Source organism: Allobosea sp. LC85, from assembly GCF_000735605.1.
Lineage (GTDB): Bacteria > Pseudomonadota > Alphaproteobacteria > Rhizobiales > Beijerinckiaceae > Allobosea.
The window spans coordinates 114,235-171,027 of sequence record NZ_JPKG01000034.1; the positions used below are offsets into that span (position 1 = coordinate 114,235).

The following is a 56,793-nucleotide window of genomic DNA, read 5'->3' on the forward strand; positions in this document are numbered from 1 at the left end:
CGCTGAGACGCAACACCAGCGCCCGGCCCGGCTCCAGCAGATCGCGGTGACGCTGCAGTCCTTCCGAAAACAGGATCGCCTCGAACTGCCCGCTGGGGTCTGACAGGTTGACGATGCCCATCTTGTTGCCGGACTTGGTGCGCCGTTCCGATCTGTCGATGACCGAGGCCGCAACCTTGGCGACGGAGGTTCCGTTTGCCCTGACCGTCTTGGCAAAATCGGCAAAGCGCTGAACCCGTAGCCGCTTCAGCACATGTTCGTACTCGTCGAGCGGATGACCCGACAGGAAGAAACCGACGGCGTCATGTTCGCGCCGCAGTCGCTCGGCCGGCGCCCACGGTTCGGTCGGCGGAATGCGAAAGGCTTCCGCGACGGAGCCCCCACCAAAGAGTTCGGACTGGCCACCCGCAGCCGCCTCGCGCGTGCGGTTCGAGAGCGCCAGCATGCCATCGATCGCCGCCATGGCACGAGCGCGGTCCTTCTCCAGCGGATCGAGCGCACCAGCGGCGATCAACGCCTCGATCGTGCGGCGGTTGACGAGCTTGGTGTCGATGCGGCGAGCAAAATCGGCGAGATCGCGGAACGGCCCGTCTGAATTGCGCGCCACGACGACGGCTTCGACCGCCGTGCGCCCTACCCCCTTGATCGCGCCGAGCGCGTAGCGGATCGCGCCATCGGCCACGTCGAACTCGACGCCCGAGCGGTTGATCGACGGCGGTTCGACCGTGATGCCGAGGCGCTCGGCATCACGCCGGAATTCCGAAAGCTTGTCGGTGTTGCCCATGTCGAGCGTCATCGACGCGGCGAGGAACTCGACCGGGAAATTCGCTTTGAGATAGGCGGTCTGGAACGCGACGACAGCGTAGGCGGCGGCGTGGCTCTTGTTGAAGCCATAGTCGGCGAACTTCGCGAGCAGGTCGAAGATTTCGGAGGCGATGCTCTTCGTCATGCCGCCTTCGACTGCGCCCTTCACGAAACGATCGCGCTGGGCGTCCATCTCCGCCTTGATCTTCTTGCCCATGGCGCGGCGCAGCAAGTCGGCCTCACCGAGCGAATAACCCGAGAGCGCCTGCGCCACCTGCATGACCTGCTCCTGGTAGACGATGATGCCATGCGTCTCGGCCAGGATCGGCTCCAGCTTCGGATGGAGATAGGTGGGGTCCTCCAAGCCGAGCTTGCGGCGGCAATAGGTCGGGATGTTGTCCATCGGACCTGGCCGGTAGAGGGCGACCAGCGCGATCAGGTCCTCGATGCGGTCGGCCTTCATCTCGACCAGGGCCTTGCGCATGCCCGCCGATTCAACCTGGAACACGCCGACCGTCTCGCCGCGCGCCAGCATCTCGTAGCTCTTCGGATCGTCGAAGGGCAGCTTGGCGAGGTCGATCTGGATGTTGCGCTGGGCGATCAGCGTGACAGCGGTGGTCAGCGTCGTCAGGGTCTTGAGGCCGAGGAAGTCGAACTTCACCAGGCCGGCCTGCTCGACCCATTTCATGTTGAACTGGGTCACGCGCATTCCGGTGCGCGGATCGACCGAGAGCGCGACGAGTTGCTCGAGCGGCCGATCGCCGATCACGACACCTGCAGCGTGAGTCGAAGCGTGGCGGTGAAGCCCTTCCAGTTTCTGGGCAATTTCGAGCAGACGGGCCACGACCGGCTCTTCATCCGCAGCCGCCTGCAGCTTCGGCTCGCCGGCGATCGCCTCTGGCAGCGAGATCGGCTTTGCCGGGTTCTGCGGCACCAGCTTGGTCAGCTTGTCGACCTGACCATAGGGCATTTCCAGCACGCGGCCGACGTCGCGCAGCACGCCGCGCGCCAGCAGCGTGCCGAAGGTGATGATCTGCGCGACGCGCTCCTCGCCATAGCGCCGCTTGACGTAGTCGATCACCTCTTCGCGCCGGTTCTGGCAGAAGTCGATGTCGAAGTCCGGCATCGAGACGCGGTCGGGGTTGAGGAAGCGCTCGAAGAGCAGGCCGAAGCGGAGCGGATCGACGTCAGTGATGGTCAGCGCATAGGCAACGAGCGAACCCGCGCCGGAGCCGCGTCCCGGTCCAACCGGGATGCCCTGGTCCTTCGCCCATTTGATGAAGTCCGAGACGATGAGGAAGTAGCCCGGGAACTTCATACGGTTGATGATCGAAAGCTCGAAATCAAGCCGCGACTCGTATTCCCCGACCGTATAGCCCGCAGCCGGGCCGTGCTTGGACAGCCGAGCCGCCAGACCGGCGCGCGCCTGGGCCTCGAGTTCCTCTGCTTCGTCGCGCCCCTCCTCGCCGAAACGCGGCAGGATCGGCTTGCGTGTCGTGACGCGCCAGGTGCAGCGCATCGCGATCTCGACGGTCGCAGCCAACGCCTCCGGCAGATCGGCGAAGCGGCGCTTCATCTCGGACCGAGTGACGAAGAAGTGCCCTGGCGTCACACGCCGGCGCTCGCCGTCAGAGACCAGTCGCCCTTCGGCTACGGCAAGCAGCGCATCGTGCGCCTCGAAATCCCCGGCCTTGGCGAAGAAGGGCTCGTTAGTCGCGACGATGGCGAGATCGGAATCATAGGCGAGCCTAAGCAGATGCGCCTCGACGGCAGCCTCGCCATCACGGCCATGGCGCTGGATCTCGACATAGAGCCTGTCGCCGAATATCTCGGCGAGCTTTGCCAGGCGCGCGCCAGCCTGGACCACCTGCCCGGCACGCAGTGCACTGTCGATCGGACCGCCCGGACCTCCGGTCAACGCGATCACGCCGTCATGATGTGCCGTCAGTTTCTCGAGCGACGAAATCGGCTGCCCGGCGCCTCCGCTTGCAAGGCATGCTTCGGTGACGAGCTTCATCAGATTGCCGTAGCCTGCCTCGGACATGGCAAGCAGCACGATATGCGGTACGGCCTGCGCCTGAACGGGCCGGCGGCCGCTATCCGCCTCGTCGGCGAAATCGACCGAGAGCTGGACCCCGACGATGGGCTGGATGCCGCCACCAGCGAGCTTCTCGGAGAATTCGAGTGCGCCGAAGAGGTTGTTGCTGTCGGTCAGGGCCAGAGCGGGCTGGCCGTCCGCAGCGGCGAGCTTGGCCAGGGTACTGACCGTCATGGCCCCTTCGAGCAGGGAATAGCTCGAATGAACGTGGAGATGGACGAAGCCCACCTCGGACAGAATGCGGGATCGGCCCTGCTCTCGACTCATCGGGTCACCTCGTTCGCCCTTATGGAGCGGGCCGACGGGTCCAGTCGAGAGGCTTTCCGCCGGCTGTGGATGGCTTAGACGCTGGGGGCGGCGAGCAGCGCCGCCCAGAGCCAGATCATCCCAAGGAAGAGGCCGAGCGAGGCAAGCTCCACCATTCCGACGACAAGCTTACGTGCTAAAACCATCTTGACCTCCAGATGTTCTCTATATGTCCATCATAATTCCTGTTTTGTTCTCGTCAATCGCGCAGCGTTAGTTCCATTCTGGACGTCTGAATGGCGGTTAACATCCCCTTGATGGCGGTGGATGGCGATTAACCCTTTGGCGTAGGCCGCCTGCGCGCTCCCGTCGACGCATTCAGGTTCTTCCGCGGCTGGCGTCGCGGAATCTGCTAGAGAGCCGCATGGACCAAAGTTCAGACGCCTCCGGCGCTTCCGTCGTCAATCGCCGCTCAAAGCCCGCCGAGGCGAACAAGCGAGACGAGCGCGCGCCGTCCTCCGACATTGCTCGCAGCCCCGCGCTGGGCATCGTCCTGATGGCGATATCGATGCTGTTCATCCCCGGTGCGGATGCGATTGGCAAGCATCTCAGCAGTGCGCATTCCCCGGCCTTTCTGAGCTGGGCTCGTTATGTCACAGCACTCGGCTTCGTGCTGCCTGTCGTGCTGTTTGTGCAGGCGCGCGCAGCGCGGCCGCTGATTGGCCGCAGCCAGATCCTGCCGCAACTTCTGCGCACCGCCTTCCTGGTTGGCGCGATGACGCTCTATTTCACCGCGATTGCGCGCATTCCGCTTGCGGACGCGCTGGGCGCCTACTTCATTGCGCCGATCATAGCGACCTTGCTGGCCGTGATTGTCCTGCGCGAGCGGCTCGATCGCCGAAAGCTGGCGGCCGTCATTCTGGGCTTCATTGGCGCCATGTTGATCGTGAAGCCGGGCGCCGCCGGCAGTTCCGGCACGCTGATCGCGCTGACGTCGGGCGGGCTGATGGCGTGCTACCTGGTGATGACGCGGGCGACCGCCCAGGACAGCACCCCCTTGGCGACGCTGACCATCCAGCTCGTCTTCGGCATCCTGCTGCTGACGCCTTTCGTCCTGTTCCAGTGGACGGTGCCCAATCGCGAGGAGATTCTGCTGATCCTCCTGATGGGCCTGCTATCGGCTGCCAGCAACCTGCTCACGATCAGTGCCTTCAGGTTGGCGCCGGTTTCCACACTTTCGCCGCTTGTCTATCTCGAACTGCTTGGCGCGACCGGGCTGGGTTATGCGATGTTCGGCGATCTGCCATCGACGGCGACCTGGATCGGCATTGCCGTGATCGTGGTTGCAGGCCTTGCCGTGGTGGCACCGGCTCGTGGAAAACGCAGGAGCGCCCGATAGCGCGCAACCGCGCATCCGAGCTAGCGCAGCGGAACGACCAGCCCGTCCCGAATCGTCACCTGCCGGTCCATCCGCCGGGCGAGGTCGAGATTATGGGTTGCAATCAGGGCCGCGAGACCCGAAGCCCGAGCCAAGGCCACCAGCGTGTTGAAGACATGCAGTGAGGTGTGGGGGTCGAGATTGCCGGTCGGCTCGTCCGCAAGGAGCAGACGCGGCGCATTGGCGACCGCACGCCCAATTGCGACGCGCTGCTGCTCGCCGCCCGAAAGCTCGCCGGGGAGATGATCCAGCCGCTCGCCGAGCCCGAGAAAGGCGAGCAATTCAGTCGCCCGCTCCTCGGCTTCCCGCTTCCGCAGACCGCGAATGCGCTGCGGAAGCATGACGTTCTCGAGCGCCGTGAACTCGGGCAGCAAGTGATGGAACTGGTAGACAAAGCCGATCTCGGTGCGGCGCAGCCGGGTGCGGCCCTTGTCGTCCAGCTTGCTGGTCGCGATTCCGCCGACGAAGACCTCGCCGCCATCCGGCTTCTCGAGCAGACCGGCGACATGGAGGAGCGTCGATTTGCCGGTCCCGCTCGGCGCGACGAGCGCGACGAGCTCGCCTGGCCACAGTGCGAAATCCGCCTTGCGGAGGATTTCGAGTGGGGCGTCGGTCTGGGGATAATAGCGCTCGATCTGGGAGAGGAAGAGCGTCGGTGTTTCGCGTTGCATGGCCACGGGTTCTTCTGCCTCAACCCATCCGCAAGGCCTGGACCGGGTCCAGCCTCGCCGCCTTCCAGGCCGGATACAGCGTCGCCAGCAGCGACAGGACCAGCGCCATCGCGACGACACTCGCCACTTCCCGCCAGTCGATCACAGAAGGGATATCGCTCAGGAAGCGTACGGTCGGGTCCCAGAGATTAGCGCCGGTGATCCAGTTCAGCGTGGCCATGATCGACTTGATGTTGTTGGCGAAGAGAACGCCCAAGCCTAGTCCCGCCAATGTGCCGAACACGCCGATGGCCGCCCCCGTGATCAGGAAGACGCGCAGCACGGTTCCGCGAGATGCACCCATGGTGCGCATGATCGCGATGTCCTCGGTCTTGTCCTTCACCAGCATGATCAGGCCCGAGACGATGTTCAGCGCTGCCACCAGCACGATCAGGGTGAGGATGATGAACATGACGTTCCGCTCCACCTCGAGCGCGTTGAAGAAGGTGCGGTTGCGCTGTCGCCAATCGGACAGCACCAGCGGCCGTGGCGCGTCGGCCTCGATCGCATCGCGCACGACCTGGGTCCGGTCCGGGTCGTCGATGAAGACCTCGATGACGTTCACATCGCCGTCGCGGTTGAAATAGGCCTGCGATTCCGCCAGCGGCATGAAGACGAACGAGGCGTCGAACTCGGTCATGCCAATCTCGAAGACCGCCTGGATCGGATAGGCCTTGATGCGCGGAGCGGTCCCGAACGGCGTTGAGGCTCCCTTCGGCGAAACGAGCGTGATCGTGTCGCCAGCCGTCAGCGAAAGCGCCGCAGCAAGCCGACTGCCGATGGCGACGCCGGCGGCGGCGTCGAAACCATCGAGCGTACCGCGTTTGATATTGTTGCCGATGAAGGGGATCGACTTCAGATCTCGTTCGGAAATGCCGCGCACCAGCACACCGCCATTGGCATATTGGGACGAAGCGAGCGCCTGGCCTTCCACCAAGGGGATTGCGAGCTTGATGCCGGGAACTTGCCGCAGCCGTGCCGCGACCGCTTCGTAATCATCGAGCGGGCGATCGATCGGCGTCGCGAAGATGTGGCCGTTGACGCCGACGATCTTCTCCAGGAGTTCCTTGCGGAAGCCGTTCATCACCGACATCACGATGATCAGCGTGGCGACCCCGAGCATGATGCCGAGGAAAGAGAAGCCGGCGATGACCGAGACAAAGCCTTCACGCCGACGCGTGCGCAGGTAACGCCCGGCCAGCAGCCATTCGAAACCCGCAAAGGGTCGCGTGCCGGTAGGCTGCTTCGTTTCGGTCGACATCGACTCTACCGCCACGTTCATCGGCGCCTGCTCCGCTCCGCGATCATGAGGCTCCCACTCAAGCCGGGCGGCCCGGGAAGCGTTCCAGCGCAGCCGCGAGCGAGACGAGTTCGCGCTCCCCGCCGGCGCGGCGTTTGATTTCGACTTTGCCGTCTGCCAGCCCCTTCGGGCCGACGATGACCTGCCACGGCACGCCGATCAGGTCGGCCGTCGCGAATTTGGCGCCCGGCCGGTCGTCGGTATCGTCATAGAGCGTGTCATAGCCCTTGGCCGAAAGCGCTCTGTAGAGCTGCTCGCAGGCGCCATCGGTCGCGGCGTCGCCGGTCTTCAGGTTCAGCACGGCGACGTCGAACGGTGCGATTTCGTCCGGCCAGACGATGCCGGCATCATCATGACCGGCCTCGATCAATGCTGCGACGAGGCGGCTCGGGCCAATGCCGTAGGAGCCCATATGCACCGGCACCTGCTGCCCGTCGGGCCCGGTCACCGTCGCGCCCATCGGTTCGGAATACTTCGTGCCGAAATAGAAGATATGACCGACCTCGATGCCGCGAGCCGACAGCTGCTGACCGGCGGGAACCGCGTCGAACGCCGCCTTGTCGTGCATCTCCTCGGTCGCTGCGTAGAGGCTCGTCCATTTGTCGACGATGGCCTGCAACCCGTCGACACTATCGAAGTCGGTATCGACCTTCGGCGTCTCGAAGCTGAGATAGTCCTTGTGGCAGAAAACCTCGCTCTCGCCGGTGGACGCGAGCACGATGAACTCATGGCTGAGGTCGCCCCCGATCGGGCCGGTATCGGCGCGCATCGGAATCGCCTTCAGGCCAAGCCGGGCGAAGGTCCTCAGATAGGCGGTGAACATGCGGTTATAGGCGTGCCGCGCGCCGGCCTGGTCGAGATCGAAGGAATAGGCGTCCTTCATCAGGAACTCGCGCCCGCGCATCACGCCAAAGCGCGGCCTGACCTCATCCCGGAACTTCCACTGGATATGGTAGAGATTGAGCGGCAGGTCCTTGTAGGACTTCACATAGGACCGGAAGATGTCGGTGATCATCTCCTCGTTGGTCGGCCCGTACAGCATATCGCGGTCATGCCGGTCCTTGATGCGCAGCATCTCCTTGCCATAGGCGTCGTAACGCCCGCTCTCGCGCCAAAGATCGGCCGACTGAATGGTCGGCATCAGAACCTCGATGGCGCCCGAACGATTCTGCTCCTCGCGCACCACGGCGTTGATCTTGTTGAGCACCCGCAGGCCGAGCGGCAGCCACGAGTAGATTCCTGCCGATTGCTGGCGGATCATGCCGGCGCGCAGCATCAAGCGATGCGAGACGATCTCGGCTTCCTTGGGCGTGTCACGCAGGATCGGCAGGAAGTAGCGGGAAAGGCGCATCGGAAAACTCGTTCGAGGGCAGTACGCGGCTCAGCGCGCAGCGAGTCATGTTGTCCCAGAGACACCATCGCCGCCGGCAAAATGCAAACGCAAATCCGCAGAATGCGGAGGAAGATGCCAAACGATCGGCTCGGCTCTCGACTGTCGCTGGGTCAGCGCGCCGGGAACTTCGCCTTGAGTCGACCGCTGACCGCGGATGGCACGAAAGCCGAGACATCGCCCCCCATGGAAGCGATCTGCCGCACAAGCGTCGCAGTGATGTGGCGCGTCCTCGCAGAAGCCGGCAGAAATACGGTCTGCAACTCGGGCACCATGGCCTGGTTCATGCCGGAAAGCTGCATCTCGTAGTCGAAATCCGTTGCGTCACGCAGGCCGCGAATCATGATGGTCGCGCCTGCCTCCCTGGCCGCCTGAACGGCGAGATAGTCGAAGGTCACGACTTCGATCGCGACTTTGGCAGCAGCGGCAATCGGGCCTGCAACCTCCCGCAGCAAGTGCGCGCGCTCGTCGGCCGAGAAGATCGGAGCCTTGCCCGGGTGGACCCCGATGGCGAGCACCAGCCTGTCGCACAGCCGGCAAGCGCCAGCGATCACATCGGCATGGCCATTGGTGATGGGGTCGAAAGATCCGGGATAGAAAGCGGTTCTGCGGCTCATGGGACAGCGTTAACCTCGGGGCATCCTTGCGGCAAGGGCGGCAGCCAACCGGCCCTATCTGAGCGAAGTCGTGCCGGCATCCTGCTGCGGCATGGATTGCCAGGTCACGGCGGGCTCGGCGCGACGATCGACCAGAAGCGCGCTCAATGCACCGGCACTGCCCAGAATCAGGGAAATGATCGCCAGGGCGGCCGCGGTCGTGGAGAGTCGCCGCTGAATCATATGCCGGGGGCTGAGATGCATCGGTTTCTCTTTGCGAATCATGGATGTAGACGCAATCCCATGGCTGAAGGGCAGCTCCGGCGGTGCCGTGGCCGCTTCATGTCAAAAGCACGACTGACCTTTCGATCGCGTTAGCCCGCAGCGTTAACCATTGCTTGCCATGGCTCCAGGCCCTAAATCCGCGCCATGCTCACGCTCAACGATATCACCTACAGGCTCGGCGAACGGCTGCTCCTGGACCGGGCCAGTGCGGCCCTGCCGGACGGATCACGCGTCGGCCTCGTCGGCCGCAACGGCACCGGCAAGACCACGCTCTTCCGCATCATAACCGGCGATCTCTCGCCCGAAGGTGGTTCGGTCAGCGTGCCGCGGGGCATGCGGATCGGTGGCGTCGCCCAGGAGGCTCCGGGTGGTCCAGAATCGTTGATCGAGGTCGTGCTAGCAGCCGATACCGAGCGCGCCGCCCTGATCAAGGAAGCCGAGACCGCGACCGACCCGCTGCGCATCGCCGAAATCGAGACCCGGCTCGCCGATATCGGCGCGCATGCGGCCCCGGCCCGGGCAGCGACCGTGCTGCACGGGCTCGGCTTCGATGAGGCAGCGCAGCAACGCCCCTGCTCCGATTATTCGGGCGGCTGGCGGATGCGCGTTGCGCTCGCTGCCGTGCTCTTCGCCGAACCGGATCTGCTGCTGCTCGACGAGCCGACCAACTACCTCGATCTCGAAGGCACGCTTTGGCTCTACGACTATCTGGAGCGCTATCCGCACACCGTCCTGGTGGTGAGCCACGACCGCGAACTGCTCGACACCTGCGTCGACCACATCCTGCATCTCGATCAGGGCAAACTCACGATCTATCGTGGCGGTTACTCCTCCTTCGAACGTCAGCGCGCCGAGAAGCAGATGCTGCTCGCCAAGCAACGCGAGAAACAGGACGCCGAGCGCAAGCATCTCCAGGCTTTCGTCGATCGCTTCAAGGCCAAGGCCTCGAAGGCGCGCCAGGCGCAATCGCGCGTCAAGCGGCTTGAGAAGATGGAATCGATCGCGACCATCGTCGACCGCGATGTGCAGCCGTTCAGCCTTCCCGGGCCGGAGCGGCCGCTCTCGCCGCCCATGGTGGTGCTGGACGATGTCAGCGCGGGCTATGGCGAGCGCAAGGTGCTGTCGCGGCTCGACCTCACCTTGCTGCCGGACGACCGCATCGCGCTGCTCGGTTCGAACGGCAACGGCAAATCGACCTTCTGCAAGCTGATCGGCGGGCGGCTCCCCCCCCTGTCAGGCGATCTGCGGCGTTCATCGAAGCTCCAGACCGCCTATTTCGCCCAGCATCAGCTCGACGAACTGCGGATGGAGGAAACACCGGTCGCGCATCTGCGCGACCTGATGCCCGATGCCCCGGAAGCCAAGGTGCGCTCGAAAGCGGCACAGATCGGCTTTCCCGCGAGCAAGGCGGATACGCCGGTCAAAAACCTGTCCGGCGGCGAGAAAGCGCGGCTGATGCTCGGGATCGCGGCCTTCGGGGGCCCGCATCTGCTCATCCTGGACGAGCCGACGAACCATCTCGACATCGACAGCCGCACGGCCCTGGTCAAGGCCATCAACGATTATCCCGGCGCGGTCATCCTGGTCAGCCACGACCGGTTCCTGATCGAAGCCTGTGCCGATCGGCTCTGGCTCGTCGGAGATGGCACGGTGAAGAATTTTGACGGCGACATGGAGGATTATCGCGCCCTCGTCCTCGGTGGCGCCAAGGCTGCCCGTCGCGAGAAACCCACAGAGGCTGCGAATTCCAACAGCAAGGCCGAAGAGCGCAAGGGCGCAGCCGTCAAACGTGTGGCCCAAGGGCCGCTGCGCCAGAAGCTGAACCTGGCCGAGGCACGGATCGCCAAGCTGACCGGGTTGATCGAGAAGGTCGACGGCGTGCTCGGCAACGGCGCCGCTTTTGCGCGCGATCCGGAAAAGGCCCTGCAGCTCTCACGGCAGCGCGCGGAGCTGGCGGAGGCGTTGACTGCCGCGGAGGAAGAATGGCTCGGGCTGAGCGAGGAGCTCGAAAACGCCTGAAACGACCTCGACGATGGGCATGGGCGAAACCCGAGCCTATCGTCTGATGCTTAGATCATCAGACCGGATACCGTATCCGCTTTTCGGGCCGATGCCTCAACCCTGCCCCTGTCCCGGCTTGACGATCCGGCTGAGACGGTTGTCGGTGAACATATAGATCTCGCGTCCACCGGGTTCGGAATAGAGCACCTGCACCTCGCGCTGCCCCTTGCCGCTCTCGCCGATGAGGACATCCGTCGGTCGGGCGCCCTTCAGCTTCACGAGTTCGCATTCGGTCACGCCGAGCGCGATCTCCTTTGGCTGCGAACGCGTCGACGGATCCAGCGAAACATCCGCTTCGCAACCGCCATCGGCGGTCAGCAAGGCTTCCTGAGTGGATGCGCGGGCTGAAGCGCTGCTGGTTCGCGTGCCGCTGGAATCCTTGGTAAAGGAGAAGCCGCCAATATCGACGGAACACCCGCCCAGAGCCACAGCGCACCCGAACAGAACAGCCAATCTCACGCTTTTTTCTCCCAGCGACCGGTTTCGTCCTGCTGCCAGTAGCTGGCCGCCGCACCAGTGGCACGAACCGCCTTCCAATCCTCGCGCGCAGCCGCGAGCGCGTCGGGATCGTCGCCGTCGAAGATGAGGACGACGCGCTCGTAATCCTGCAATGCGTCGGGAATGCGGACGCCGTCAGCGCAGATTCGGACCTGCGCCGCGTTGGGATTATGGGGCTGCGTCGTCAGCACGACCGGATTTGTCGGCGCATCCGGCTCGCTCGCCATGACATGCGGCAGGAAACTGTCATCCGCATAGGTCCAGAGATGATCGTCCAGCACACTCGCGCGCTCGGGACTGGAGACCTCGACCACCACCTTCTGGCCGCGCGACAGCGCCCGGTCCAGGATGGTCGGAAGAACCTGCTCGAGCGGACGTGACTGAAGGTGGAAGAACAGGACTTCCGCCATGAAAGCCCTTTCGTGTCAGAGCATTGCGAAACAATGTTTCGAGAGAGACTCAGGTCTCGTAGTGATTTGCGACGAGTCGGTCGAGGAGGCGCACGCCCCAGCCTGAACCCCAGGAGCGATTGGTCTCGCTGGTCGGGGAGCCCATGCCGGTACCGGCGATGTCGAGATGTGCCCAGGGCGTCTCATTGACATGCCGCTGCAGGAACTGCGCAGCGGTGATCGAACCGCCATAGCGCCCGGCCGAGTTCTTCATGTCTGCGAACTTTGAATCGATCATCTTGTCGTAGGCTGCGCCAAGCGGCATGCGCCAGACCGTTTCGCCAGTGGCTTTGCCAGCGACTGCCAGGCGCTCGGACAGCTCGTCATCATTCGAGAAGAGCCCGGCATTCTCCTGTGCGAGCGCTACCAGAATCGCTCCAGTGAGGGTCGCCAGGTTGATCATGAAGCGCGGCTTGTACTTGTCCTGCGTGTACCAGAGCACATCGGCAAGGACGAGCCGTCCCTCGGCGTCGGTATTGATGATCTCGATGGTCTGCCCCGAAAGCGAGGTAACGATGTCACCGGGGCGCTGGGCGTTGCCATCCGGCATATTCTCGACCAGCCCAATCACGCCAATCGCATTGACCTTGGCCTTGCGCGCTGCGAGTGCATGCATCAGCCCGGTGACGCAGGCAGCGCCAGCCATGTCCCCCTTCATGTCCTCCATGCCGGCGCCCGGCTTCAGCGAGATGCCGCCAGTGTCGAACGTGACACCCTTGCCGACAAAGGCGACGGGCTTGGCGCCCGGCTTGGCGCCATTCCAGCGCATGACGACGACGCGGCTCTCGCGGCGCGACCCCTGGCCGACGCCGAGCAGGGCCCGCATGCCGATCTTCTTGAGCTGCTTCTCATCGAGAATCTCGACCTCGACACCGAGCTTCTCAAGTTTTGCGGCGCGTTCGGCGAACTCTTCGGGATAGAGCACATTCGGCGGCTCGTTCACGAGATCGCGAGCAATCTCGACGCCGCCGGCGACGGCTTCGCACGCCCTGAGGGCCTTCTTGAGGGCCGCCGGGTCGGGTGTGCGCAGCGTCACGGTGATCGGATCGGCCTCGTCGGCTTCGCGGGTCTTGGTCTTGTAACGGTCGAAGACATAGGCCCGGAGTCGCAACCCGAGAGCGATCGCGGCAGCTTGCTCAGCGCTGATTTCAGCGTCAGGCAGGGCGATAATCACATCGGCCGAGCGGCCACTACCAAGCTTGCTTGCGACAGCCCCGCCGAGTTTGGCGAAATCGAGCTTATCGCGATCTCCATCCGGCCCGACTCCGATGACGACCAGCCGTTCATACCCAGCCCCGTCGGGCGCCAGCAATGTCATCCCGGAGAACGCCTTGCCCTTGAACTTGTCGGCTGCCGCGGCCCGGGCGAGCAGTGCATGAGCGCCCTCTCCAAGCCAATCCTCGGCAAGCTTGGCGGGCGTCAGCTTGTCCGACACGAAAATGACGAGGTCATGCCCGCCGATTGTGTTCAGGGCTTTGACCTCAAGCTTCAGGCGCTGCGACATAAGCTGCTCACAATTGGCGGGAATAGGGCTCATCAGGAAGGTCGTGAACATGGTGCGAACGATTCCCGTTTGCGCCATGATCGTGGCTATACCATAGGGAGTGTTTGGCGAACCGTCCAAGGGGAGCCTCGCCCTCGGTGTCACCGGAAGCTAACGCGTGCGTCTTCTCCGTCTCGACCGCTACATCCTGAAGATCGCCGCGGTCGCAGCGATCGTGCTTCTGATCGGGCTGACGAGCGTGATCTGGGTGACGCAGGCCCTGCGCGAGGTCGACCTGATCACCGGTAAGGGCCAGACGATCTATATCTTCTTCACGGTGACGCTGCTTTCGCTGCCAGCCTTGATCGCTGGCATCGCGCCGGTCGCACTGTTCATGTCAACGCTCTACACGCTGAATCGTCTGAACGGCGATTCGGAGTTGATCGTCATGAATGCGGCCGGAGTCGCGCCCTACCGGCTGACCCGCCCGTTCATCGTGCTGACGCTGGCGACCTCGCTCCTTGTCGGCTGGATGGCGATTTCGGTCATGCCCGCTGGGTTCCGTGCGCTGCGGGACCTGATCACGCTGATCAGGGCTGATTTCGTCGCCAATGTCGTGAAGGAAGGCCAGTTCGTTTCACTCGATTCCGGCGTGACGTTTCACTACCGCGAGCGTTCGGGTGACGCGCTGCTCGGCATTTTCATGCAGGACCGCCGCGACCCCAGCCAGCCCGCCGTCTATATCGCCGAACGCGGCCGGACCGTGGAATCAGAGGGCAACAGCTTCCTGATGCTGGAGAAGGGAACGATTCAGCGCGAGGCCAAGAACAAGGAATCGACTTCGATCATCTCCTTCGAACGCTATGCGCTCAATCTGTCTGCATTGTCGGGCGAGCCGACAGGCGGCGATGGCGAGGGCAATGGCGACAAGGTGATCTACAAGCCACGCGAACGCACGACGTGGGCCTTGCTGCGACAGGACCCGAATGAGGCCTATTACAAGCTGCAGGCTGGGCGGTTCCGCGCCGAACTGCACAATCGTCTTTCGGCACCGCTCTATCCGATCGCGTTCATGCTCGTTGCCTTCGCCGCCCTCGGCGAAGCGCGAACAACGCGTCAGGGCCGCAATGTCGCGATCCAGGCAGCGATTCTGATTGTCGGCGCGGTCCGCATCGGCGCTTACGCCGCATGGACGGCCAGCGTCAGATCCGGTTTTGCAGTCGTCCTGCTCTACCTTCTGCCGCTGGTCACGATCATCTGCTCCACGACCCTGATCATGTTTGGCGCGTCGCTGCGGCCGCGGCTCAACAAGCTGTTCGAGCCTATCGTCCTGTCGCTTTCCGCCCTGCCCTCTCGCCTGCGTCGCGCCTGATGCTGCTTGTCTCGACCTTCGGCCGATACCTGACGAAGCGCTTCGCACGCGCCATCATCAGCGTGTTCAGCACCTTCTTCTTTCTGATCCTGACGCTTGATTTCGTCGAACTGATGCGTCGAGCCGGCGATTCTCCGCTCGCGACGACGCCGCAGATCATCAAACTCGCGCTCTTTCGTGCGCCGGCAGTGGCGGAACAGATCTTCCCCTTCGCCGTCCTGTTCGGCGGCATGTTCGCTCTGCTGACGCTGAGCCGAAAGCTGGAGCTCGTGGTAGCCCGCTCCGTCGGCGTCTCAGCCTGGCAATTCCTGCAGCCTGCCGCATTGGTCGCAGCAGTGATCGGCTTTGTCTCGATCATGATCTACAACCCGCTCGCAGCCGAACTGAAGCGGAGCGCGACGACCCTCGAAGCCAGGCTGTTCGCGAGGAGCACGCAGGCGTCCGGGGCGCAGGAAATCTGGATCCGCCAACGGAGCGTCGACGGGCAGGCGATTATTCGCGCCGCGGCGGCCTTGCCGGACGCGTCAGGTCTCTCGCAGGTCGCGGTCTTCAACTTCGACGCGAATGGCGGCTTTAACGAGCGCGTGGAGGCGCGGGAAGCGGTCCTGCATCGCGGTTATTGGGAATTGACCGACGCGCGCGTCGTGTCTGCCACGGAAGAGCCACAGAGCTACACGACCTATCTGCTCGCGACGACTCTGGAGCCCGACCAAGTGCGGCAAAGTTTCACCCCGCCTGACGCTGTCGGGTTCTGGTCGATGCCGACGGTGATCGAACGAACACAGAAGGCGGGCCTTGATTCCACACGCTACGAACTGCGTTATCAGTCGCTCAAGGCGCGGCCGCTTCTGCTTGTCGCCATGATCTTGGTGGCGGCATCCGTTTCCTTAAGATTTTTCAGATTTGGTGGTGTCACAAGATTGGTGATAGGTGGCGTGGCGGCCGGGTTCGTGCTCTATGTGGCGACGCAGCTGTCGGAAGAACTTGGGGCATCGGGGATCGTCAATCCCATGGTGGCCGCGTGGTTGCCGGCGGTTGTGGGGACGATGCTCGGGGCGCTCGCTCTCCTTCACCAGGAAGACGGGTAACTTGTACTGTGCCTATGGTTAATTTTGGATTGAGCGTATGGCCTCTGGCGTGAGACGCATGGCTCGTTTTGCCGCGGCGACCGCCCTCGCCTCGAGCTTGACCTATTGCCTGACGGCAGGGGGCGCTTTGGCGCAAGCTCCGGCGAAGCCGCAGGAGCGCATGGTCGTCGACGCGCGCGAGCTGGTCTACGACAACAAGAACAACAGCGTTTCGGCCGTTGGCGACGTCCAGATTCTCTATCAGGGACGTACGATCGAAGCCGACAAGGTCACCTATGACCGCGCCAGCAAGCGCGTCATCGCCAGCGGCAATGCCCGGATCACCGAATCGAACGGCACCGTCATCACCGGTGATCGCTTCAATCTGACCGACGATTTCCGTGACGGCTTCATTGATTCGCTGCGCGTCGTGAACCCGGACAAGACGCGGTTTACCGCACCGCGCGCGGAGCGCACGGACGGCGAGACCTTTGTCTTTGAAAAGGGCATCTACACGGCTTGCGAGCCGTGCAAGGACAAGCCCGAAAGACCGCCGCTGTGGCAGGTCCGCTCGGCTCGGATCATCCACAAGAAGTCCGAGCAGACAATCTATTACGAATCCTCCCGACTGGAATTCGCCGGAGTTCCTATTGCGTATATCCCGTACATGTCGGGTCCGGATTCGACGGTGAAGCGCAAGAGCGGCTTCCTGTCGCCGACCTTCACCAACACCGGAGCGCTCGGGTTCGGCGTCGGCCTGCCCTATTTCCTCAACCTCGCTCCCAACTATGATCTGACTGTCACGCCAAGCTATCTCTCGCGGCAGGGCTTCCTCGGTCAGGCCGAGTGGCGTCACCGGCTCGTCAATGGATCCTATAACATCCGTGCTGCCGGTATCTTCCAGGCGGAGCCGGATGCCTTCCTCGCAACGCCGTTCGGCGCAGCCGATGATAATTTCCGCGGTTCAGTGGAGACCACGGGCAAATTCTACCTGAATCCGCGCTGGTCCTTCGGCTGGGACGTCGCGATGTCAACGGACCGCTGGTTCTGGAAGAACTATCGGATCCGGAGCGAGAGCATCAGCTCGACCACCTTTTTGCAGGAATCGATCTCTACGGGCTATCTCAACGGCCAGAGCCCGACGGCCTGGTTCGACCTGCGAGGCTATTATTTCCAGCCTCTGACCTCGTCCGATTGGCAGAAGCAGCAGCCCGTCGTGCTGCCGGTGCTCGACTACAACAAGCGAGTGCACAAGCCGGACGTCATTGGCGGTGAACTGGCGTTCAATGTGAACGTCACAAACCTGACGCGCGATGCTGCTGCCTTTCAGCAGATTCCGGCCCAGAAGACCTTCCTGCTCACCACGCCGAACCAGCTGTATGACGGCTGCGCGGTCTACCAGAAGGACCAGTGCCTGGTGCGCGGCATCGGCGGCTCGGTGGCTCGCGCGACGGCAGACGTGTCCTGGCGGCGGAACTTCATCGATTCGATCGGGCAGGTCTGGACGCCCTATGCGTCGGTTCGCGCGGACATCTTCTCGGTCAATCCCTCGACGACCGGCTTTGCCAACGCCAACGTGTCCTCGATCTTCAACACATCCGACGATGTCTTCGGACGCGTCATGCCGGCGGTCGGCCTGATGTACCGCTACCCCTTCGTGGCAAAGACCTCGTGGGGCACGCATATCATCGAGCCCGTCGCCCAGATCGTTGCGCGTCCGAATGAGACCAATGTCCTGCGCGTCGCCAACGAAGACGCGCAAAGCCTCGTCTTCGACGACACCAACCTGTTCGAGTGGAGCGGCAAGTTCTCCGGCTATGATCGGGTCGAGGGTGGGACGCGTGCGAATGTCGGCGCACTGTACACGGGCCGCTTCGGCAAGGAGGCCTACGCCAATTTCCTTGTCGGCCAGTCCTTCAATCTCGCCGGGCGCAATTCCTTCGCACAAGCCGACCTTGTCAATGCCGGACTGGATTCAGGCCTCGAAACGAAACAGTCCGATTTCGTAACCCGGGCGCAGATCTCGCCGTTCAGGAACTTCTTCCTGACTGGCGCGGCGCGGCTGGATGAAACGACGTTCGAGGCGCAGCGGATCGACGCAGGCGCCACATACAGCAATGGCGTTGTGACGACTTCGGTGACCTATGGCCGCTATGAGCCCCAACCCGAGTTGGGCATTCCGCGGCGGCGCGAGGGTCTCGGCCTGAACGGCTCGCTCGGGGTCGCGCAGTACTGGCGCGTACGAGCCGGGGTCTTGTTCGACCTCGACAAGTACAAGTTCGACCGGGAGCGCTATCGCGACGCCGTCGCTGCGGCGCAGCTCGATCCCGCGGCGCTTGCGGCAATCACCTACCCGAAGACCGGCCTGTTCCAACCCGCCTCGATGAGCCTGGGTATCAACTACACGGACGAATGCACCGTGTTCGACGTCTCCTATTCGCAGTCCTACGCCGACCGGCAGTCCGGCGCCACGAAGGATACGCGAACGGTGATGTTCCGGCTTGAACTGCGCACCTTGGGCGAGATCAGCTACTCGCAGAACCTGGGCCAATCGACGGGTGACGGTGTCACCTCGCGCTGAGAATGGGATCAGGGTTGCTGCGCGCGAGCCGGTGCGGGTGGAGAAACAGGTGTCGCCGCGACTGCTCGCTCTCACGCAAGGTGATCCGTCAGGCATCGGGCCGGAGCTCGCCTTGAAGGCCTGGCTGCTGCGGGAATCTGCGGCACTTCCACCCTTCGCCTGCATTGCCGATGCCGGCCTTTTGGAAAGCCTGTCACGGCGGCTTGGGCTCGATGTACCCGTCGCGCGCTGCACCTGGCATGAGGCGGAGGCGCTCTTCGAACAGGCCCTGCCCGTCATCGCGCTGGAGAAGACCGCGATCGTGATATCCGGACACCCTGATCCGGCCACGGCTTCGGGGACCATCGAGGCGATTGATCGTGCCGTCGCTGCAGTGCGCGAAGGGCATGCGGCAGCACTAGTCACCAATCCCATTGCCAAGAGCGTTCTTTACGCCGCCGGTTTCTCCCACCCCGGCCACACGGAATATCTGGCGCATCTTGCGGCGGATGGAGGCAGAGCGCCCCACCCCGTGATGATGCTCTGGTGTGAAGATCTGGCGGTCGTTCCGGTGACGATCCACGTGCCGCTCAGCGCAGTACCATCGCTGCTCACGACGGATCTCATTGTCGAGACTGGGCGAATTGTCGCTCGCGAACTGGCCTCCCGCTTTGGAATTGCGCAGCCGCGGATCGCATTGAGCGGGCTGAATCCGCATGCGGGAGAAGGCGGAGCGCTGGGCACGGAGGATTCTGCGGTGGTGGCGCCGGCTGTCGCGCGCCTCAAGGCGTTGGGAGTCGACGCCAGCGGTCCCTATCCTGCCGACACAATGTTCCATTCCCGCGCCCGCGCCGGCTACGACGCGGCACTGGCAATGTATCACGACCAGGCCCTGATCCCGATCAAGACGATTGCCTTCGACGAGGGCGTCAACGTCACGCTCGGCCTGCCCTTCATCCGCACGTCACCCGATCACGGGACGGCCTTCGACATCGCAGGCCGCGGCATTGCCCGCCCCGACAGCCTTTGCGCCGCGCTGCGGCTGGGAGCCCGTATGGCAGCCCATTCCGAAAGCCGCCTGCCATGAGTCAGATCGACACGCTGCCGCCGCTGCGCGAGGTGGTCGAACGCCACGGGCTGATGGCGCAGAAATCGCTGGGCCAGAACTTCCTGTTCGATCTCAACCTGACGAGCAGGATCGCCCGCGCCGCCGGTCCGCTTGACGGCGAGACAGTGGTGGAAATCGGCCCTGGCCCCGGAGGGTTGACGCGTGCCTTGCTCGCCAACGGGGCTGGACGTGTCATCGCGGTTGAGCGTGATCGACGCTGCCTGCCGGCACTGGCCGAGATCGCCGCACATTACCCGGGCCGGCTTGAGGTGATCGACGGCGATGCGCTTGCAGTCGACCTCTCCATTCATCTCGGCGGCTTGCCCGCCCGGATCATCGCGAACCTGCCCTACAATATCGGCACGCCGCTGCTCGTTGGCTGGCTTAGCCTGGAACCCTGGCCCTCCTGGTGGAGTTCGCTCACGCTGATGTTCCAGCGCGAGGTGGCGGAGCGCATCGTCGCAACCCCGGAGCAGCGCGCCGACTATGGCAGGCTGGCCGTTCTCGCGAACTGGCGCTGCGAAACCAAGATCCTGTTCGACGTGCCCAGGTCCGCCTTCGTGCCGTCGCCGAAAATCACGTCTTCGGTCGTTCAACTCGTGCCGCGGCCGAAGCTAGAGCCCTGCGAACAGAGATTGCTGGAGCGTGTCACTCTCGCTGCCTTCGGCCAGCGCCGGAAGATGCTGCGCCAGAGCCTCAAGGCCGTGACGCCCGATCCGCAGCCGATGATCGATGCCGCGGGGCTGTCGCCAACGGCGCGCGCAGAAGAAGTGCCCGTTTCAGGTTTCGTGCGCCTCGCCAACGCCTTCGCTGCGCTGAAGACCGGATAGCAGTGCTCCTTACGAGATTGCCTCGCTGAGGAGCCCGGCGACAAATTCGCTCATGCCAACCGCGCGCGAACGCTTCAAGCGCTCGGCGGTGAGGATGGCGCGGACCGATTCATAGGCAGCACCGAGATCGTCATTGATGATGACGTAGTCGTAGACGCTCCAGCGAGCGATCTCGTCGCGGGCATTGTCGAGCCGCTTGGCGATAACCTCTGGCGCATCCTCGGCGCGACGCACAAGGCGGGAGCGCAGTTCCGCCATCGACGGCGGCAGGATGAAAATGGCGACGACATCCTCGCGCGCCTTTTCAAGGATCTGCTGCGTGCCCTGATAGTCGATGTCGAAGAGCACATCGCGGCCAGCCTTCAGCGCGTCCTCGACGGGCTTGCGCGGCGTCCCATAGCCATTGCCATGGACCTCGGCCCATTCCAGCAGTTCATCGCGCTCGCGCAACGTGTCGAAGGCCGGACGGTCGATGAAGTGGTAATGGACGCCATGGATCTCGGAGGGGCGCTTGAGCCGGGTCGTGACCGAGACAGACAGATCGAGATTGGTTTCCTTCTGCGACAGGGTTCGCGTCAGAGTCGATTTGCCCGCTCCCGATGGAGAGGACAGGATCAACATCAGGCCGCGACGGGCCGGGCGCACCAGATCGGCCATCAGCCGTCACTCCACATTCTGAACCTGTTCGCGCATCTGGTCGACGACCGTGCGCAATTCGAGCCCGATGCGCGACAGCCCGGCATCACCAGCCTTGGCGCAAAGCGTTGACGATTCTCGCCCGAACTCCTGCGCGAGAAAGTCGAGCTTGCGGCCGATCGGCCCGCCCTGAGCGAACAGGGCCTGCAACGCGGCGACATGAGCATGCAGCCGGTCGATCTCCTCGCGGATATCGGCCTTGACCGCAAGCAGCGCAGCCTCCTGATGCAGGCGCTGCGGATCGAGCGCCGGGCTGGCATCGAGCAGAGCCTGCACCTGCGTCGCGAGCCGTGCGCGGATCGCGTCCACAGTCCGCCCGGGATGCTGCTCCGCCTCGTCGGTCAGCCGGGCAATGCTGGCAAGGTGCCCGGTGAGAACGGCTTCAAGCGCTCGCCCCTCGGCGGAGCGCGCTTCCTTGAGACCAAGGACCACTGCTTCCAGGCCGGCAAGCAAGGGAGGTTCGAGCAGCGCCAGGACATCCTCGTCCTCGTCGGCAATCTCGACCACGCCGCGAATCCCAAGGAGCGCGTCAAAGGAGGCTGGGCGGATTCCGTCAGACGCAGGCAGTCTCGCAACGGATTCCAGTAGGCCAGCGAGCACAGCCTCGTTGATACGTGGTTTCGCCGGCCGGGCATCGCTATTGATTGAGAGGTTGACGTGCAATGTGCCGCGAGAAAAAGCGCCGCCCAGGCGCTTGCGTGCCGCCTCGGCCAGGGCTTCGAATCCGGAGGGCACCCGGACGCGCACGTCGAGGCCGCGCGCGTTGACGCTGCGGATTTCCCATGCCCAGGCATGAAGTCCTGCGGTACCGGCTGCGCGGGCAAATCCGGTCATGCTCTCGATCGCCATGGACGCTGAAACTCCCCCGACGGTTCACCGTGCGATTGAACTGCACGGGATCGCCGCTTGACGCTGTATCTGATGCGGCGGGACCGTAGTGAGGGGAAACACCACTCGCAAGTCGCGCTGCACACTCGGCAGCGCGAAGATGGGGAGAAATCAGTGCGGCTGCCAATGCTTGCCGCTGCTGCTCAGGGCCGCAGTGCAGGAACCTGCTTGGGCGAGTTGAGATCGTAGCTTCGGTTCAGCAGGGGATCCCGGTTCGTCCCTTCCGACGCATCGAAGGCGCGCACGCGCGTCCCCGCCGGACCATCCGCCGACGCTCGTCGGTTGCCCGCCGCGGTCTCGGTGTCCCCGGACGTCGCATCAGCGGCCCGCGAGGCGCCAGGCGCCTCGGTGCGGTTATCCGGCGCCGGCGGCGGCTCCACCTTGTCGACGTTGGAATCCGGCGAGGGCTTGCCCGCTTCGCGCCGCTGCGACTCGACCTGCCGCCAACGGGCGACATTGCGGTTATGCTGCTCCAAGGTCTCCGCGAAGGCATGCCCGCCGCTGCCATCGGCAACGAAATAGAGATCCTTGGTCCGCGAATGGTTGACTACGGCCTCCATCGCGGCGCGGCCCGGATTGGCGATCGGGCCCGGCGGCAGGCCGTCGATGACATAGGTGTTGTAGGGCGTCGCTTGCGTGATCTCGTTACGCTGGATCGCGCGGCCGAGCGTGCCCTTGCTGCCGACGATCCCGTAGACGATCGTCGGGTCGGATTGCAGCTTCATCTTGCGGTTCAGACGGTTGATGAAGACGCCGGCAACGCGCGGGCGCTCGTCGGCACGGCCGGTTTCCTTCTCGACGATCGAAGCCAGGATCACCAACTCCTGCGGCGTCTTGATCGGCAGGTCCGCAGGGCGGCGATTCCAGACGTCGTTGAGGATGCGGCGCTGATCGCGCGTCATCCGGTCGACGATCGCCTGCCGTGTGAACCCGCGCGGAAACTTGAAGGTATCGGGCAGGATGGTCCCCTCGCGAGGCACCTGAATGACGTCGCCCGTGAGGAGATCATTGTCGCGCAGCCGCGCGATGATCTGTTCGCTGGTCAGGCCTTCCGGCACTGTGATCGAATGCTCGACCGCCTTGCCCTCGGCAATGATGTCGAGAATGTCCTGCTGGCTGGCGCGGGCCTTGAACAGGTACTCACCCGCCTTGAGCTTGGTCCAGTTGCCGGAGATCAGCGCCGAAACCTTGAAGGTCCAGGGATGCTCGATCAGCCCCTCGCGCTGAAGCAGTTCGGCGATTTCGGTGAGACCGCTTTCCTTGGGGATGATCAGGACACGGTCGCTCGCGAGCGGCCCAGGCGCCTTGCTTTGGCTGCCGACCACCGCGATTCCGGCACCGACGACGCCGGCCAATACGAGCGCAGTCGTGAACAACCCGCTGAGCATTCCGATGAAGGGATTGCGCCTCCTGCGACGCACCTTCGGCGGCGGCGCAGGCGGCGCTACCGGCTTCAACGCCTCGCTCGGGCTCTTCGGGGCGACGCGGGGCGAAGTGTTCACAGTGCTGGCGCTCGCGTTCTGGTGTCGTGAGGTTCGCCGCAATGCCCTTGCGATGCGACGCATTTCGAGCCTGTCCCGAAATCCGATGACAGACTAGCAGAAATTATGGCGAAAGCGCGCTGAGCCCTTTGGGCCGATGCGTCAGTCAACGAAACGACGGATCACCAGCGAGGCGTTCGTCCCGCCAAAACCGAAGGAATTCGACAGGGCGATCTCGATGCCGCGCTTCTTCGCGACATTCGGCACCAGGTCCAGATCGGTCTCGACGGATGGATTGTCGAGATTGATCGTCGGCGGCGCGATCTGGTCGCGAATCGCGAGAACCGTGAAGATCGCCTCGATCGCGCCCGCCGCGCCGAGCAGGTGTCCCGTCGCCGACTTGGTCGAGGACATGGCAGGCTTCCGCGGGGCGTTGGCGAGCAGCCGCTCGACTGCCCGCAGTTCGATCTCGTCGCCGAGCTGGGTCGAGGTGCCATGCGCGTTGATGTAGTCGAGATCACCCGCGGTGACGCCAGCACGATCAAGCGCCGCCGACATGCAACGATAGGCGCCGTCACCATCCTCAGCCGGCGAGGTGATGTGATAGGCGTCCCCCGACATGCCATAGCCGACGATTTCGGCATAGATGCGCGCGCCGCGCGCCTTGGCATGCTCGAGATCCTCGAGAACGACGACCCCTGCCCCCTCGCCCATCACGAAGCCGTCGCGATCCTTGTCATACGGACGCGAGGCCTTCTCGGGCGAGTCGTTGAAGCCCGTGGACAGAGCACGACAAGCGCAGAACCCGGCAATGCCGATGCGGTTGATCGCCGATTCGGTGCCGCCCGCGACCATGACCTTGGCATCGCCGAGAGCGATCATGCGCGAGGCGTCGCCAATGGCATGGGCACCGGTCGAGCAGGCCGTGACCACTGCGTGATTCGGCCCCTTGAGGCCGTGCGTGATCGAGACATAGCCGGCGGCGAGATTGCTCAACCGGCCGGGAATGAAGAAAGGCGAGAGGCGGCGCGGGCCGCGCTCCTTGAGCAGGATCGACGCTTCATAGATGCCGCCGAGCCCACCAATGCCGGAACCAATCGCGACACCGGTCGCGATCTGGTCCTCATAGCTTTCGGGTTTCCACCCGGCATCATTGAGCGCCTGCGTCGCAGCTGCCATTGCGAAGACGATGAAATCATCGACCTTGCGCTGTTCCTTGGGCTCCATCCAATCGTCAGGATTGAAGGTGCCGTTGGAACCATCGCCACGCGGGATATTGCAGGCGATCTGGGCGGGAAGGTCGCTCGCGTCGAAGCTCGTGATCGGACCGGCGCCGCTGGCGCCGGAGATCAGACGTGACCAGGTCGGCTCGACGCCGCATGCAAGCGGCGTCACCATGCCAAGCCCGGTCACCACGACACGTCGCATGGTGTAGCTGCGTGGGCTCATGATGCAGTAACGGCCAGAGGCCGATCAGGCGCTCTTCGAGAGGAACTTGACGGCATCACCGACCGTGACGATCGTCTCAGCCGCATCGTCCGGAATCTCGACGCCGAACTCTTCCTCGAAAGCCATCACGAGCTCGACCGTATCGAGGCTGTCGGCACCCAGATCTTCAATGAAGTTGGCGCCTTCGACGACCTTCTCGGGTTCGACGCCGAGATGCTCGATCACGATCTTCTTCACGCGCTCGGCGACATCGCTCATGGATCTTTTCCTCAAAGCTTGAAACGCATCGCTGGATCGCGATGCGTGTAGGGAACCGCTCCCGCCACCCGGCACCCCTTCCGGAATGCCGCCGGGGCGGAACTCTTAAGGCTGCACAAACGCAACAACAGGGTTCGCGTCAAGTCCCCCTGAGCACGCGCGCTGCAGCGCGACGGCGCTAGTTAACATACTCGTCGATAGCTGACGAGAGCCGGAAACCGATCTCGGAAGGTTACGAAGAACCTTCTCAAGGCATTCAAATCATTGCCATTCCACCGTTGACGTGAAGCGTCTGCCCGGTCACGTAAGCGGCCTCGTTGCTAGCGAGATAGGCAACCGCCGCAGCAACATCGTCACCCACACCCAATCGGCCCATCGGTACGTCGGCGAGGATGCCCTCGCGCTGCTTATCGTTAAGGGCCTGGGTCATGGGCGACTCGATGAAGCCCGGTGCAACGACGTTCACGGTGATGTTGCGGCTCGCGACTTCCGCCGCCAGGGCCTTGGACATCCCGATCAGGCCGGCCTTGGAGGCGGCATAGTTGCCCTGCCCGGGATTGCCGGTGACGCCGACAACTGAACCGATCGAAACGATGCGGCCATACCGGCGGCGCATCATCGTCTTCACGGCCGCCCGCGACAGCCGGAACGCCGCGGTCAGATTGACGGCGATCACGCTGTCCCAGTCCTCGTCCTTGAGGCGAAGGAAAAGATTGTCTCGCGTCACACCAGCATTGTTGACGAGGATATCGAGCCCACCGAGCTTCTCCTCGGCAGCCGGGACGAGTGCCTCGACCGAATCCTTGTCCGACAGGTTGCAGGGCGCAATCACCGCGCGCTCGCCGAGTTCGGCCGCGAGAGCTTCGAGCGCTTCGACCCGCGTACCGGACAGCGCGACGCTGGCGCCGAGACCATGAAGCGTGCGGGCGATCGCGCCTCCGAGGCCACCGGTCGCGCCGGTGACCAGGGCTTTCTTCCCCGTCAGGTCAAACATGCTGCCTCCCTTTATATGTATCCGGCGTCCTGCCGGTTCACCCGTTCTGGGCACTGTAATTGCGAATATCGTCGGCGGCTCCGAGCGAAACCGCGCTCGTACCAGCAGCGATACGCTTGACCAGGCCTGCCAGCACCTTGCCGCTGCCGGCCTCGACGAAACGGGTCACGCCGGCATCCGCCATGGCTTGCACGCATTCACGCCAGCGCACGGTTCCCGTCACCTGCGCCACCAGCGAGGCGCGGATCGCGTCAGGGTCGCTCAGCGGAGCAGCGCCGACATTGGCCATCACCGGAATGACGGGCGGCGCCAGGGCGACCTTGGCCAAGGCCTCGCGCATGGCATCGGCGGCAGGCTGCATCAGCGCGCAATGGAAGGGTGCAGACACCGGCAACGGCAGGGCGCGCTTGACACCGCGCTGGCCGGAAAGCGCAATCGCCCGCTCGATCGCTGCCTTGCTGCCGGACAGAACGACCTGCCCGCCGCCATTGTCATTGGCAGCCTCGCAGATCTCGCCTTGCGCTGCGTCCCTGGCGATCTCGCGCGCCTGGGCGAGCTCGACGCCAAGCAACGCGGCCATGGCCCCCTCGCCTGCCGGCACGGCCTTCTGCATGGCGTCGCCGCGAATCCGGAGCAGACGAGCGGCATCCGCAATCGAGAAGCTGCCAGCAGCCGCCAGCGCAGAATATTCGCCGAGCGAGTGGCCAGCGACGAAGGCCGCATCGCGCTGCAGCGACAGACCGGCCTCCGCCTCGAGGACACGGATCACGGCAAGGCTGACCGCCATCAGGGCCGGCTGGGCATTGGCGGTCAGCGTCAGATCCTCGGCAGGACCATCCCACATAATTGTCGAAAGCTTCTGCGACAGGGCGTCGTCGACCTCGGCGAAGACCGCCCTGGCCACCGGAAAAGCGTCGGCCAAGGTCTTGCCCATGCCGACGGCCTGAGAGCCCTGACCGGGAAAGATGAACGCGGTTGTCATGCTGAGAAAATCCCGATGTTCATAATTTAGTCATCGCGACGGGGCTCTCACATTGCTTGGGAGGCCAAGTCAAGCTTTGCTGGAGAATTCGCAGTCATTCATGCAGTGATTTGGCTTGCGGAAATGGCCCCGACGCTGTATCAGCCGCCTCCTGTTTGTTCGGCCGGAGGCTGAACGGATGGCGGGCAGCTCACTGAGCGTCTCGCAGGTTCGGCTCTCGAACCGCCATCCCGTGTCTCCGCCTTCGATGAAATCCTGTCGGGCCTTATCCAGGGCTCGGAGGGCTCCGCGCCGAGCGAAACAGGGTGAAACAAAGGAAGGCCATTATGGCATTGTACGAGCATGTGCTGCTCGCGCGGCAGGATGTCAGCGCGCAGCAAGTCGAAGCTCTTGTCGAACAGTTCAAGGGCATCATCGAGGCAAATGGCGGCTCGGTCCCCAAGACCGAGTACTGGGGCGTGAAGTCGCTCGGCTATCGCATCCGTAAGAACCGCAAGGCTCATTACTCGCTGCTGAACATCAACGCACCATCCGCCGCCGTGCTGGAGATGGAGCGCCAGATGCGCATCAACGAAGACGTCCTGCGCTTCCTGACGATCCGCGTCGAGGAGCTCGAGGAAGGCCAGTCGGCGATGCTGCAAAAGCGCGATCGTGACGACCGCGGCGAGCGCGGCGGTGATCGCTTCGACCGCGGCGGCGACCGGTTCGACCGCGGCCCGCGCCGCGACCGTCCGCGTCGCGACGACGAGACCACCGAAACCACCGGCACGGAGGCCTAAGCCATGTCGACCGCTTCCGCCGGCGCCCGCCGCCCCTTCTTCCGCCGCCGCAAGTCCTGCCCGTTCTCGGGCGAAGGCGCTCCGAAGATCGACTACAAGGATGTGCGCCTGCTTTCGCGCTACATCTCCGAGCGCGGCAAGATCGTGCCGTCGCGCATCACGGCCGTATCGGCCAAGAAGCAGCGTGAGCTCGCCCAGGCGATCAAGCGCGCCCGCTTCCTGGGCCTGCTGCCTTACGTCATCCGCTAAGCGGATTGCGACCCATCGCCGGTGCCTGGCACCGGCGATGGCCCTAACCCCGAGTCGCCCAGCGGTGAAACCCCGCCGGGTATGTTGAGGCGAGATGCCTCTCACCCTGCCATTTCGAGCAGCGGGACAGCAGGACGAAGAATGCTTCCGATCGTCGGCATCGGTGCGGGCCTTGTCTCGGCCCTTCTTTTCGCAGTGGTGATCACCGGATCGCCGCTGGCCTTTCTGCTGTATTCTGCAGCCCCTCTTCCGATCTTCATCGCGGCACTCGGCTGGAATCATCGCGCAGGACTGGTTGCGACCGCAGCCGGCGCGATCGCCGGTATGATCGCGCTCAGTTTCGCCGCCGGGCTCAATTTTGCACTGATCGTTGCGCTGCCAGCCTGGTGGATTGCCTATCTCGCGCTGCTTGCCCGCAACGACGACACTGGCGGCGCCGAGTGGTATCCGCTCGGCCATCTTCTGGTCTGGATCGCCGCGATAGCCGCGCTGACCACAGTCGGCAGCGCTCTCGTGATGACGACGGATTATGACACCTATCGCACGGTGATTGCACGCGTCATCGAGAACCTGCTCTCCGAGATGGTCCGCAGCCGCTACATCACCTTGCCTGCGGATGTGAAGGTTTCCGAGCTTGCGCTGACGCTGGCGCCGGCGGTCCCCGTCGGGATCGGCGCGTCCTTTGTCACGACGATCGTCGCCAATCTCTGGCTTGCGGCCAAGGCGGTGCAGGTCTCCGGCCGACTGCCGCGCCCTTGGCCCTTCATTCCCGCGACGACGGTTCCTCGCCGCGCGCTGATCCTGCTCGGTCTGGCGATGGCGACCGCTACGCTCGGCGGCTTCATCGGCGTTGCCGGGGCGGCGATGACCGGCGCACTCCTCGCTGTCTTCATGTTCAGCGGGCTGGCGACGATCCACGACCTGACGCGCGGCAAAGCCTGGCGCGGCCCGGCGCTGATCTCGGTCTATCTCGCACTCTTCGTCATGCAGGCCCTGCTGACGCCATTGCTGTCGCTTGCCGGCATCGTCGATTCGCTGCTGGGGCGCCGAAAGGCCCCCAGCCCGCCCTCCGTTCCACCCATGCCTAACGCCTGACACCCAACACAAGCCAACACAAGAAGGAGAAGACCAATGGAAGTGATCCTGCTCGAACGCGTCGCCAAGCTCGGCCAGATGGGCGAAGTCGTCCGCGTGCGCGACGGCTTCGGCCGCAACTTTCTGCTGCCCCGCGGCAAGGCGCTGCGCGCCACCGAAGAGAACAAGAAGCGCTTCGAGACGCAGCGCGCCCAGCTCGAGACCCGCAATCTCGAACTCAAGAAGGAGGCCGATTCGGTCGCCGAGACGCTGAACGGCCACTCGGTCGTGATGCTGCGCCAGTCGGGCGAATCCGGCGTGCTCTACGGTTCGGTCTCGACCCGCGACATCGCCGAGGCCCTGACCTCGGACGGGTTCAGCGTCGACCGCAGCCAGATCACGCTGAACGCGCCGATCAAGACGCTCGGCCTGCACACCGTTCCGGTCGTGCTGCATCCGGAGGTTTCGGTCACCGTCACCGTCAACATCGCCCGTTCCGCCGAGGAAGCCGAGCGCCAGGTCCGCGGCGAGAACGTCACGGCTCGCGAAGAGTTCGATCTTGACGATCTCGGCCTTGAGGTCGGTGCGGCGCTGGCCGAAGCCGGCGACAGCGACGATCGCTGAGGCGCCCTCGTCCAACCATGAGTCAAGGGCGCCGTGGCAACACGGCGCCCTTTTCGTTGGAGGGTTGTGAAGATCGGGAGGAAGACGCATTGCCTGCTGGCATCGGGCGTCAGGGTGCTAGACTACACATGATCCGACTCATCCCAGCTGAGCTTGCCCGCAGATCATGGCCACTGCCACCGCCCTCGTTGCCCGTCTCGACAATCAAGAGGCGGAGTATCGTGTCCAGCCGCATAATATCGAGGCTGAACAGGCGTTGCTGGGCGCCATCCTGGTCAATAACGACGCGTTCTACCGGGTCTCCGACTTTCTGCTGCAGGACCATTTCTTCGAGCCGATCCACCAGCGCATCTTCGAGCTGACCGCGAGCCTGATCCGAGCGGGCAAGATCGCGACGCCGATCACGCTGAAGACATTCCTCGCCGAGATCGATCTTGGCGGCATCACGGCCTCGCAATACCTTGCTCGCCTCGCGGCCGAGGCCACGACCATCATCAACGCGCAGGATTACGGGCGGACGATCTACGAGCTCGCCATCCGCCGCCTGCTCATTGGCGTCGGCGAGGATCTGGTCAACGTCGCCTATGACGCACCGGTCGAGATGGCGCCGCGCGAGCAGATCGAGGAGGCCGAGCGCCGGCTCTACGAGCTGGCCGAGAAAGGTCGCTACGAGGGTGGTTTCCAGAAATTCGACGGCGCCCTGCGCCTCGCGATCGACATGGCGGCGAGCGCCTATCAGCGCGCCGGCGGTCTCTCAGGCATCTCGTCGGGCCTCCGCGATCTCGACCAGCGCATGGGCGGCCTGCAGCGCTCCGACCTGATCGTGCTCGCCGGCCGCCCGGCCATGGGCAAGACGTCGCTGGCGACCAACATCGCGTTCAACATCGCCAAGGCCTGGCGCGGCGAGCGGCAGGATGACGGTTCGCTCAAGTCCGTAGACGGCGGTATCGTTGCCTTCTTCTCGCTCGAAATGTCGGCCGACCAGCTCGCGACCCGTATCGTCGCCGAACAATCGGGCATCTCGTCCTACAAGATCAGGCAGGGCCGCATCTCCGAGGCCGATTTCGCGCGGCTGGCCGATGTCGCAAACCAAATCGAGAAACTGCCGCTCTATATCGACCAGACCGGCGGCCTCTCGATCGCGCAGCTGATGGCGCGCGCGCGACGGCTGAAGCGCCAGAAGGGGCTCGATGTTCTCTTCATCGACTACCTCCAGTTGCTCTCGGGTTCGGCCAAGAAGGGCGAGAATCGCGTGCAGGAGCTGACCGAGATCACGACCAGCCTGAAAGCGCTGGCGAAGGAACTCTCGGTACCGATCATCGCGCTCTCGCAGCTTTCGCGCCAGGTCGAGAACCGCGACGACAAGCGGCCCCAGCTCTCGGACCTGCGCGAATCCGGCTCGATCGAGCAGGACGCCGACGTCGTGATGTTCGTCTATCGCGAGGAATATTACCTCAAGGGCAAGGAGCCGCGTGCCGGGACACCGGAGCATGCGACTTGGCTCAACGAGATGGAGCTGGCCCATGGCCTCGCCGAATTGATCATCGGCAAACAGCGTCATGGCCCGACCGGCACCATCGCCTTGCAGTTCGATGCCGACGTCACACGCTTCTCCGACCGCGCCGAAGAAGCCCATTTGCCGGAACATATATGACCGCCTTCGACTCCCCGGATGCCGGCATGGCCGGCGCGACACTGACGATCGATCTTGGGGCGCTGGTAGCGAACTGGCATGCGCTCGGGCAACGTGCCAGCGGTGCCGAGACCGGCGCCGTGGTCAAGGCCGACGCCTATGGCATCGGCATCGAGCCCGCGGTCACAGCTCTCGCCAAGGCCGGCTGCCGCACATTCTTCGTCGCCCATCTGTCCGAGGGCGTTCGGGCCCGAGCGGTGGCTCCGGACGCGGCGATTTATGTGCTGAACGGCCTCTTGCCGGAAACCTGTGGCTACTTTGCCCAGCACGGCCTGTCACCGGTGCTCGGCTCGCATGAAGAACTGCTCGAATGGGCCGCATTCCGCCAGGGCGGAGCCGCAGCCAGGCCGGCCGCCCTGCATGTCGACACGGCAATGAACCGGCTCGGGCTCTGGGCCGGCGAAGGTTTGAACCTCGCTCGCGAGCGCTCGGGCACGATCACGGCAGCCGGCATCGGTCTGGTGATGTCGCATTTCGCCTCATCCGAGGATGAAGCCGATCCGGCCAACGCGCGGCAAGCCGCCGCCTTCGCCGAGATTGCTGCTGCTTTCCCCGGCATTCCCGCCTCGCTGAAGAACTCCTCGGGTCATTTCCTTAGGGATGTCCCGTCTTACCAACTCACCCGGCCGGGCTATGCGCTCTATGGCGGCAATCCGACGCCGAACCGGCCCAACCCGATGCAGCCTGTCATCGGGCTGGAGGCACGCATTCTCCAACTGCGCGAGGTCAAGGCCGGCACGCAGGTGGGTTATAACGGCCGCTGGACGGCACGGGGGCCGCGTAAGCTCGCCACGATCTGCCTCGGCTATGCTGACGGCTATCCGCGCAATGCGAGCTGGACGGATAGCAGCACCGGCGGCTCGGCCATCGTCGGCGGCGTCACCTGCCCCTTCGTCGGCACTGTCTCGATGGACCTGATCATCATCGATGTCACGGAAGCGCCTGCGGCTGCCGCCGTGCGGGGCGCGCCGGTGACGTTGATCGGCGGGCCGCTCGACATCGATACGGTTGGCACTGGTGCAAAGACCATCGGCTATGAGATCCTGACCAGCCTCGGCCGGCGCTATGCGCGCCGCTATGTCGGGCTCTAGTGCGGCATGGCGAAACGCGGCCCGACCTATACCTGCCAGGCCTGCGGCGCGGTTTATCATCGCTGGCAGGGCAAATGCGACGCCTGCGGCACATGGTCGTCGCTCAGCGAGGAAGCGCAGGCCGCGCCGGTGCCAGGCGGGCGCGGCTCGTCGAACGGCCGTGCGCGCGGCCGCGTCTTTGCGCTTGAGACGCTCAGGGGCGAGACACAGGACGCTCCCCGTATTGTCGCCGGCATCGGTGAACTCGACCGGGTCACCGGTGGCGGCTTCGTGCCGGGCTCGGTGCTGCTGATCGGCGGCGATCCCGGCATCGGCAAATCGACCCTGCTGATGCAGGCTTGTGCAGCACTCGCGAATGGCGGCCATCGCGTCGTCTATGTCTCGGGCGAAGAATCGACCGGGCAGGTCCGCCTGCGGGCCGAGCGCATGGGCCTCGCCGATGCGCCCGTCGACCTTGCCGCCGAAACCAATGTCGAGGACATCGTCGCCACCCTCAATCAGGGCCAGCGCCCGGCCCTCGTCGTGATCGATTCGATCCAGACCATGTGGTCGGGCGAGGTTGAAAGCGCGCCGGGCACGGTGACGCAGGTCCGCGGTTCGGCCCAGTCGCTGATCCGCTATGCCAAGACCAGCGGCGCCTGCCTGATCCTCGTCGGCCATGTCACCAAGGACGGGCAGATCGCCGGGCCCCGCGTGGTCGAGCACATGGTCGACGCCGTTCTCTCCTTCGAGGGCGAAGGCGCGCATGCCTTTCGCGTCTTGCGCGCGCAGAAGAACCGCTTCGGGGCGACCGACGAGATCGGCGTTTTCGAGATGACTGGCAAGGGATTGTCGGAAGTCTCCAATCCGTCGGCGCTTTTCCTGGCTGGACGCGACCAGGCTGCCCCCGGCGCCGCCGTCTTCGCCGGGGTCGAGGGCACGAGGCCGGTACTGGTCGAGATCCAGGCACTGGTCTCGCCGACCTCGCTGGGTACGCCGCGGCGCGCAGTCGTCGGCTGGGAAAACAGCCGTCTCGCCATGGTGCTCGCCGTGCTCGAAACCCATGGCGGCCTCAGGCTCGGCCAGCACGATGTCTATCTCAACGTGGCCGGCGGCTTGCGGGTCAATGAGCCGGCCGCCGATCTGGCGGTTGCGGCCTCGCTCATCTCCTCGCTGACCGGAGCGATCCTGCCCGCGGAAGGCGTTTATTTCGGCGAGATTGCCCTGTCGGGGGCGATTCGCCCGGTTTCCGTCGCTGCGGCCCGGCTGCGCGAGGCAGCAAAACTGGGCTTCGAGGCGGCGCTCCTCCCCGCGGGAGGAGCAGATTTCGGCGATGGCAGCGGGCTTGGATTGCGCCGTTTCGGGCATGTTGCGGAGCTGGTCGCCGACATCGCGGCCCGCGCTCCTCGCAGGGATGTGAAATGAACCGCCCCCAAAGGTGACGGAACCCGTTCGAACGCGTATAGCAAAATCGTTGCGGCCAGCCCATTTCTTGCAGGCCACCCCTAGATGCTAGAGAAGCGGCTTCCTACATGCCTGTCACAATCCTCGATCTCGTCGTCATCGGCGTGGTTCTGATCTCGGCGTTGCTGGCCGCTGTGCGCGGGCTGACACGAGAAGTGTTGGCTATCGCGTCCTGGGCGACGGCGGCCGTGGTGGCTTGGGTGTTTCATCCCCAGCTCCTGCCGCTGGCACAGCAACATATCCCGAACCAGACCATCGCTCTGGTCGCGGTGATCGCGGCCCTGTTCCTGGTAACCTTGATCATCGTGTCGCTCGTGACTGCCCGGATTTCCGATTTCGTCCTCGACTCCCGTATCGGTGCGCTCGACCGGACGCTGGGCTTTGTCTTCGGCGCGGCCCGCGGGCTGCTGCTCGCGGTCGTCGGCTATGTGTTCTTCACGGCACTGATGGGCGACAAGAACCTGCCGAGCTGGGCAAAGGACGCCAAGGCCAAGCCGATCCTTGAAGAGACCGGGCGGTCGCTGCTGACGATGCTGCCGCAGGACATCAATTCCGACTTCGTCAAGAAGCTGCTGAAGCCCAAGACCGGCGAAGAGCCCGCCGAGGTGCCGGCTGAGGAGCCGCGCCCGCCGGCGAGCCCGACCGCCGACCCGCAGCGCCGCACCGAAGTGCCGAACGCCAACGACCGCCAGGCCCTGCAGCGCGCGATCGAAGGCACCCGCCCCGCAAAACCTGCCCAAACTCGTCCGTAATTGGAGCGTAACGCAGCCGTGTTACAGCGTATGGAGCCCGTAATGACGTCTCAACCCGAGACCCACGACGCCTTCGATCCCTATGCCGACCGGCTGCGCGAGGAATGCGGCGTGTTCGGCATCTTCGGTCATGCCGATGCCGCCGCGCTGACGGCGCTCGGTCTGCATGCGCTCCAGCATCGCGGCCAGGAGGCGGCGGGTATCGTCACCTTTGATGGCAGGCGCTTCCATTCGGAGCGGCGTCTCGGCCTTGTCGGCGACGCGTTCTCGGAAGCCTCGGTGATCGACAAGCTCAAGGGTGCACAGGCGATCGGTCATGTGCGCTATTCGACAACGGGCGAGACGATCCTCCGCAACGTCCAGCCGCTCTTCGCCGAGCTGCATGGCGGCGGTTTCGCCGTTGCTCATAATGGCAACCTTACCAACGGCCTGACGCTGCGCCGCAACCTCGTCCGTGACGGCGCTATCTATCAGTCAACCTCCGACACGGAGGTGCTGCTCCATCTCGTTGCTCGCAGCCGCAAGACCCGCTTCATCGATCGTTTTGTCGACGCCATCCGCCAGATCGAGGGCGCTTACGCCTTCGTCGGCATCACCAACAAGAAGCTGATTGGCGCGCGCGATCCGCTGGGCATCCGCCCGCTGGTGCTGGGTGAACTGGACGGCGCCCCCATCCTGACCTCCGAAACCTGCGCGCTCGACATCATCGGCGCCAAGTTCGTCCGTGAGGTCGAGAACGGCGAAGTCATCGTCATCTCCGAAGACGGTATCGAGAGTCACAAGCCCTTCCCGCCGGCCGCGGAACGCCCCTGCATCTTCGAGTATATCTATTTCGCCCGACCGGATTCGATCGTGAAGGGCCAGAGCATCTATGAACGGCGCAAGCGCATGGGTGCGCAGCTGGCGCTGGAAGCGCCGGCGAATGCCGACGTGATCGTGCCCGTACCGGACTCCGGCGTGCCGGCGGCGCTGGGCTTCGCCCAGGCGAGCGGCGTTCCCTTTGAGCTTGGCATTATCCGCAACCATTATGTCGGGCGCACCTTCATCGAACCGACCCAGAAGGTCCGTGAACTTGGCGTGCGCCTGAAGCACTCCGCCAATCGTAGCGTGGTCGAAGGCAAGAGCATCGTTCTGGTCGACGACTCGATCGTGCGCGGCACGACCTCGTTCAAGATCGTCAAGATGATGCGCGAGGCGGGTGCGCGCGAGGTTCATTTCCGGATCTCGTCTCCGCCGATCACCCATCCCGACTATTACGGAATCGACACGCCTGACCGCGAGAAGCTGCTGGCGGCAACCCACACCCTCGAAGAGATGCGCCAGTTCGTCGGCGCGGATTCTCTCGCCTTCCTCTCGGTCGACGGTCTTTACCGCGCCATGGGACATGAGCGGCGCGATCCCGCCCGGCCTCAGTTCACTGACCATTGCTTCACTGGCGACTACCCGACCTCGCTGACCGATGTCATCGGCGAGAGCGCCAAGCAGGAATTGTCCCTCCTGGCCGAAGCCGGCTGATCACCACGAGCACATGATGACCAAGCCTCTCGCAGGGCGCGTCGCGCTCGTCACCGGAGCGTCGCGCGGTATTGGCCGTGCAGCAGCCCTCGCCTTCGCCGATGCGGGCGCCCATGTCGTCGCGCTGGCGCGCACCTCGGGCGCGCTTGAAGAGCTCGATGACGAGATTCAGGGCATCGGCGGCAGCACGACGCTGGTTCCGGTCGACCTCGCTGACGTGGCTGCGATCGAGAAGCTTGGCCCGGCTCTGCTGCAGCGCTGGGGCAAGCTCGACATCCTGCTCGCCAATGCCGGCATCCTTGGCCCCCTGACCCCCCTCACCCACGCCTCGCCGAAGGAATGGGCCAAGGTGTTCGAGACCAATGTCACGGCCAACTGGCGCCTGATCAAATCGGTCGAACCGGCGCTCCAGGCCTCGGACGCGGGCCGCGTGATCGTGATGTCGTCAGGCGCCGCGCATAAGTGCGTGGCCTATTGGGGCCCGTACTCGATCTCGAAGGCGGCCGTCGAAGCCATGGCGCGCACCTATGCGGCCGAGACCGTGACGACCCCGCTCAAGGTGATGATCGTCAATCCCGGCCCCCTGCGCACCCGCATGCGGGAAGAAGCGATGCCGGGCGAGGATCCGCTGACACTCAAGACCCCGGAAGACCTCGCTCCGCATCTCGTACGCCTGGCCTCGCCCGACTGGGCCGAGACGGGCAAGATTTTCGACTTTCCGCAGGGCAAGGTGCTGACCCCGCAGATGCCAGCCTAACTCGAGGAGCGATCAGGCTCCGCGGTCCGGCGACGCACGCACCAGCGTGATCAGATCGGGGATGGTGAGGTTTGGCAGCGCCTCCATCTCGTCGAGCGCAAACCAGCGTATCTCGACGTGCTCGTCGCAGAGATTGACCGCCTCCCCGCCCTCCCAGGAATGCACGACGTAGATGTGGTGCAGCGCCTCGCCGTTTCGCTCCGGGAAGCGCTCCGGCTCCGACAGCACCAGTTGATAGCGCGTCGGGACAAGGCCGACTTCCTCACGGCATTCGCGCAGAAGTGCCTCCCGGAGGCTTTCACCCGCCTCGACCCGGCCACCAATCGCGTCCCAGTGATCGGCCCATGCGCGCTTCCAGGATGCCCTCAGGCCGAGCAGAACCTTGTTTTCCGGGCTGACGAACAGAGCGCTGACCGTCTCGAGCATCTGCCCCTCCATTGGGCCTACTCCGCTCGCAGCCAGCGGAGCAATCCGGCATCGCCTCCGCTCTCCAGAGCCGTCGCGACATGTCGACCGACCGCCGCGCCAAACTTGTAGCCGTGCCCCGAACATGCCGAGAGCGCGAGGCGGCCAAGGGGTTGGGGATCACCGGCGCCTGCTCGAGCAGCGTCACCTCATGGCCACGCCCGCTGAGGGCCCAGGCGGCACAAGGTCGCCAATGCCCGCGCCGACGACGGTGATTTTCACTTGCGCTTGTTTCGATCGTAGGGATTGTCGCCGCCGCGCGTGTGCAATCGGATCGGCGTACCCGGCAGCTCGAACGCCTCGCGCAGATTGTTGACGAGATAGCGCGTATAGGACACCGGCAAATGGTCGAGCTGGTTGCCGAACAGCGCGAAGGTCGGCGGGCGCGCCTTCGCCTGCGTCATGTAGCGGATCTTGATGCGGCGCCCGGCAACCGCCGGAGGCGGGTGAGCCGAGAGCACGCCTTCGAGCCAGCGGTTGATCCGCGCCGTGGAGACGCGGCGATTCCAGACGTCATAACTGGCGAAGACAGCCTGCATCAGCCGGTCGATGCCCTCGCCCGCCAGACCCGACAGCGGAACGATCTGCACGCCGCGCACCTGTGCCAGCAAATGGTTCGCCTTCTCCTTGAGCTCGGCGAGCAGGCCCTGCTTGTCGGCGACGAGATCCCATTTGTTCAGGCCGATGACGACCGACCGGCCCTCCCTCTCGGTCAGGTCGACCAGCGTCAGGTCCTGCTTCTCGAACGGAATGGTCGAATCGAGCAGGACGACGACGACTTCGGCGAAGCGAATGGCCCGAAGCGCATCGGCAACCGACAGCTTCTCGAGCTTCTCCTCGATGCGGGCGCGCTTGCGCATGCCCGCCGTGTCGAAGAGCTTGACCGGACGGCTGCGCCACTCCCAGTCAACCGAGATGGTGTCTCGGGTGATTCCGGCCTCCGGACCCGTCAGCAGACGGTCCTCGCCAATCATGCGGTTGACCAGGGTGGACTTGCCGGCATTGGGGCGGCCGATGATGGTGACGCGCAGCGGCTTGTTGGGGTCGCTCTCTTCGTCGAAATCGGCAGCCGGGGCTTCGGCCCAGGCCTGATCGTCTTCGTCTTCGTCGGGCTCGTCGGCAATGAAGGGCACGAGCGCTTCGAGCAGATCCGCGGTGCCTTCGCCGTGTTCGGCCGAGAACGGCACGGGGTCGCCCAGGCCGAGCGCATAGGCTTCAAAAGTGCCGTCCTTGCCCTTGTTCCCTTCCGCCTTGTTGGCGAGCAGGATCACGGGCTTTCCAGAACGGCGTACCAGGTCCGCGAAGGGCTGGTCCATCGGCGTCAGGCCGAGCCGGGCATCGATCATGAAGAGGATCACGTCGGCCTGCGCGATCGCGGTCTCGGTCTGAGCGCGCATGCGGCCCGCGAGCGAGTCCTTGTCGGCCTCCTCGAGTCCGGCGGTATCGATGATGCGGAAGCGCAAATGGCCGAGCGAGGCATCACCTTCGCGCCGGTCGCGGGTCACGCCCGGCCGGTCATCGACCAGAGCGAGCTTCTTGCCCACGAGCCGGTTGAAGAGCGTCGATTTGCCGACATTCGGCCGGCCGATGATGGCGACGGTCGCGGTCATGGTGTTCAAATTCGTCCTGTTACGCGCCGGGATCAGCACGTCGGGTCAATTCTTGGTCTCGACGGCGCCGCCGCGCACCAGAGCGAGATAGAGATCGGTACGCTGGCGCAGCACCTGCGGCGATTGCGGGTCGGTCACGATTGCGTCGAACCAGCGGCCGGCATCCTCGAACAGATTGGCCTTGAGAGCGGCAATGCCGAGAAACTCACGGGCCGAATGGCGCCACACGCCCTGCGGAGTGGCCAGTGGCTCAAGCGCGGTGCGAATCTCGGCATAAGGTGCGAGATCGACGCGCAACATGCCGGCGCGAAGCCGGGCAAGGTCGCGGTAGAGCTGATCGAGAGCGCCGTCATTCGCCAGCGCGTCGAAAGCCGTCGCGCCCGCGGCAGGGTCGCGCTTGCCGGTTTCGGCAGCCAGACGGAACCGCGCGATCTGGCGGTATCCCGCCGGCGCGTTGGCCGAAAGCTCGAGGAGGATCGATTCCGCTTCGGCGCCGCGGTTGTCGCGTGAAGCTCTCAGTGCCTCTTCCAGCCGTGCACCCACGGCCTGCGAAGCCTGCTGCTCGCGATACAGCCAGACCTGCCAGGCAGCGACGGCCACGACAGCAGCCACGGCCAAGCCGATGAGCAGGTTGCCATATTTCTTCCAGAGCGCCGCCGCTTTGTCGCGCCGGACCTCCTCGTCGATCTCACGAAAAATATCGGCCATAGGGTGTCACAATCCTCTTCACCCTGCCGGGTAGCATTTTCGCTGGCCGATTGCGAGCCGGATCAAGCGACGAGTAGACTGGAGGACTCAGCCCTGAACAGCAAACTGCCGTCGCCATAGGAATAGAACCGGTAATTCTCCGCGATCGCATGGGCATAGGCCCGTTTCATGACGTCGAGCCCGCAGAAGGCCGAGACCAGCATGAACAGTGTCGAGCGTGGCAGGTGGAAGTTCGTCATCAGGATATCGACGGCCCGGAAGCGATAGCCTGGCGTGATGAAGATGGCCGTATCACCGGAGAACGGCGCGACGACGCCGTTCTCGCCAGTGGCGCTCTCAAGCAGCCGCAGGGCCGTGGTGCCAACGGCGACGACGCGGCCTCCCCTTGCCTTGACCTGATTGAGCGCTGCTGCGGTCTCGCCGCTCAGGCTACCCCATTCGGCATGCATGCGGTGCTCACGCGTATCCTCGGCCTTGACCGGGAGGAACGTGCCCGCGCCGACATGAAGCGTCACGAAATGGCAGGAAACGCCGCGCGCCTCGAGGGCGGCAAACAGTTCAGGCGTGAAGTGGAGGCCAGCGGTCGGGGCGGCCACGGCTCCATCTGCGCGGGCGTGGACCGTCTGGTAGTCGTGGGCATCAGCCTGATCGGTCGGTCGCTTGCCGGCGATATAGGGCGGGAGCGGAAGTTCACCCAGCCGCGCGATCGCTTCATCGAGGATCGGACCGGACCAGGCGAAGCGCAATTCGACCTCGCCGCCTTCGCTCTTTCCGACGATTTCGGCATGCAGCGCGCCGAGTTCGCACGCATTCGATGCTGCGTCCGAGCCGAACACGACCGTCTCGCCGAGGGCCAGTTTCTTGGCCGGCCGGGCGAAAGCGAGCCAGCGGTCGGATGCCTCGCGCTTGTGCAGCATGATCTCGACGCGAGCCGAGGCTTCTCCCCTGACGCGTCGGCCATAGAGCCGGGACGGGATCACGCGCGTATCGTTGAGGACGAGCGCGTCGCCGGGCTGAAGCAGGCTGGCGAGGTCGCGAACGCCGCGATCCTCGAATGGTTCGGCTGCATCTGGCCGCACCACGAGCATCCGCGCTGCATCACGCGGGCTGACGGGCCTCAGCGCGATGCGCTCTTCCGGCAGGTCGAAGTCGAAGAGTTCGACATCCACGATCGGATCCGCCTCACTGAACTGCGATCAAAAACAAGATGAGCCCCCACCCGTTGGGACGCGCCTGCGGCGCTGCCGGGATGAGGGCTCATCTGAACTCAAGCCCCGTGGGAGCGGGGCTTGTGGCGATATCAGGCCGCGTCAGCCATCACCTTCATCGAGACGATGGAGTCCGGGTCACGCACCGGCTCGCCGCGCTTGATGTTGTCGACATTCTCCATGCCTTCAACAACCTGGCCCCAGACAGTGTACTGCTTGTCGAGGAAACGGGCGTCGTCGAAAACGATGAAGAACTGGCTGTTGGCCGAGTTCGGGTTCTGCGAACGGGCCATCGAGCAGATGCCCCGAACATGCGGCTCGGCGTTGAACTCGGCCTTCAGGTCAGGCAGGTCGGAGCCGCCGGTGCCGGTGCCATGCGGGCAGCCGACCTGGGCCATGAAGCCGTCGATGACACGGTGGAAGACGATGCCGTCATAGAAGCCCTGGCGTGCCAGGGTCTTCAGGCGCTCGACATGGCCGGGAGCCAGGTCAGGGCGCAGCTTGATGACAACACGGCCCTTGGTGGTCTCCATGACGAGGGTGTTTTCGGGATCGAGCGACATCAGATTGGCCTTTCATTGGACGGCGCACGGCCGTGGAAGCGAATGGTGAAGGGTCGCCCCGCGATACTCGCTCCGAAGCGCGGCGACAACCTCACAGGTGCGCAGTCCCGGATGGCGTCGATCACGGAGGCGGTGAACCGTTCCCTCAGATCGGGATCAGTGCGGCGGGTTTCCCATGTGACACGCGGCTGGCCAAAGATGGTACCGTCGCGACGCAGACTGAAGCGGACCGTCGCCATGGCACCGTCGCTGGAACCTGTCATCGCAGGCGGGTTCCAGCAGCGGCGGAACGCCGGGCCGATCTCCGAAATGCGATCGACAGCTTCGCCTTCAAAGCTGCGGGTGATTGGCGACACTGATCCGCTCAGCCCCGAATCGACCGGGGGCGGCAGGCGCGGTATCGCGCGGCGCGGCGCGTGTTCCCCGAACGGCCCGCCGATGCCTGGCAGGTAGCGCTGCCCCGTGGGCGGCGGCAGCACAGGGTTCTGCGAACCGGAAGGCGGCGGCAGAACCGGATTCTGCGAGCCGGAGGGCGGCGGCAGTCCGAGATCGGTCGTGTCCTGCGCCGCGCCGGCACCGACCATGACAATCTGCAAGCCGGCAACGAACACGAGCAGGACACGCGCCATGGCTGCAGCCGCTCCTTGCTACTTCGCGTCGGCCTGGAGACGCATGCGCACGATCTTGTCGGGGGCACTGACCTGGCCGTTATTGGCCGAGCTGCCCTTCTTGATCTTACGCGCCACATCCATGCCCGACACCACCTCGCCGAACAGCGTGTACTGCCCGGTCAGCGAGCCGCAGCCTTCGTAGCAGATGAAGAACTGCGAATTGGCGGAATCGGGCGAGGCGGAGCGTGCCATGCCGACCGAGCCGACCTTGTAAGGCGTGGGCGTGAATTCAGCCGGAAGATTCGGCAGGTCGGACTTGCCGGTGCCGGTTCCGGTCGGGTCGCCGGTCTGGGCCATGAAGCCGTCGATGACGCGATGGAAGACGATGCCGTCATAGAAGCCGCGCTTGGCCAGCGCCTTGATCTGCTCGACATGCTTGGGGGCCAGATCGGGACGAAGACGAATCGTGATGTTGCCGTCCTTGGTCTCGAGCACGACAGTATTGTTGGGATCGGAGGCTGGCGCCTGCGCCTGCGCGCAACCGAGCGACGCAGCAAGAGCGAGAATGGCGAGAGAACTGCGCAGCATGTGAAGCATCTCCGTCGTTGCCGGAGGATCCGGCCGATCAACACGGGCGTCGTAACGGCATCCTTTGGCCGGAACAAGGCGTCGACCCGCTTCATCCGGAGCATGCTGCACCGCACAAGAGCAAACCTCATTCAACTTGCAAAAAGATCAGGCTAGCGCTGCCTAAATGGGTGACAGCCCTGTCACAATCGGCTACTCATCTGGCGCTGGGCTCGCTCGGGGAAACCTTGAGCGCCGCGGACCAGGTCTCGGGAGGAACAAACGCCCGCCTAGTATATGAGTCGCACGCATCCAGATGTGCGCCGTTGCTGCGGAAAAAACAGACTCACGGGCAAGGCTTCGGCCTTGCCCTTTGTTTTTGGCGTTACCATCCGCGTCGATCAAAGATCGTAGGCCGACCAGATATACCAGACGAACGCGAAGATGATTCCGGCCAGGATCGAGGTGATCAGCGCCTTCCTGGCGAGGTTCGGAAGCACGGGGGCGCCCGGCTCGGTGCCCTTAACGACCTCCCCGTCCTCCGCCTGGCTGCGGACCCCGAACGGCAGGGTCACGAACAGAACCGTCCACCAGATCACGAAATAAACGGCGAGACCGCCAGCAATGGTCATGGCATGATCCTTTCTCGGGCGGAGGCGGTCATCTCATGGCAAGCCAGCGCGATTGCGGCAAGGCTCCTCGCTGCCGCAGCCCCTCACGATCCACGCGAAAGCCTAAGCATCGGCCCGAAAAGTGGATTGCGATTTTCGGGGCAAAGCCGATGCAAACACAAAAAGCTCAGATCATCGGACCGGATACGATATCCGGTCCGATGATCTAGCCGGCCAATGCGACGCAGGAGAATGCGACACGCGCTTCCGTAGGCACGCCGAAGCGCGCGGTGTGGCGAGCCGGCAGGCCGCCGGGGAAATGCTTCACATATTCAGCATTGCAGGCGGCGTAGTCGGACGGGTCGGTGATCAGCATCGTCATCTGCACGACGCGGTCGAGACCACTGCCGGCCTCGGCCAGAATCTCGCTGATCCGCCCCAGCGCATTGCGGACCTCATCGGCCGGAGTCTCACCGCGGTGGATGCCGTTCGCAGGGTCATGCGGAGCCGAATGTCCGGAGACAAAGATCAGCCCTGCGGCCCGGGTCGCCGCGCTGAAGGGGCGCGGCGAGCCCGCCTCGGGCTCCCCGAAGAAGTCGATCATCAGTCGTCTCCCGAACGTTTCGCGCCGCTGGATCTCAGGCCTGTTCCAGTTCGACGAGCGTGCCACAGAAATCCTTGGGGTGCAGGAACAGGACCGGCTTGCCGTGGGCGCCGATGCGTGGCTCGCCGGAGCCGAGCACGCGCGCGCCCGTTGCCTTCAGCCGGTCACGCGCCGCCAGGATGTCGTCGACCTCGTAGCAGATGTGATGAATGCCGCCATCGGCATTCCGCTCGAGAAATTTCGCGACGGGGGAATCCGCCCCGAGGGGCTCGAGCAACTCGATCTTGGTGTTGGGCAGCTCGACGAAGACGACGGTGACGCCGTGCTCAGGCTGCGGCAGCGGCTGGGAGACGCGTGCACCGAGCGTATCGCGATAGAGCGCGCTTGAAGCCGCGAGGTCCTTCACGGCGATGGCGACATGGTTGAGGCGACCGATCATTCAGAGCTCCCTTGCATCCGGCGAGAACACCGCCGTCCGTACTGCCGGTGATCTAGGCTTCTATGTCAGCATCGGCTTTCCCGAAAACCGCAATCCACTTTTCGGGTCGGTGGGTTAGATCATCGGACCGGAAATCGTATCCAGTCCGATGATCTAACCCTTTGTGTTTGCATCGGCTTTCCCGAAAACCGCAATCCACTTTTCGGGCCGATGCCCTAGACTTCGATCACCAGCGCATGCACCAGCGGCTTCTTGCCCCATTCCTCATTGACGGTGCTGCGCAAGCCGCGCTCCAGGGCGTTGCGCAGCGCTTCAGGATCGCGGCGGCGCGCCTTGGGGATGTTGTCGAGCAGATCGGAGACCGCATCGGCGACCAGTTCGTCAAAGGGCGTGCCGTCACGCGCGACCGGTGGCAGGCCGAGCACAGCAATCTCCGGTTCGCCGGCGATGCCGCCCTTGTCGTCGACCGCAACCGCGACCGAAATCATGCCGGCAAAGGAGAGCCTGCGGCGCTCCTGGATCGTCTTCTCCGTGGCGTTCACCAGGAGAGCGCCGTCCTGATAGAGCCGGCCATGTGGTGCTTCATCGATCTTGCCGGCCCCGTCGGCAGTGATGGCGATGATGTCGCCATTGCCGGCACGAACGACATTCTTGACACCGAGTCCGCGCGCGAAAGCCGCGTGCTCGCTCAGATGCAGATCCTCGCCATGAGCGGGAATGGCGATCTTGGGCCGCAGCCAGCCATAAAGCCGGGCCATTTCCTCGCGGCGCGGATGGCCTGAGACATGGACCAGATGCGTGCGGTCCGTGATGATCTCGATATTGTCCCGCGCCAGCGCATTCAGGATGTTGCCGACAGCTTTCTCGTTGCCCGGAATGGTGCGGGAGGAGAAGATCACGCGATCGCCTGGAGACAAGGCGATCTCGGGATGGTCGTCGGACGCGATTCGCGAGAGCGCGGCGCGCGGCTCGCCCTGGCTGCCGGTGACCAGCGCGACGACCTTGTCGCGCGGCAGGTAGCCGTAATGCTCGACGGAGCGGAATGCCGGTATGCCGTCGAGGTAGCCGCATTCGCGCGCGACATCGATGACACGGTCCATGGCGCGGCCGACCACAACGACATCACGGTGACCGGCCATGGCAGCCTCTGCGACGGCCCGCAGCCGTGCCACATTCGAGGCGAATGTGGTGACGGCAACGCGGCCGGGCGCCGAAGCGACCAGTTCCTTCAGCTTGGCCGCGACATCCGCCTCGCTCGGGCTGATGCCGTCGCGCATGACATTGGTCGAGTCACAGATCAGGGCGAGCACGCCCTCGTCGCCAAGCTCGCGCAGTCGCTTCTCGTCGGTCGGCAGGCCGACCTGCGGGGTCGGGTCGATCTTCCAGTCTCCGGTATGAACGACGAGGCCGACAGGGGTGCGGATCGCCAGCGCGCAGGATTCCGGAATGGAATGCGCGACCGGCACGAACTCGACCTCGAAGGGACCAAGCGTGAAGTGACCGCCCTGGGCGACGACGTTGATCGGCACCTTCGGCGCGCCGGGCTCGCCCAGCCGCCGCGTGGCGAGCAGCCCGGCCGCGAATTGCGTGCAGTAGACGGGCGCGCGCAGGGAGGGCCACAGCGCCGCGAGCGCACCAATATGATCCTCATGCGCGTGAGTGATCACGATGCCAAGCAGATTGGCCCGTTCCTCGATGATGTAGCGCAGATCGGGGAGGACGATATCGACGCCCGGAACCTCGGGACCGGCAAATGAGAGGCCGCAATCAACCAGGATCCATTTGCGCCGCCCTTCAGGCCCGAAGCCGTAGAGTGCCGCATTCATACCGATCTCGCCAAGGCCGCCGAGGGGAACGAAGACGAGTTGGTCGCTGGAACGGGTCACGGGAAATCCTAAGGCAAAAGGCAGGGCACAGAGCGCGCCGGATGAGTGGCAAGGCCTAGAGCATGCTGCGAAAAAGTGGCAACGGTTTTTCGCATCAAGCATGCTCTAAACTATGAGAGTCGATCACGTTTTCTGCGTTTGGACGATGTCGTCCAAACGCAGCGTGATCTAGCATGAAGGCCGTGGAAGAGCGACAGGAGCCGCTCTGGGACAGACGTGGGCCGATCAGCCGGGTAGGCCGAAATAGAGATCGCCTGCGTCAACCAGATGTCGCGCGCCTGCGACATCGAGCTCAAGCCTGCCCGAAGCATCGAGGCCGAGGAAACGGCCACTCAGCGGGCCCTCCGCCAGGCGCAGGGTGATGGTCTCGCCGAGGAATGCCGCACGTTCGAGCCAGGCTGCGCGAGTCGGGCCAAAACCGCCCGGCAATGACCAGGCGTTGAAGCGGGCAACCCAGGCGTCACTGAGCGCGGCCAGCAGGGCTTCGATACTGGCAGCCGCGCCTTCGGCCTTCAGGAAGGTCGCGGGATAGGGGGTGTCGTCCGGCCGGCTGGCGACATTGATGCCCATGCCGATGGTCACTGCAAAGCGCCCCGCCCGGCTCTCGCCCTCCAGCAGGAGACCCGCCGTCTTGGCGCGGTCGATCAGCAGGTCATTGGGCCATTTCAGAGCAAGGCGCGGAGCAGAAAGGCCGGTGACTTTGGCTGCGGCGTCATGCAAGGCGAGACCCGCAACAAAGCCGAGCTGCGGCGCCAGCGCCGGTTCGCAGGGCTGCACGAGCAGGAGGCTGGCGTAGAGATTTCCTGGCGGAGAGCCCCAGTTGCGGCCGTGACGGCCTCGCCCGGCGCTTTGGCTGCGAGCCACGATCCAGAGTGAACCAGGGTCGCCCTGGTCTAAGGCACGACGCGCCTCCTCCATGGTCGAGCCGACCGCGTCCCGCACGATCAGTCGGTAGCCGGCGGCGCGCGCCGCCTCGCCGAGCACGCCGCCCGCCCCCTTAGAACAGCGACTTGGCGGCGGCGGCAGCCGAGTCGAACAGCGGAGCCGGCAGGAACGAGAGCATCAGCACGAACAGGGTCGAGACCAGCAGCACGCCGCGCACGCCGATGTCCCCCTTCTCGAAGGCCGGCTTCGCCTCATCGAAATACATCACCTTGATGATGCGCAGGTAGTAGTAGGCACCGACCACGCTGGTCACGACGCCGATCACCGCAAGCGCGTAGAGCTTGGCATCGATCGCGGCAGCGAAAACGTAGAACTTCGCCCAGAAGCCGGCCAGCGGCGGGATGCCGGCGAGCGAGAACATCATCATCGCCAGCGCGAAGGCCATCCAGGGATTGGTGCGCGAGAGCCCGGCAAGCTCGGAGATGTCTTCGACCGGCTTGCCGTCGCGACGCATCATCAGAACGCAGGCGAAGGCGGCAAGCGTGGTGGCGAGATAGATTGCCATATAGGTCATCACGCCCTGGACGCCGGCCGCCGTTCCCGTCGCGAGGCCGACCAGGGCGTAGCCCATATTGGCGATCGAGGAATAGGCGAGCAGGCGCTTGATGTTGCGTTGCCCGATGGCGGCGAAGGCACCGAGCGCCATCGAGGCGATCGACATGAAGATGATGATCTGCTGCCAGTCATGCAGCGCGCCCGGGAAGGCCCCGACGAAGATGCGAACCATCATCGCCATCGCAGCCATCTTGGGAGCAGTGGCGAAGAAGGCGGCAACCGGCGTCGGCGCGCCCTCATAGACGTCCGGCGTCCACATATGGAAGGGCACGGCCGAGATCTTGAAGGCAAGGCCGGCGGCAACGAAGACGATGCCGAAGATCAGCCCGAGGCCGACATGCTCGCCATGGATCGCCTGGGCGATACCGGAATAGGTCACAGTACCGGTGAAGCCGTAAACCAGCGAGCTGCCATAGAGCAGCATGCCCGAGGACAGTGCGCCGAGGACGAAATATTTCAGGCCCGCTTCGGTTGACCTGGTGTTGTCGCGGTCGAAGGCGGCGACGACATAGAGCGCGAGGCTCTGCAGCTCGAGACCAACATAAAGGCCAATCAGGTCGCTCGCCGAGATCATCATCATCATGCCGATCGTGGCGAGCACGACCAGCACGGGGAACTCGAAACGCATCGAGCCGTCGCGGCGCATGAAATCGCCTGCGAGCACGATCGCCGCGCCGGCGCCGATCAGTGTCAGCGCCTTCATGAAGCGCGCGAAGCCGTCAGCGACGAACGCGCCGTTGAAGGTCACCGCCTTGCCGGTGCCGGAGAGCACCAGCACGAGCGCAAGCGCGAGCAAGGCAAGCCCGATGACTTCGAGCGCACGGGTCGCGCTCTCGCCGCGAATGGCGCCGTAGAGAACCATGGCGATCGCGCCGATGGCGAGGGTGATTTCCGGCAGAGCTGGGCCGAGAGCGGGCAAGGTCATCGCTGCCAAACCTTACTGTACGACCAGCATCGCCGTTTTCGCGGCGGTGAGTGCGGCCTGATAATTCTTGATGAGGGCTTCGGTCGGCGCGGCAAAGGCGTCGAGGATCGTGCCCGGCGCAATGCCGTACCAGATCGTCAGCACCATCAGCGGAGCGAGAATGACGACCTCGCGGGTGTTGAGATCGGTGATGTTCTTGAGCTCCGGCTTCACCAGTTCGCCGAACACGACGCGGCGATAGAGCCAGAGCGCATAGCCGGCCGAGAGGATGACGCCGAAGGCCGCGAAGAAAGCGACCCAGGGATTGGCCTTGAAGGCTCCCAAGATGGTCAGGAACTCGCCGACGAAACCTGCCGTGCCGGGGAGCCCGACATTGGCCATGGTGAAGACCATGAAGGCGACCGCGTAACGCGGCATCCGGTTGACCAGCCCGCCATAGGCCGCGATCTCGCGGGTATGCATGCGGTCATAGATCACGCCGACGCAAAGGAAGAGCGCGCCCGAGACCAGCCCGTGGCTGACCATCTGGAACATCGCACCCTGGATGCCCTGCGGCGTCAGCGTGAACAGGCCCATGGTGACGAAACCCATATGGGCGACCGACGAGTAGGCGATCAGCTTCTTGATGTCCTCCTGCATCAGCGCCACCAGGGAGGTGTAGATGATGGCGATGACGGAGAGCGCGAAGACGAGCGGCGCAAACATCGCCGAGGCTTCCGGGAACATCGGGATCGAGAAGCGGATGAAGCCGTAGCCACCCATCTTAAGCAGGATCGCAGCCAGGATGACGGAGCCCGCGGTCGGCGCCTCGACGTGGGCGTCAGGCAGCCAAGTATGGACCGGCCACATCGGCATCTTCACGGCGAAGGACGCGAAGAAGGCGAGCCAGAGCCAGGGCTGCATCGAGACCGGGAACTTATGCGCAAGCAGCGTCGGGATGTCGGTGGTGCCGGCATTCCAGTACATCGCCATCAGTGCGAGCAGCATCAGCACCGAGCCGAGCAGCGTGTAGAGGAAGAACTTGTAGGACGCGTAGACGCGACGCTTGCCGCCCCAGATGCCGATGATCAGGAACATCGGGATCAGGCCGGCCTCGAAGAACACGTAGAACAGCACGAGATCGAGCGCGACGAAGACACCGATCATCAGCGTCTCAAGGATCAGGAACGCGACCATGTACTCGCGAACCCGCTTCTCAACCGAGGTCCAGGACGCGAGGATGCAGAACGGCATCAAGAAGGCGGTCAGCACCACGAACGGGAACGAGAAACCGTCGACGCCGAGCTTGTACTTGATCGCATCCGAGACCCAGCCATGGGTCTCGACCATCTGGAAGGCCGGATTGGCCGAGTCGAACCGGCCCCATGCCACCAGCGACAGGATAAAGGTCGCGATCGTCGCTGCCAGGGCGACATAGCGTGCGTTGGAGCTGACCGAAGCCTCGTCGCCGCGCTGCGCCAGGATGAAGGCGGCGCCGACGAGCGGCAGGACGAGAAGACCGGTGAGGATACCGAAACCGAACATCATCTCACCCGCGAGTCAGCAAATACCAGGTCACCAGGCCCGCGACGCCGATCAGCATGGCGAAGGCATAGTGATAGACGAAACCGGTCTGGAGCCGGACGACACGGTTGGTGACATCGACCACGCGAGCCGAGACGCCATCGGGGCCGAAACCGTCGATGATGAAGCCGTCGCCCTTCTTCCAGAGGAAGCGGCCGAGCCATTTCGCCGGCCGAACGAACAGGAAGTCGTAGATCTCGTCGAAATACCACTTGTTGAGCAGGAACCGGTACAGGACGGGGTTCGCCTTCGCGAGCTTGCCTGGCACGTCCGGGCGCAGCACGTAGCAGTAGAGCGCACCGACGAAGCCGAGCACCATCGCGATGAAGGGCGAGGCCACGACCCAGCCGGGAACCTCGTGCATCGCGTGCAGGATATGGTTGTCCTTGCCGGTAAACAGCGAAGCCTTCCAGAAATGCTCGTAGTCATGACCGATGAAGGCTTCCTTGAACGCGAAGCCAGCGGCAATGGCACCGAGCCCGAGCAGGGCAAGCGGCACGAGCATGCTGAGCGGACTCTCGTGCGGCTGGTGCGCGTGATGGCCGTGATCGTCATGACCATGTCCGGCATGCGCGTGGTCATCGTGGCCATGGGCGTGTGCAGCATGGGCGTGGTCGTTGTGACCATGCGCGTCATGGCCGTGGCCGGCCCAGCGCGGACGGCCCTCGAAGGTCATGAAATACAGCCGCCAGGAGTAGAACGACGTGAAGCAGGCAGCCACGACCAGCAGCACGAAGGCGTAATCGGTGGCGAAGCCATGCTTGGCCGCAAAGGCGCTTTCGATGATCGCGTCCTTCGAGAAGTACCCGGCGAAGAAGGGGAAGCCGGTCAGCGCCAGCGTGCCGATCGTCATCGCCGCCGCGGTGAAGGGTATGTGCTTCCGCAGGCCGCCCATATGGCGCATGTCCTGTTCGTGGTGCATCGCGTGGATGACCGAGCCGGCCCCGAGGAACAGCAGCGCCTTGAAGAAGGCGTGGGTGAAGAGGTGGAAGATGCCGGCGGAATAAGCTCCGACGCCGAGCGCGACGAACATGTAGCCGAGCTGCGAGCAGGTCGAATAGGCGATGACGCGCTTGATGTCGTTCTGCACCAGACCGACCGTCGCCGCGAAGAAGGCCGTGGTTGCGCCGATGACAACGACGACGGTCATCGCGACCGGCGCATATTCGAAGATCGGCGACAGACGCGCCACCATGAAGACGCCGGCGGTGACCATGGTCGCGGCATGAATCAGCGCCGAGACCGGGGTCGGGCCTTCCATCGCGTCAGGCAGCCAGGTGTGCAGCAGGAACTGCGCCGACTTGCCCATCGCGCCCATGAACAGCAGCAGGCAGGTCAGGGTCAGCGCGTTCCACTCATAGCCGAGGAACCGGAAGGTCTGGCCGGTCAGTTCGCCCGCCTTCGGGAAGATGCTGTCGAAGGTGACCGAGCCGAACAGCACGAAGACCAGGGCGAGGCCGAGGAGGAAACCGAAATCGCCGACGCGGTTGACGACGAAGGCCTTGATCGCGGCCGCGTTCGCCGAGGGCTTCTGGTACCAGAAACCGATCAGCAGATAGGAGGCGAGACCGACGCCTTCCCAGCCGAAGAACATCTGGACGAGATTGTCCGCCGTCACCAGCATCAGCATCGCGAAGGTGAAGAGCGAGAGATAGGCGAAGAAGCGCGGCCGGTGCGGATCCTCGTGCATGTAGCCGATGGAATAGAGGTGCACGAGCGAGGAGACGGTGTTGACGACGACCAGCATGACCGCAGTCAGCGTGTCGATGCGGAAAGCCCAGTCGACGCGCAGATCGGCGGAGGCGAGCCAGGTCGCGACCTGGACACGCGTGGTGCCCGCGCCGAAGCCGACATTGAAGAAGGCGATCCAGGACAGGACCGCCGAGACCATCAACAGCGAGGTGGTGACGATCTCCGAGGCGCGTGATCCGATCAGCCGGCCGAAGAGGCCGGCAATCAGGAAGCCGAGGAGCGGGAGGAAGACGATCGCGTGATACATGGCAGCTAGCAGGGCGCGCAGGCGCGCTCAGCCTTTCATCATGTTGATGTCTTCCACCGCGATGGTGCCGCGATTTCGGAAGTAGACGACAAGAATGGCGAGGCCGATCGCGGCTTCAGCCGCCGCGACAGTCAGCACCAGGAGCGCAAAGACCTGGCCGACGAGATCGTTCATGAACGACGAGAAGGCCACGAAGTTGATGTTGACCGCGAGCAGGATGAGCTCGATCGACATCAGGATGACGATGACGTTCTTGCGGTTGATGAAGATGCCGAGCACGCCGAGCGTGAACAGGATCGCGCCGACCGCGAGGTAATGTCCCAGGCCGATCATCAGACGGTCTCCTCAGGCAGGCCGGCGCGCGAGGGCACCTTGCGCACGTCCATCGCGGTTTCCTTGGTGCGGGCGTTCTGGGCGACGACATTCTGGCGCTTGACGCCGGGACGGTCGCGCAGGGTCAGCACGATCGCGCCGATCATGGCGACGAGCAGCACCAGACCGGCCGCCTGGAAGTAATAGACATACTGGGTATAGAGCACCTGCCCGAGTGCCTCGGTGTTGCTGATATTGGTCGGGATTGCAGCAACAGGCGTGCTGACGATCTTCGGATCGATGACCCAGGCGCCGACCACCAGCAGCAGTTCGATCAGGAAGACCAGCCCGACGAGCACCCCGACCGGCAGGTAGTTCAGGAACCCCTGGCGGAACTCGGCGAAATCAACGTCGAGCATCATCACCACGAAGAGGAAGAGCACTGCGACGGCGCCGACATAGACGACGACCAGCAGCATCGCGAGGAACTCGGCCCCGAGCAGCAGGAACAGGCCCGCTGCATTGACGAAGGCCAGGATCAGGAACAGCACCGAATGAACGGGGTTGCGCGACGACACCACCATGAACGCCGAAGCGACGGTGATGCCAGAGAACAGATAGAAGAAAGCCGCTGCGGCGTTCATCTCGGTCAGCCCTTCCGCCCTTGCGGGCGGCCCTCGTTTCAAGCGTGCCCAAGCGAGTCAGGCACAGTTTTGAGCGTCTATAGAGAGGCCCGCCGGACGCGACAACCGCGCGACGCTCCCCATCCCTCGTCATCCCTGCCCACTGACCCGGATGCCCGGAGCGGCGGAGGTCTTCACCGCCTCAGCGATACGGCGCATCCATCGCGATGTTGCGCGCGATCTCGCGCTCCCAGCGATCGCCGTTCGCCAGCAGTTTTGCCTTGTCGTAGAACAGTTCTTCGCGGGTTTCTGTCGCGAACTCGAAGTTCGGTCCCTCGACGATGGCGTCCACCGGGCAGGCTTCCTGGCAGAAGCCGCAATAGATGCACTTCGTCATGTCGATGTCGTAGCGCGTGGTGCGACGCGTGCCGTCATTGCGGCGCGGGCCGGCCTCGATGGTGATGGCCTGGGCCGGGCAGATCGCCTCGCAGAGCTTGCACGCAATGCAGCGCTCCTCGCCATTGGGATAGCGGCGCAGCGCATGCTCGCCGCGGAAGCGCGGCGAAAGCACGCCCTTCTCGAAGGGATAGTTGAGCGTCGCCTTCGGCTTGAAGAAATAGCGCATCGACAGGAAGAACGCCGAAACGAACTCCTTGAGAAGCAGCCCCTTGGCGGCTTGCGCGAGTGACATCGCTCTTTTCCTCTTCACAAACTCAACCGAACAGCACGCGGCCGAGCAGGTAACCCAGAATGGGGAAGAACCCCATGGCGCCGACGAGAAAGACGATCCTGAACAGCCCGATGCGCCGTTCGTAATTGTCCTTCTCCTCGCGTGTCGTCGACGTATCCGTCCGCCGCAGTGCGCGCTCGACGAAGCCTCCGACGACTTTGTAGTCCACCCACCCCAGGACCAGACCGACGGCAGCGCCGATCAGCCCCGCAGTGGATAATTCCATCAGCGCACCGGCCCCCAGCCGGTGATCTGCAGCACCGCCGCCACGACCACCACCGAGGCCAGCGAGAGCGGCAGGAACACCTTCCAGCCCAGCCGCATCAGCTGGTCATAGCGGTAGCGCGGCACGAAGGCCTTCACCATGGCGAACATGAAGAACACCATGCAGATCTTGAGCGCGAACCAGAACACGCCGGGTAGCCAGGTGAAGGGCGCGATCGGGAACGGCGGCAGCCAGCCCCCGAGGAACAGGATCGTGGTCAGCGAGCACATGGTCATGATCGCCACGTATTCGCCGAGCATGAACAGCAGATACGGCGTCGAGGAGTACTCGACCATGAAGCCGGCGACGAGCTCGGACTCTGCTTCCGGCAGATCGAAAGGCGGCCGGTTCGTCTCGGCCAGAGCCGAGATGAAGAAGACGACGAACATCGGGAACAGCGGCAGGAAGAACCAGCGCAGCATGCCCCAGCTCGTGTTCTGTGCCTCCACGATGGCCGACAGGTTCAGCGAGCCGACGCAAAGCAGCACGGTGATGATGACGAAGCCGATCGAGACTTCGTAGGAGACCATCTGGGCCGCCGAGCGCAGGGCGCCGAGGAACGGGTATTTTGAGTTCGAGGCCCAGCCGCCCATGATCACGCCATAGACGCCGAGCGACGAGATCGCGAAAATGTAGAGGACGCCGACATTGATGTCGGCGATCGCCCAGCCATCCGCAACCGGGATGACCGCCCAGGCCGCGAGGGAGAGCACGCAGGAGACCAGCGGGGCAAGCAGGAAGACGCCCTTGTTGGAGCTCGACGGGACGATCGGCTCCTTGAAGACGAATTTCAGCAAGTCGGCGAAACTCTGGAACAAGCCGAAGGGGCCGACCACGTTCGGGCCGCGCCGAAGCTGCACCGCCGCCCAGATCTTGCGGTCCGCCAGCAGGATGAAGGCAATGAAGACGAGCAGGCAAACCAGCAGCAGCAAGCTCTTGCCGAGAATGATCGCGAGATTGAGGACGATATCCCAGTTCATCTGGCCTTACTCCGCCGCCTGCCGCATCCGGCCGGAGGCCAGCGCCGAGCATTCCGCCATCACGGCCGAGGCACGCGCGATCGGGTTGGTCTGGTAGAAATCAGCGACCGGCGAGGCGAAGCCGGCCTTGTCGGTCTTGCCGCCGAGTCCCGCAAGGGCGCCAAGCGAAGAGCCGTCAGCCGCGGGAAGCGTATCGAGCCCGGCGAAATGCGGATGGGCAGCATAGAGTGCCTGGCGCAGCGCCGCGAGCGAGTCGAAGGGCAAGGTCTTGCCGAGCGCGCCTGAGAGCGCCCGCAGGATCGCCCAATCCTCGCGGGCATCGCCCGGCGGGAAGGTGGCACGATCGGTCATCTGCACCCTGCCCTCGGTATTGGCATAGGTGCCGGACTTCTCGGTATAGGCGGCGCCCGGCAGGATGACGTCGGCGCGATGCGCGCCACGGTCGCCATGCGTGCCCTGATAGATCACGAACGCGCCGGCCGGGACTTCGACCTCGTCGGCGCCGAGCAGGAACAGCACGTCGAGCGCGCCGGGCGAAACCATGCCGGCGACATCCAGTGCCCCCTCACCCGGCACGAAGCCGAGATCGAGCGCACCGACGCGGGCGGCTGCCGTGTGCAGCACGCCGAAGCCGTTCCAGCCGTCCTTGACCGCGCCCAGCACCTGCGCCGCCTTGGCGGCGAGAGAGAGGATCGCCTCGCCGTCCGCGCGGGCGAGAGCGCCCTGCCCGACCAGAACCATCGGCTTGTCGCCGGCAGCCGGAGCGCGCTTGACCAGATCGGCCAGCGTCTCAGGACCGGCGCCGAGGTAACCATGGGCGTAGGTCAGATCGGCCTGTTCGCCAATCAGCGAGACCTTGAAGTCACCACGCAGCCAGCGCTTGCGGATGCGGGCATTGAGGATCGGCGCTTCCTTGCGCGGATTGGCGCCGACGATCAGCAGCGAGGTGGCATCCTCGATCCCGGCGATGCCGGCATTGAGGAGGTAGCTGGCGCGGCCATGCTTCGGATGCAGCTTCGCTCCATCCTGGCGGCTGTCGATATTGCTGACGCCAAACGAGGCCATCAGGCTCTTCAGCGCGAAAATCTCCTCGACCGCGGCAAGGTCGCCGACGACCGCGCCGATGCGCTCGGGCCTGGTTGCATTCAGCCTGTCCGCGATCAGCGCAAAGGCCTCGTTCCAGCTTGCCGGCTTCAGCGCGCCGTTCTGCCGGATATAGGGCCGGTCGAGACGCTGCGTACGCAGGCCGTCGACGACATGGCGCGTCTTGTCGGAAATCCACTCCTCGTTCACCGCCTCGTTGACGCGCGGCAGGATGCGCATCACCTCGCGGCCACGCGAATCGACCCGGATAGCGGAGCCGACCGCATCCATCACGTCGACGGATTCGGTCTTGGTCAGCTCCCAGGGCCGCGCCTTGTTCTGGTAAGGCCGCGAGGTCAGCGCGCCGACTGGGCAAAGATCGACGATATTGCCCTGGAGTTCCGAACCCATCGCCTGTTCGAGATAGGTCGTGATCTCCATGTCCTCGCCGCGGCCAATGGCGCCGAGGTCGGTGCCGCCGGCGACTTCGGTGGTGAAGCGGACGCAGCGCGTGCAGTGGA

55 protein-coding genes (2 of these 55 cut by a window edge) are annotated in these 56,793 nt (G+C 64.3%); 18 read left to right on the top strand and 37 right to left on the bottom strand.

The window, feature by feature from the left end; translation table 11 throughout:
- Positions 1 to 3,169: the 5' portion of a DNA polymerase III subunit alpha gene (gene dnaE / locus FG93_RS17790; RefSeq protein ID WP_043236725.1), read on the bottom strand. It extends 305 nt beyond the left edge of the window; only the first 3,169 of its 3,474 coding nucleotides appear in the window; its start codon is at positions 3,167 to 3,169; the stop codon falls past the left edge of the window.
- A 403-nt stretch (positions 3,170 to 3,572) separates the two neighbouring features.
- Here dnaE and FG93_RS17795 point away from each other — a divergent pair, with 403 nt between their 5' ends.
- Complete coding sequence (locus FG93_RS17795) at positions 3,573 to 4,547, top strand: DMT family transporter (RefSeq protein ID WP_043236727.1); 975 nt, start codon at positions 3,573 to 3,575, stop codon at positions 4,545 to 4,547.
- Positions 4,548 to 4,567: 20 nt separating this feature from the next.
- Here the strand turns inward: FG93_RS17795 and FG93_RS17800 are convergent, their stop codons facing one another.
- From FG93_RS17800 to FG93_RS17820, 5 genes are all read right to left on the bottom strand, one after another.
- Positions 4,568 to 5,257 (bottom strand): ABC transporter ATP-binding protein, encoded by a 690-nt coding sequence (locus FG93_RS17800; protein ID WP_043236728.1) that lies wholly within the window; start codon positions 5,255 to 5,257, stop codon positions 4,568 to 4,570.
- Between the two features lie 19 nt (positions 5,258 to 5,276).
- Complete coding sequence (locus FG93_RS17805) at positions 5,277 to 6,578, bottom strand: lipoprotein-releasing ABC transporter permease subunit (protein WP_052513900.1); 1,302 nt, start codon at positions 6,576 to 6,578, stop codon at positions 5,277 to 5,279.
- A 37-nt stretch (positions 6,579 to 6,615) separates the two neighbouring features.
- Positions 6,616 to 7,947 carry a proline--tRNA ligase gene (proS, locus tag FG93_RS17810; protein WP_043236729.1) on the bottom strand — a complete coding sequence of 444 codons (1,332 nt, stop codon included), beginning with the start codon at positions 7,945 to 7,947 and terminating at the stop codon, positions 6,616 to 6,618.
- A 152-nt stretch (positions 7,948 to 8,099) separates the two neighbouring features.
- Positions 8,100 to 8,603 (bottom strand): pantetheine-phosphate adenylyltransferase, encoded by a 504-nt coding sequence (gene coaD, locus FG93_RS17815; RefSeq protein WP_043236731.1) that lies wholly within the window; start codon positions 8,601 to 8,603, stop codon positions 8,100 to 8,102.
- 54 nt (positions 8,604 to 8,657) lie between these two features.
- Positions 8,658 to 8,846, bottom strand: a complete 189-nt coding sequence (locus tag FG93_RS17820) for a hypothetical protein (RefSeq protein WP_152579497.1) — start codon at positions 8,844 to 8,846, stop codon at positions 8,658 to 8,660.
- Between the two features lie 165 nt (positions 8,847 to 9,011).
- Here FG93_RS17820 and abc-f point away from each other — a divergent pair, with 165 nt between their 5' ends.
- On the top strand, positions 9,012 to 10,886 hold the full coding sequence (gene abc-f / locus FG93_RS17825; protein WP_043236734.1) for a ribosomal protection-like ABC-F family protein: 1,875 nt from the start codon (positions 9,012 to 9,014) through the stop codon (positions 10,884 to 10,886).
- Positions 10,887 to 10,982: 96 nt separating this feature from the next.
- On the opposite strand, the gene FG93_RS31940 is transcribed toward abc-f, so the two are convergent.
- The 3 genes from FG93_RS31940 to FG93_RS17840 are packed head-to-tail and all read right to left on the bottom strand — an operon-like array spanning position 10,983 to position 13,379.
- Positions 10,983 to 11,387, bottom strand: coding sequence for a hypothetical protein (locus FG93_RS31940; RefSeq protein WP_043236736.1), 405 nt, complete (start codon positions 11,385 to 11,387; stop codon positions 10,983 to 10,985).
- Entirely contained in the window at positions 11,384 to 11,836 is a 453-nt protein-coding gene (locus FG93_RS17835) for a DNA polymerase III subunit chi (RefSeq protein WP_043236738.1), read from the bottom strand. The genes FG93_RS31940 and FG93_RS17835 overlap by 4 nt, the downstream gene beginning before the upstream one ends.
- 49 nt (positions 11,837 to 11,885) lie before the next feature.
- On the bottom strand, positions 11,886 to 13,379 hold the full coding sequence (locus tag FG93_RS17840) for a leucyl aminopeptidase (protein ID WP_043236898.1): 1,494 nt from the start codon (positions 13,377 to 13,379) through the stop codon (positions 11,886 to 11,888).
- 157 nt (positions 13,380 to 13,536) lie between these two features.
- Here FG93_RS17840 and lptF point away from each other — a divergent pair, with 157 nt between their 5' ends.
- From lptF to rsmA, 5 genes are read left to right on the top strand one after another with little or no spacing between them, the layout of a single operon-like run.
- Positions 13,537 to 14,730, top strand: coding sequence for an LPS export ABC transporter permease LptF (gene lptF, locus FG93_RS17845; RefSeq protein WP_043236740.1), 1,194 nt, complete (start codon positions 13,537 to 13,539; stop codon positions 14,728 to 14,730).
- On the top strand, positions 14,730 to 15,818 hold the full coding sequence (gene lptG, locus FG93_RS17850) for an LPS export ABC transporter permease LptG (RefSeq protein ID WP_043236742.1): 1,089 nt from the start codon (positions 14,730 to 14,732) through the stop codon (positions 15,816 to 15,818). Before lptF ends, lptG begins: the two co-directional genes overlap by 1 nt.
- A 58-nt stretch (positions 15,819 to 15,876) precedes the next feature.
- The gene (locus tag FG93_RS17855) at positions 15,877 to 18,378 is read left to right on the top strand and encodes an LPS-assembly protein LptD (protein WP_052513901.1); all 2,502 of its coding nucleotides are present in this window, start codon (positions 15,877 to 15,879) and stop codon (positions 18,376 to 18,378) included.
- Between the two features lie 49 nt (positions 18,379 to 18,427).
- Positions 18,428 to 19,444 carry a 4-hydroxythreonine-4-phosphate dehydrogenase PdxA gene (pdxA, locus tag FG93_RS17860; RefSeq protein WP_043236900.1) on the top strand — a complete coding sequence of 339 codons (1,017 nt, stop codon included), beginning with the start codon at positions 18,428 to 18,430 and terminating at the stop codon, positions 19,442 to 19,444.
- Complete coding sequence (rsmA, locus tag FG93_RS17865; protein ID WP_043236746.1) at positions 19,441 to 20,295, top strand: 16S rRNA (adenine(1518)-N(6)/adenine(1519)-N(6))-dimethyltransferase RsmA; 855 nt, start codon at positions 19,441 to 19,443, stop codon at positions 20,293 to 20,295. Before pdxA ends, rsmA begins: the two co-directional genes overlap by 4 nt.
- A gap of 9 nt (positions 20,296 to 20,304) precedes the next feature.
- Here the strand turns inward: rsmA and gmk are convergent, their stop codons facing one another.
- From gmk to mltG, 3 genes are all read right to left on the bottom strand, one after another.
- Entirely contained in the window at positions 20,305 to 20,952 is a 648-nt protein-coding gene (gmk, locus tag FG93_RS17870; RefSeq protein WP_043236747.1) for a guanylate kinase, read from the bottom strand.
- A 6-nt stretch (positions 20,953 to 20,958) separates the two neighbouring features.
- Complete coding sequence (locus FG93_RS17875; RefSeq protein ID WP_043236749.1) at positions 20,959 to 21,840, bottom strand: YicC/YloC family endoribonuclease; 882 nt, start codon at positions 21,838 to 21,840, stop codon at positions 20,959 to 20,961.
- 182 nt (positions 21,841 to 22,022) lie between these two features.
- Entirely contained in the window at positions 22,023 to 23,255 is a 1,233-nt protein-coding gene (gene mltG / locus FG93_RS17880; protein ID WP_244448647.1) for an endolytic transglycosylase MltG, read from the bottom strand.
- Between mltG and FG93_RS33650 the strand changes: the two genes are divergently transcribed.
- Positions 23,248 to 23,478, top strand: a complete 231-nt coding sequence (locus FG93_RS33650) for a hypothetical protein (protein WP_244448648.1) — start codon at positions 23,248 to 23,250, stop codon at positions 23,476 to 23,478. The two genes, mltG and FG93_RS33650, sit on opposite strands and share 8 nt — an antisense overlap.
- Positions 23,479 to 23,522: 44 nt before the next feature.
- Here FG93_RS33650 and fabF read toward each other — a convergent pair whose 3' ends face one another.
- From fabF to fabD, 4 genes are all read right to left on the bottom strand, one after another.
- On the bottom strand, positions 23,523 to 24,788 hold the full coding sequence (gene fabF / locus FG93_RS17885) for a beta-ketoacyl-ACP synthase II (protein WP_043236903.1): 1,266 nt from the start codon (positions 24,786 to 24,788) through the stop codon (positions 23,523 to 23,525).
- Positions 24,789 to 24,833: 45 nt separating this feature from the next.
- Positions 24,834 to 25,067 carry an acyl carrier protein gene (locus FG93_RS17890; protein ID WP_043236751.1) on the bottom strand — a complete coding sequence of 78 codons (234 nt, stop codon included), beginning with the start codon at positions 25,065 to 25,067 and terminating at the stop codon, positions 24,834 to 24,836.
- 256 nt (positions 25,068 to 25,323) lie between these two features.
- Positions 25,324 to 26,061, bottom strand: coding sequence for a 3-oxoacyl-[acyl-carrier-protein] reductase (fabG, locus tag FG93_RS17895; protein ID WP_043236753.1), 738 nt, complete (start codon positions 26,059 to 26,061; stop codon positions 25,324 to 25,326).
- Between the two features lie 37 nt (positions 26,062 to 26,098).
- Positions 26,099 to 27,043, bottom strand: coding sequence for an ACP S-malonyltransferase (gene fabD / locus FG93_RS17900; RefSeq protein ID WP_043236755.1), 945 nt, complete (start codon positions 27,041 to 27,043; stop codon positions 26,099 to 26,101).
- 326 nt (positions 27,044 to 27,369) lie between these two features.
- Here fabD and rpsF point away from each other — a divergent pair, with 326 nt between their 5' ends.
- The 10 genes from rpsF to FG93_RS17950 all read left to right on the top strand — a co-directional run bounded on the left by rpsF (position 27,370) and on the right by FG93_RS17950 (position 37,020).
- Complete coding sequence (gene rpsF, locus FG93_RS17905; protein ID WP_043236756.1) at positions 27,370 to 27,822, top strand: 30S ribosomal protein S6; 453 nt, start codon at positions 27,370 to 27,372, stop codon at positions 27,820 to 27,822.
- Positions 27,823 to 27,825: 3 nt separating this feature from the next.
- Positions 27,826 to 28,071 (top strand): 30S ribosomal protein S18, encoded by a 246-nt coding sequence (gene rpsR, locus FG93_RS17910; RefSeq protein WP_038367644.1) that lies wholly within the window; start codon positions 27,826 to 27,828, stop codon positions 28,069 to 28,071.
- A gap of 141 nt (positions 28,072 to 28,212) precedes the next feature.
- Positions 28,213 to 29,166, top strand: a complete 954-nt coding sequence (locus FG93_RS17915; RefSeq protein WP_043236759.1) for a hypothetical protein — start codon at positions 28,213 to 28,215, stop codon at positions 29,164 to 29,166.
- A gap of 36 nt (positions 29,167 to 29,202) precedes the next feature.
- A complete protein-coding gene (gene rplI / locus FG93_RS17920) occupies positions 29,203 to 29,769 on the top strand; it encodes a 50S ribosomal protein L9 (protein WP_043236760.1) in 567 nt (188 codons plus the stop codon).
- Positions 29,770 to 29,935: 166 nt separating this feature from the next.
- A complete protein-coding gene (locus tag FG93_RS17925) occupies positions 29,936 to 31,423 on the top strand; it encodes a replicative DNA helicase (RefSeq protein WP_043236762.1) in 1,488 nt (495 codons plus the stop codon).
- Positions 31,420 to 32,553 (top strand): alanine racemase, encoded by a 1,134-nt coding sequence (alr, locus tag FG93_RS17930; protein ID WP_081881629.1) that lies wholly within the window; start codon positions 31,420 to 31,422, stop codon positions 32,551 to 32,553. The genes FG93_RS17925 and alr overlap by 4 nt, the downstream gene beginning before the upstream one ends.
- Before the next feature lie 6 nt (positions 32,554 to 32,559).
- Positions 32,560 to 33,957 carry a DNA repair protein RadA gene (radA, locus tag FG93_RS17935; protein WP_043236763.1) on the top strand — a complete coding sequence of 466 codons (1,398 nt, stop codon included), beginning with the start codon at positions 32,560 to 32,562 and terminating at the stop codon, positions 33,955 to 33,957.
- A 107-nt stretch (positions 33,958 to 34,064) separates the two neighbouring features.
- Complete coding sequence (locus FG93_RS17940; protein WP_052513902.1) at positions 34,065 to 34,748, top strand: CvpA family protein; 684 nt, start codon at positions 34,065 to 34,067, stop codon at positions 34,746 to 34,748.
- A gap of 42 nt (positions 34,749 to 34,790) precedes the next feature.
- A complete protein-coding gene (gene purF, locus FG93_RS17945) occupies positions 34,791 to 36,263 on the top strand; it encodes an amidophosphoribosyltransferase (RefSeq protein ID WP_200878126.1) in 1,473 nt (490 codons plus the stop codon).
- A gap of 13 nt (positions 36,264 to 36,276) precedes the next feature.
- Positions 36,277 to 37,020: an SDR family NAD(P)-dependent oxidoreductase gene (locus FG93_RS17950; RefSeq protein WP_043236767.1), complete on the top strand. Its 744-nt coding sequence runs from the start codon at positions 36,277 to 36,279 to the stop codon at positions 37,018 to 37,020.
- A gap of 12 nt (positions 37,021 to 37,032) precedes the next feature.
- Here the strand turns inward: FG93_RS17950 and FG93_RS32930 are convergent, their stop codons facing one another.
- The 21 genes from FG93_RS32930 to nuoG form a co-directional block, all read right to left on the bottom strand.
- Positions 37,033 to 37,446 carry an NUDIX hydrolase gene (locus FG93_RS32930; RefSeq protein ID WP_161783840.1) on the bottom strand — a complete coding sequence of 138 codons (414 nt, stop codon included), beginning with the start codon at positions 37,444 to 37,446 and terminating at the stop codon, positions 37,033 to 37,035.
- A gap of 257 nt (positions 37,447 to 37,703) precedes the next feature.
- Entirely contained in the window at positions 37,704 to 39,095 is a 1,392-nt protein-coding gene (gene der, locus FG93_RS17960; RefSeq protein WP_043236770.1) for a ribosome biogenesis GTPase Der, read from the bottom strand.
- Positions 39,096 to 39,140: 45 nt separating this feature from the next.
- Positions 39,141 to 39,803 (bottom strand): tetratricopeptide repeat protein, encoded by a 663-nt coding sequence (locus tag FG93_RS17965; RefSeq protein ID WP_043236772.1) that lies wholly within the window; start codon positions 39,801 to 39,803, stop codon positions 39,141 to 39,143.
- Positions 39,804 to 39,865: 62 nt separating this feature from the next.
- Positions 39,866 to 40,972: a tRNA preQ1(34) S-adenosylmethionine ribosyltransferase-isomerase QueA gene (queA, locus tag FG93_RS17970; RefSeq protein WP_043236774.1), complete on the bottom strand. Its 1,107-nt coding sequence runs from the start codon at positions 40,970 to 40,972 to the stop codon at positions 39,866 to 39,868.
- A 131-nt stretch (positions 40,973 to 41,103) separates the two neighbouring features.
- A complete protein-coding gene (locus FG93_RS17975; protein ID WP_043236776.1) occupies positions 41,104 to 41,574 on the bottom strand; it encodes a peptidylprolyl isomerase in 471 nt (156 codons plus the stop codon).
- Positions 41,574 to 42,203 carry a hypothetical protein gene (locus FG93_RS31280; RefSeq protein ID WP_052513903.1) on the bottom strand — a complete coding sequence of 210 codons (630 nt, stop codon included), beginning with the start codon at positions 42,201 to 42,203 and terminating at the stop codon, positions 41,574 to 41,576. Before FG93_RS31280 ends, FG93_RS17975 begins: the two co-directional genes overlap by 1 nt.
- An 18-nt stretch (positions 42,204 to 42,221) precedes the next feature.
- On the bottom strand, positions 42,222 to 42,773 hold the full coding sequence (locus FG93_RS17985; protein ID WP_043236910.1) for a peptidylprolyl isomerase: 552 nt from the start codon (positions 42,771 to 42,773) through the stop codon (positions 42,222 to 42,224).
- Positions 42,774 to 43,153: 380 nt separating this feature from the next.
- Entirely contained in the window at positions 43,154 to 43,384 is a 231-nt protein-coding gene (locus FG93_RS17990; RefSeq protein WP_043236777.1) for a DUF1467 family protein, read from the bottom strand.
- 205 nt (positions 43,385 to 43,589) lie between these two features.
- Complete coding sequence (locus FG93_RS17995; RefSeq protein WP_052513904.1) at positions 43,590 to 43,967, bottom strand: RidA family protein; 378 nt, start codon at positions 43,965 to 43,967, stop codon at positions 43,590 to 43,592.
- Positions 43,968 to 44,001: 34 nt separating this feature from the next.
- Positions 44,002 to 44,406 (bottom strand): methylmalonyl-CoA epimerase, encoded by a 405-nt coding sequence (gene mce, locus FG93_RS18000; RefSeq protein WP_043236779.1) that lies wholly within the window; start codon positions 44,404 to 44,406, stop codon positions 44,002 to 44,004.
- Positions 44,407 to 44,621: 215 nt separating this feature from the next.
- Positions 44,622 to 46,292: a ribonuclease J gene (locus FG93_RS18005; RefSeq protein ID WP_043236781.1), complete on the bottom strand. Its 1,671-nt coding sequence runs from the start codon at positions 46,290 to 46,292 to the stop codon at positions 44,622 to 44,624.
- A 225-nt stretch (positions 46,293 to 46,517) separates the two neighbouring features.
- Positions 46,518 to 47,276: a biotin--[acetyl-CoA-carboxylase] ligase gene (locus FG93_RS18010; RefSeq protein ID WP_043236783.1), complete on the bottom strand. Its 759-nt coding sequence runs from the start codon at positions 47,274 to 47,276 to the stop codon at positions 46,518 to 46,520.
- 13 nt (positions 47,277 to 47,289) lie between these two features.
- Positions 47,290 to 48,717: an NADH-quinone oxidoreductase subunit NuoN gene (nuoN, locus tag FG93_RS18015; protein WP_043236784.1), complete on the bottom strand. Its 1,428-nt coding sequence runs from the start codon at positions 48,715 to 48,717 to the stop codon at positions 47,290 to 47,292.
- 12 nt (positions 48,718 to 48,729) lie between these two features.
- The gene (locus FG93_RS18020; protein ID WP_043236914.1) at positions 48,730 to 50,241 is read right to left on the bottom strand and encodes an NADH-quinone oxidoreductase subunit M; all 1,512 of its coding nucleotides are present in this window, start codon (positions 50,239 to 50,241) and stop codon (positions 48,730 to 48,732) included.
- A gap of 4 nt (positions 50,242 to 50,245) precedes the next feature.
- Complete coding sequence (nuoL, locus tag FG93_RS18025; protein WP_043236785.1) at positions 50,246 to 52,279, bottom strand: NADH-quinone oxidoreductase subunit L; 2,034 nt, start codon at positions 52,277 to 52,279, stop codon at positions 50,246 to 50,248.
- Positions 52,280 to 52,306: 27 nt separating this feature from the next.
- Positions 52,307 to 52,615: an NADH-quinone oxidoreductase subunit NuoK gene (nuoK, locus tag FG93_RS18030; RefSeq protein ID WP_043236787.1), complete on the bottom strand. Its 309-nt coding sequence runs from the start codon at positions 52,613 to 52,615 to the stop codon at positions 52,307 to 52,309.
- Positions 52,612 to 53,235, bottom strand: a complete 624-nt coding sequence (locus tag FG93_RS18035; protein ID WP_043236788.1) for an NADH-quinone oxidoreductase subunit J — start codon at positions 53,233 to 53,235, stop codon at positions 52,612 to 52,614. The genes nuoK and FG93_RS18035 overlap by 4 nt, the downstream gene beginning before the upstream one ends.
- 181 nt (positions 53,236 to 53,416) lie before the next feature.
- Complete coding sequence (gene nuoI / locus FG93_RS18040; RefSeq protein ID WP_043236790.1) at positions 53,417 to 53,905, bottom strand: NADH-quinone oxidoreductase subunit NuoI; 489 nt, start codon at positions 53,903 to 53,905, stop codon at positions 53,417 to 53,419.
- Between the two features lie 22 nt (positions 53,906 to 53,927).
- On the bottom strand, positions 53,928 to 54,170 hold the full coding sequence (locus FG93_RS18045; protein ID WP_043236791.1) for a hypothetical protein: 243 nt from the start codon (positions 54,168 to 54,170) through the stop codon (positions 53,928 to 53,930).
- Positions 54,170 to 55,189 (bottom strand): NADH-quinone oxidoreductase subunit NuoH, encoded by a 1,020-nt coding sequence (gene nuoH, locus FG93_RS18050; RefSeq protein WP_043236792.1) that lies wholly within the window; start codon positions 55,187 to 55,189, stop codon positions 54,170 to 54,172. Before nuoH ends, FG93_RS18045 begins: the two co-directional genes overlap by 1 nt.
- 6 nt (positions 55,190 to 55,195) lie before the next feature.
- On the bottom strand, positions 55,196 to 56,793 hold the 3' portion of the coding sequence (gene nuoG / locus FG93_RS18055) for an NADH-quinone oxidoreductase subunit NuoG (RefSeq protein ID WP_043236794.1). Its footprint extends 466 nt past the window's final position; the window shows 1,598 of its 2,064 coding nt (coding positions 467–2,064); its start codon lies off the right edge, out of view — the gene reads right to left on this strand; its stop codon occupies positions 55,196 to 55,198.

Coding starts and splice junctions, on each gene's coding strand:
- FG93_RS17795 (WP_043236727.1), top strand. CDS start 3,573: ATGGACCAAAGTTCAGACGCCTCCGGCGCTTCCGTCGTCAATCGCCGC.
- FG93_RS17800 (WP_043236728.1), bottom strand. CDS start 5,257: ATGCAACGCGAAACACCGACGCTCTTCCTCTCCCAGATCGAGCGCTAT.
- FG93_RS17805 (WP_052513900.1), bottom strand. CDS start 6,578: ATGAACGTGGCGGTAGAGTCGATGTCGACCGAAACGAAGCAGCCTACC.
- proS (WP_043236729.1), bottom strand. CDS start 7,947: ATGCGCCTTTCCCGCTACTTCCTGCCGATCCTGCGTGACACGCCCAAG.
- coaD (WP_043236731.1), bottom strand. CDS start 8,603: ATGAGCCGCAGAACCGCTTTCTATCCCGGATCTTTCGACCCCATCACC.
- FG93_RS17820 (WP_152579497.1), bottom strand. CDS start 8,846: ATGCATCTCAGCCCCCGGCATATGATTCAGCGGCGACTCTCCACGACC.
- abc-f (WP_043236734.1), top strand. CDS start 9,012: ATGCTCACGCTCAACGATATCACCTACAGGCTCGGCGAACGGCTGCTC.
- FG93_RS17835 (WP_043236738.1), bottom strand. CDS start 11,836: ATGGCGGAAGTCCTGTTCTTCCACCTTCAGTCACGTCCGCTCGAGCAG.
- FG93_RS17840 (WP_043236898.1), bottom strand. CDS start 13,379: ATGTCGCAGCGCCTGAAGCTTGAGGTCAAAGCCCTGAACACAATCGGC.
- lptG (WP_043236742.1), top strand. CDS start 14,730: ATGCTGCTTGTCTCGACCTTCGGCCGATACCTGACGAAGCGCTTCGCA.
- FG93_RS17855 (WP_052513901.1), top strand. CDS start 15,877: ATGGCTCGTTTTGCCGCGGCGACCGCCCTCGCCTCGAGCTTGACCTAT.
- rsmA (WP_043236746.1), top strand. CDS start 19,441: ATGAGTCAGATCGACACGCTGCCGCCGCTGCGCGAGGTGGTCGAACGC.
- gmk (WP_043236747.1), bottom strand. CDS start 20,952: ATGGCCGATCTGGTGCGCCCGGCCCGTCGCGGCCTGATGTTGATCCTG.
- FG93_RS17875 (WP_043236749.1), bottom strand. CDS start 21,840: ATGGCGATCGAGAGCATGACCGGATTTGCCCGCGCAGCCGGTACCGCA.
- fabF (WP_043236903.1), bottom strand. CDS start 24,788: ATGCGACGTGTCGTGGTGACCGGGCTTGGCATGGTGACGCCGCTTGCA.
- FG93_RS17890 (WP_043236751.1), bottom strand. CDS start 25,067: ATGAGCGATGTCGCCGAGCGCGTGAAGAAGATCGTGATCGAGCATCTC.
- fabG (WP_043236753.1), bottom strand. CDS start 26,061: ATGTTTGACCTGACGGGGAAGAAAGCCCTGGTCACCGGCGCGACCGGT.
- fabD (WP_043236755.1), bottom strand. CDS start 27,043: ATGACAACCGCGTTCATCTTTCCCGGTCAGGGCTCTCAGGCCGTCGGC.
- rpsF (WP_043236756.1), top strand. CDS start 27,370: ATGGCATTGTACGAGCATGTGCTGCTCGCGCGGCAGGATGTCAGCGCG.
- rpsR (WP_038367644.1), top strand. CDS start 27,826: ATGTCGACCGCTTCCGCCGGCGCCCGCCGCCCCTTCTTCCGCCGCCGC.
- FG93_RS17915 (WP_043236759.1), top strand. CDS start 28,213: ATGCTTCCGATCGTCGGCATCGGTGCGGGCCTTGTCTCGGCCCTTCTT.
- rplI (WP_043236760.1), top strand. CDS start 29,203: ATGGAAGTGATCCTGCTCGAACGCGTCGCCAAGCTCGGCCAGATGGGC.
- FG93_RS17925 (WP_043236762.1), top strand. CDS start 29,936: ATGGCCACTGCCACCGCCCTCGTTGCCCGTCTCGACAATCAAGAGGCG.
- alr (WP_081881629.1), top strand. CDS start 31,420: ATGACCGCCTTCGACTCCCCGGATGCCGGCATGGCCGGCGCGACACTG.
- radA (WP_043236763.1), top strand. CDS start 32,560: ATGGCGAAACGCGGCCCGACCTATACCTGCCAGGCCTGCGGCGCGGTT.
- FG93_RS17940 (WP_052513902.1), top strand. CDS start 34,065: ATGCCTGTCACAATCCTCGATCTCGTCGTCATCGGCGTGGTTCTGATC.
- purF (WP_200878126.1), top strand. CDS start 34,791: ATGACGTCTCAACCCGAGACCCACGACGCCTTCGATCCCTATGCCGAC.
- FG93_RS17950 (WP_043236767.1), top strand. CDS start 36,277: ATGATGACCAAGCCTCTCGCAGGGCGCGTCGCGCTCGTCACCGGAGCG.
- FG93_RS32930 (WP_161783840.1), bottom strand. CDS start 37,446: ATGCTCGAGACGGTCAGCGCTCTGTTCGTCAGCCCGGAAAACAAGGTT.
- der (WP_043236770.1), bottom strand. CDS start 39,095: ATGACCGCGACCGTCGCCATCATCGGCCGGCCGAATGTCGGCAAATCG.
- FG93_RS17965 (WP_043236772.1), bottom strand. CDS start 39,803: ATGGCCGATATTTTTCGTGAGATCGACGAGGAGGTCCGGCGCGACAAA.
- FG93_RS17975 (WP_043236776.1), bottom strand. CDS start 41,574: ATGTCGCTCGATCCCGAAAACACCCTCGTCATGGAGACCACCAAGGGC.
- FG93_RS31280 (WP_052513903.1), bottom strand. CDS start 42,203: ATGGCGCGTGTCCTGCTCGTGTTCGTTGCCGGCTTGCAGATTGTCATG.
- FG93_RS17985 (WP_043236910.1), bottom strand. CDS start 42,773: ATGCTGCGCAGTTCTCTCGCCATTCTCGCTCTTGCTGCGTCGCTCGGT.
- FG93_RS17990 (WP_043236777.1), bottom strand. CDS start 43,384: ATGACCATTGCTGGCGGTCTCGCCGTTTATTTCGTGATCTGGTGGACG.
- FG93_RS17995 (WP_052513904.1), bottom strand. CDS start 43,967: ATGATCGACTTCTTCGGGGAGCCCGAGGCGGGCTCGCCGCGCCCCTTC.
- mce (WP_043236779.1), bottom strand. CDS start 44,406: ATGATCGGTCGCCTCAACCATGTCGCCATCGCCGTGAAGGACCTCGCG.
- nuoN (WP_043236784.1), bottom strand. CDS start 48,717: ATGACCTTGCCCGCTCTCGGCCCAGCTCTGCCGGAAATCACCCTCGCC.
- FG93_RS18020 (WP_043236914.1), bottom strand. CDS start 50,241: ATGTTCGGTTTCGGTATCCTCACCGGTCTTCTCGTCCTGCCGCTCGTC.
- nuoL (WP_043236785.1), bottom strand. CDS start 52,279: ATGTATCACGCGATCGTCTTCCTCCCGCTCCTCGGCTTCCTGATTGCC.
- FG93_RS18035 (WP_043236788.1), bottom strand. CDS start 53,235: ATGAACGCCGCAGCGGCTTTCTTCTATCTGTTCTCTGGCATCACCGTC.
- nuoI (WP_043236790.1), bottom strand. CDS start 53,905: ATGTCACTCGCGCAAGCCGCCAAGGGGCTGCTTCTCAAGGAGTTCGTT.
- FG93_RS18045 (WP_043236791.1), bottom strand. CDS start 54,170: ATGGAATTATCCACTGCGGGGCTGATCGGCGCTGCCGTCGGTCTGGTC.
- nuoH (WP_043236792.1), bottom strand. CDS start 55,189: ATGAACTGGGATATCGTCCTCAATCTCGCGATCATTCTCGGCAAGAGC.